Here is a 57,671-nt window from a genome sequence, read left to right on the forward strand (position 1 = left end):
TGTGGAAGTCATTTGTCCCCAATAAATGTCGGGACGTTTATTAAGCTATTTCTGAGCCGGCTTATGTCATTGCCATTTTTAATGATGTGATATTGAAGAATAAAGCGGGGGACGGTAAATAGACTGAGATGGATAGGAAAGGTGCAGGGAAACGCTTATGTTTTTATTTTAGCGCTGTTTCCTTTTTTATAAAATCCGTTGGACCAAGCCAAAATGTTTTCTTCTAGAAGAAGACGCTTACCCAATTGAACTTTATATTAGCGGTATGGATTAAGCGTGCTGAGCAGAAGATGATACAAAAACGGCTTTTAATTTCAGTGCTGCTTTTTTAACGGCTTTAATAGCAGAAGATATACCTGCAACAATGTATTCAGCGCGTTCTGCACGTGCGATTGTTTCGTATTTTTCAGCGTCTGTTAGGTAGGCAGAGTTTACGTTTGCTAATAATTCAGCAATAGTTTGATTCTTTTTCATCGTGTTTCCCTTATCCATAGTTGTTTGATATCAGCATCAAAAAAACTGTGTTTTGATGTTGATATAGTAGGAATTCCACGTAAATAAGACAAACGATATAAAATACACCAATAGCTGAGTAAAACTAATCAATCGGACAATAATAGAATAATTGAGCAGACAATAGGGTCATTTGAAAGTGTAATTCATTCAGTATTAGACGTTATCAAGTGGGCTGCCATCTTGTTTGGCGGTGTCTAAGCAAATATAAGATTTTGTACTCACTACGTCAGCGTGAGCATAAAGTTGTTTGACAACCAAATCCGTAAACTCAGCCATGTTTTTGGCACACACTTCCACGATTAAATCCACGTCTCCGGTGACACCATGCACATTGATCGCCGCGCTTTGTTGTTGTAGAAAATGCATCACGTTGTCCCGTGCATTTGGCGTATCTTTGCTGACGGTCACCAGTGTCCAAGCCATGACACTATAGCCGAGCTTTTGATAGTTCACTTTTGCTCGATAGCCGCTAATAACGTTCATTTCTTCTAATAAGCGTAAGCGCCTTAAACATTGTGATTGAGATAAGTTGATGGCTTGAGCCAGTTGAGTGTTGCTTATTCGACCATTTGACTCTAATGCTTTGATTATTTTGTAGTCTGTGCGGTCTAAGGAGATTTCTTTCATTTATCGCTCTATTTTAACAAAATTATTGTATTACGTTAGTAATCTTTCTCTGAAATAGCAAACAACTTGTGTGTTTTATTCTTTATACTTTTGCTCTAGTCGTTTATTTTTTTATGGCGTATTTTGGGTTGTTTTTGGAAGGATAAAGTTATGACTCCTTTGTTAGATTTAGCGTTTGTTCGTTCTCAGTTTCCGGCTTTTAAAGAGCCATCTTTATCCGGTCAGGCTTTTTTTGATAATGCAGGCGGTTCCTATGCATGCAAAGCCGTTATTGATCATTTGGACCAATATTACCGAGAAACAAAACTCCAGCCTTATCACCTTCATCCTGCTGCTCAAAAAGCTGGTGCACAGATGGATTTAGCTTATAAACGCTTAGCGTCCTATTTGAATGTAGAGGCAAGTGAAGTACACCTTGGGCCTTCGACTTCTCAGAATACGTATGTGCTGGCTCAGGCGTTTGGCAAGATATTGAAAGAAGGTGATGAGGTCATTGTGACCAATCAAGATCACGAAGCGAACATCGGTGTTTGGCGTGCTTTGGCGTCTCGTGGCGTCGTTATTAAAGAATGGCAAGTTGATTCAAGTACAGGGTCTTTGAATATCAACGATCTAGAGCAACTTTTTACTAAACGAACCAAGTTATTGGCGTTCACTCATTGTTCCAATGTGGTGGCAGAAATCAACCCAGTAGCAGAAATTTGCGCGCGAGCAAGAGCGGCAAATGTGATGACACTGGTTGATGGTGTGTCGTTTGCGAGCCATGGGTTACCAGATATAGATGCACTCGGCGCTGATATTTATTTATTTTCGCTTTATAAAGCGTATGGCACGCACCTTGGTGTGATGGTTATTCGTAATGCCATTGCAGATAAACTAGGCAATCAAGCGCATTATTTTAATGAAGCTTATCGTCAAAAATGGTTTGTACCTGCCGGTCCTGATCATGCTCAAGTAGCAGCCAGTCGTGGTGTGCTGGACTATTTTGATGTCTTGCATGATTACCATTTTGATGAGGGCGGCTCAGCTCTTGAAAAGGCTCAACGAGTAAGAATATTGTTTCATGACGCCGAGCAGGTGTTGCTGGCTAAGTTGCTTGAGTATGTTGATCAACATCCTAAGCTGACATTGCTTGGTCCAACGGATCCTTTAAAAAGAGCGGCCACTGTTGCTATTATTCCTAAAGGTCAAACACCTCAGGAATTGGCTCAAAAACTGGTTGATCAAGGGATTATTTGTGGTGCAGGGCATTTCTATGCGGTTCGCTTGCTAGAAGCAATGGGAGTGGATTCTAATACTGGCGTTGTCAGATTGTCATTTGTTCATTACACGCAACCAGAAGAAATTGACCAGCTGATACAAGCCTTAGAAATAGCGCTTAAATAACAGAAAAAAGAAAAGGTCAGATGTTTTTCATCTGTCCTTTCTTTATTTAGAGTGTGGCCAAGATTCAAAATGAACCGCTGAACTGACGTCTCGCCTAGGCAACCAACCTGATCTTTCAAGATCTGGGGTGTCGTGAAAAATGTCGACATAACCCACACATAAGTACGCAATGATATCGATGGATTCGGGGATATTGAGTGTGTCGCGTATGACATGATCGTGAATAATACTGACCCAACCAACGCCTAGGTTTTCAGCTCTCGCCGCTAACCATAGGTTTTGCACCGCGCATACGGAACTGAATAAATCCATTTCCGGTTTAGCGGTTCGACCTAAGACAACGGAACCGGTTCGACTGCGATCACAGGTCACGCAAATACCCAATGGCGCTTCTTCAATACCTTCTAGTTTAAGGCTTTTATAGTCTTCTTTGCGATGACCTTCAAATAGCTCAGTCGCTTCTGCATGAGCGTGTAGAAAACCTTGTTTGATTTTTGCCTTAGATTCAGGACTTTGCACAATAATGAAATCCCACGGTTGCATAAAGCCAACGCTAGGGGCGTGGTGAGCAGCCAGTAATACGCGTTCTAAAACGTCTTGAGGGATGGTGTCTGATTTGAACTCTCTGCGTACATCACGACGCGAAAAAATTGTTTTGTAAACCGCGTCTCGTTCTTCTTGAGTGATGTTCATAAATATCGACTTTCATTATTAGAAAAGCCGATATTATGGTCGTTCATGACACATTATACCAATGAGGAAAATTCGGGATAAGATGTATTTTTCTAAATTTAATAGAGTGAGGCGGACTCGTTGTCTAAACCTGATTGTCACATACCGCTTTTAGTAATGGGTCATCGTTTTCAAGTGGATACCATGTTGAAGTTGACTCGCCTTTTGAATCTGATGAGTTGGTAAAAGATTGAGTGAAGTCGGTTCTTGCGCCTTGCATGCAATCGATAATCTGAGGGACACGTTTAGCCGTATGTCGACGCTCAAAGAAATATAAATCGACAAGTACAAGGTTGGGGTCAATTTTGTTTTTGGCTGAATTAGCAACATCAGCGGCTATAAAGCGCATTGTTTGTGGAAAAACGTAACTCCAAGGACGCCATGGCGCTTCTTCTTGAACCGCTTTTACAACAACAATACCTTCTGGTAATAGACCGGTTTGATGGTCGTACCAGTCATATTCGCCTTGAATTTGAAAACCAATCATAGCCGTACCTGCAAACACAGGAACGAGCCATTTAGGGGCGGCTTGTTTTGTTAGCTTTCTTAACAACAGAGCAATACCTGCGCCGCCAATACCGGCAAAAACGGTAGCAATGAGTTCCCAAAACATAAGCGCTCTCTTTTTTTGAGTGAATTCTTATTATAAGGAAATCGGGCCTTACAACATAGTAAGGCCCGATTTTAATGCAAGTTTGTGTTGTTAGATCTTAATGATCAACCGCACCGCCTGCACCTTGAGGGTAACGAACACTTTCTACAAGATCTTGGATTTCTTTTGGCGGCGGTGCTGTCATTGAAGAGACAGTAAACGCAACGACAAAGTTAATCACGGCACCAATAGCACCAAAGGACAATGGTGATATACCGAACAACCAATTATCTGGCGTGTTGGCAAAAGATGCTGTTCCTGGGACAAAGAACCAACCTAGGAATAAGAAGATGTAAACCAAGGTCGAGGTCAAACCCGCTAACATACCAGCAACGGCGCCGGTGCTGTTTACGCGTTTTGAGAAGATACCCATCATCAACGCTGGGAAGATAGAGGCCGCAGCAATACCGAAGGCCAATGCCACTACCTGAGCCGCGAAGCCCGGAGGGTTCATCCCGAGATACGTTGCGACAATGATGGCGACGAACATGGATATCCTTGCGGCTCGCAATTCCCCCTTATCACTGATATTGGGGTTTATGGTGCCTTTTATTAAGTCATGACTGATCGCGGAGGATATGGCTAGCAATAAGCCTGCTGCGGTTGATAGTGCGGCCGCTAAACCACCTGCTGCGATGAGACCAATAACCCAACCTGGAAGGTTGGCAATTTCAGGGTTTGCCAATACAAGAATGTCTCGGTTAACCACTAACTCATTGCCTTCCCAACCACGAGCCGTTGCTTCTTCTTGAAATGCTGGAACGTCGTTATAGAACTGTACACGCCCATCGCCATTTTTATCTTCAAACTTGATCAAACCAGTTGTTTCCCACGTTTGAACCCAGTCTGGGCGCTCAGCGTATTCAATTGGTTGCTCTGTTGGGCCAGATGGGTAAATCGTCGTTAATAGGTTCAGACGAGCCATAGACGCAACCGCAGGCGCTGTAAGGTACAGCAATGCGATGAAGACTAATGCCCAAGCAGCAGACCAACGAGCATCAGCAACTTTAGGTACGGTGAAGAAACGAATGATAACGTGTGGTAAACCTGCAGTACCTATCATTAGAGATAGTGTGAACAGAACCATGTTCAGTTTATTCTCAACATCCGCTGTGTAATCACGGAAGCCAAGCTCTCGTACGACTTCATCCAGTTTTTGCAACAGAGGCAAACCAGATTCAGTGTGAGTAGAGAAAAGACCGATGGCTGGAATAAAAGTGTCTGTTAACTGCAAAGAGATGAAAATGGCAGGAATAGTATAAGCAATGATCAATACAACGTACTGAGCGACCTGAGTATAGGTAATGCCTTTCATACCACCGAGTACTGCATAGAAAAATACTACAACAGCGGCAATCATTAGGCCGGTACTACTATCCACTTCCAAGAAGCGAGAAAAGGCCACGCCAGCGCCTGTCATTTGGCCGATAACATAAGTAACCGACGCAATGATTAAACACGCCACAGCAACCAGCCGTGCGGTTTGGCTGTAGAAGCGATCACCAATGAAGTCTGGCACAGTGAACTTACCAAATTTACGCAGGTAAGGTGCTAGCAACATAGCAAGTAATACATAACCACCAGTCCAACCCATTAAGAAGGTTGAGTTAGCGTAACCACCAGCGGCAATTAAGCCTGCCATGGAAATAAAAGAGGCCGCAGACATCCAGTCTGCTGCGGTCGCCATACCGTTTAAAACAGGATGAACACCACCGCCGGCGACGTAAAATTCTTTCGTTGATCCAGCTCGTGCCCAAAACGCAATACCGAAATAAAGTGCAAAGGAACCGCCGACGAAAAGTAGGTTAATAGTAAACTGATCCATACGACTTACTCCTGAAGGCCAAATTCTTCATCAAGCTTGTTCATTCTCCATGCGTAGAAGAAAGTCAAAATGATGAATACGATGATGGATCCTTGCTGAGCGAACCAAAAACCGAGATCGGTTCCGCCAATATGGATGCCTGAGAGTAGGGGTCTAAATAGAATGGCACAGCCGTAGGACGCTAACGCCCAAACGACAAGGCTGCCTAGAATCAGCCTTAAGTTCGCTTGCCAGTATTTTTCTGCATTAATGGTATGATCTGACACGATAGATCTCCTTATAATTATTTTTATACGCCTTGTTAATTTAGCAGGCGCTTGTTTAATAAGAAGTCAGACTTTAGTCGCATAAGGCGTCGTTATAGCAAAAAAGACGTAAGCACGATGTAAGCGTAAATCAGGAAAAAAAGAGAGAAACGGTATGAATTTACGAACAAGAGAAAAGATTCTCGCAGTATGTCTGGAAAAAATAAAACAAAAAGGCGATGGCGTCCAAGTTTCCTTTTATGCTTTTTTTGCGAATAAGAATGACGATCCAATCACACTCATGAATGTAGCTCGTTGGTGGATTGAAGAACATCAGCTTAATCACTTTGAAAAAGCCACCAAAATTTATGCCATGGTGGCATCCATCAAAGACGATATCGTCGGTAAAGCACCCGCTCATAAAGGGTTTAATCATTTGACTTTAAGTGTTTCTGATTTAGATCGGTCTATGGACTTTTATTGTGATTTTCTGGGGTTTTGTGGTGAAGTGCGTTGGGCAACAGGGGCATATTTGTCTTATGGCGATTGTTGGTTATGTTTGTCACTTGGTGTTGCCTCACCAAGTCAAGATTACACGCATTTTGCTTTTACGTTTGACTCAGAAAGCATGCTAAAAATTCATCAAAAAGAAGCGTTCGAAATGGCCATTCAATGGCAAAAAAATACCAGTGAAGGCGACTCTTTGTACCTTGAAGACCCAGATGGTCACAAATTAGAATTGCATTCGGGTTCATTAAATACCCGCCTTGAGTCTCTAAGAAAAAGCCCCTATGACGAATTAGTATGGTTGTCAGAATGAGCACAGTATCAAATGGCTCTTTAATAAATACTCCTTGGGAGATTCGTCGCATCACGGTAGCAGCGGCCTTGCCTATTCGTCATCGTGTGTTGTGGCCGAATAAGAATATGGAAGAATGCCGGGTAGAAGACGATGATAGTGGCGAACATTTTGGTGTTTTTATCAATGAAACGTTAGTGTGTGTCGCATCAATTTTTATGACAAAAGGCATTGCTCGATTGCGTAAATTTGCAACGATCGAGGAATATCAGAATAAAGGTATTGGGCGTTTTGTTTTAAAGCATATAATGGATTTTGTTGAGCAACAATCTGCTAGTGTATTTTGGTGCGATGCACGAGAAAATGCCATGTCGTTTTATGAAAAATTTGGTATGAGTGCGCAAGGTGAACGATTCTTTAAAGACGATATTCCTTATCGGAAAATGGCCGTTACTTTTCCTGTGTCGATACGAAAAGACACCCTGATAGAAAAGTAAGTATGTTTTAGGAGGCAGCAGTTGATTCAAGCGATTTACGTATCGAAAAAGTCCAAGCAATCCCAGGTGGGAATTGATGCCGTAAAAGTGGATGCGGGTAAAGGCATCGTCGGCGATAGGTACTACGGAAAAAAAGGCAGTGATGGTCCAAATATTACCTTTGTTGAAAGTGAAGAAATCGCTGCGTTTAATGCTAACTTTGGACAAAATATTGAGCTTTCCGCGACCCGAAGAAACATTGTTACTCAAGGGGTTAGGCTTAACCAATTGGTTGGGCAGGAGTTTTCAATCGGCGATGTGCGTTTTTATGGCGTGGAACTGTGTGAGCCGTGTGGTTCGTTAGGAAAGTCACTTGCCAATGATTCTATCTCATCACCACAAGTAGTAAGAGCTTGGCTACGTCGCGGTGGTTTAAGAGCCAATGTCTTGAGTACCGGAATATTACGTGCAGGTATGCAGTTTAATTTGATCCAGAAAGGCACTAATTAGACTTTTTTAATTAATAAAGGCTAATCAACAAAAGGTCAGCAATAGCACCTTTCTGGATCGTCTAATTAAACAAGATCCTCAGCCAAAACAAAGCGTTTAATGTCGTTGAATTCTTTATTAAAAGGCTGTGACTGTGGTGTGTATTTTCCTGCCAAGCAGCTTTGAACTATCTCTTCTGCTTGCGCTAGGTAGGTGCTTCTATCTTCTGTTGTGCTTGGTGTGTGTTCTGCTGTTGGTTGTTGCCACAGCAAATCGGCAAGCGACTTCGGCGTATTGGACTGTCCTTGGAAACGCCATAAATCTGAACTCTGCTCGTAAGCATAATAAGGCAATAGCGTTGTGCCGTGTTTCGCGACAAAATCGATAGCCTCTAAAATAAATACGGCTTCTGCGTCGTCTAAGAAATAATTCAAATTGAAGCGAACCCAGCCCGGTTTTACCAGTTTTTCGCCTTTTCTCAGTGCTTCTTGAATCCGTTCGGACTCGGTTTTGTCTATGCCTAAAAGTTGATGTCCATAAGGCCCAGCACAAGAGCAACCACCACGTACTTGGACTCCAAACACATCATTTAATAATGCGGTGACAAAACCGTGATGTAAGTAGCCAAAGTCGGTTTTAATGCGAAATGCGGTAATCGACAAACGCGCTGCGTCAGCGTGACCTAATCGCTCTATGTTTGGATTTTTTTGCCAATGTTTGTCGATTAATTGTACGAGTTCGTGCTCACGGGCTTCGATCGTTTTGTCGCCAACGGATTGTTTGAGCTGAAATACCAAACCTGTACGAATGGATTCAAGAATCCCCGGTGTACCGCCTTCTTCTCGACGTTCGCCAATTGGCAAAAATGTGTGATCTTCAGGTGTCACAAAAGACACTGTGCCGCCGCCAATAAGGCTCGGTTTTTGGTTGGTTATGATGGCTTTTTTGACGACTAAAATACCTGAAGTACCTGGGCCACCGATAAATTTATGGGTAGAAAAAAAGATCGCATCTTTGGCAAGCGCTTGATCTGCGCTTGGGTTCATATCTAACGTTACATAAGGCGCGGCCGCCGCAAAATCCCAAAAAGCGAGGGCGTTATAGCGATGCAGCAAGATCGTGATTGCGTCTTGATCGCATAAAATCCCTGTCACGTTGGATGCGGCGCTGAAACTCCCGATGAGACGCTTATTTTGATTTGCCTGTAATTGTTTTTCTAAGGTTGCCAGACAAACGCCGCCGTCTTTTGACTCTGGGATTCTAACGACTTCAATGCCCAACTCTCGCCAAGGCAGTTCGTTTGAATGGTGTTCGTAAGGACCAATGAAGATGCAGGTTTGTGCTTGCTCGGTTGCACTGAGCTGACGTAAACCTAGTTGGCTGATGAGTGTGTTAATTGCGCTGGTGGCACCACTTCCACAAAACAGTACCAGATCTTCAGAGGTAGCGTTTACCGCTTTTCGAATCTTTTGACGTGCTTGTTCACGAAAGGCGGTGGTTTGTTGGCCAGTGGCATTGGCTTCCGTATGAGTATTGGCATAAAGCGGCAAGACATTGTGGCGAATGGCATCTTCGATAAAATCTAAACTGCGTCCTGATGCTGTGTAGTCTGCATAAGTTAACGTTCTTAGTCCAAACGGTGTGTTGATTTGAGTATTTTTACCAATAACACCCTCACGAATGCGGGCAAACAAAGTCTCTTCATTAGATTGCTCTTTTGTACTTTGTTCTACCGTTCTTTGTTTTTTAGTGCTTTCTGCGGCAGCAATGGACATGTTTCTTTCCTCATTTGGCTTGCCGCATTAATGAACCTGTTAATCACTCAATCTTTCATGTTGGGCAAGGGCAACTGAGTTGTCCACTTGATTTGCTCCATGGCGAAATTTGAGGTGACGTCGGTTAATGCGGTGGCACTAATTAATCGTTTATAAAATTTGTCGTACGCTGGAATGTCTTTTACCAACACACGCAACAAGTAATCGTATTCCCCTGCCATGCGGTAAAACTCAACCACTTCAGGAAACTCTGCAACAACACGGGCAAATTCGTCGGCCCAGTTTGCAGCATGCTGATTGGTTTTTACTTGCACAAAAACCGATACACCCAGTCCGAGTTTGTCCGCATCAAGTAGCGCAACACGTTGCTTAATAAACCCAGCGCTTTCCAGTTTTTGTACCCGTCGCCAGCAAGGCGTTTTTGACAGACCAACTTGCTGCGCCATGGACTCTGTTGAAATACTACCATCACTTTGAATTAAGGCAAGTAGTTGCAAATCTATCTCATCTAAGTGCATTTTGTTCTCTTTTTTAGGTGTTTTTTAGAATTAGTTTCCTCATTGTCGTGTTTATTTTGATTCTCTGCAATGTGGTTCTCGATTCTTATTAAAAAGGGGAATGATCGCGTGAATGTATATTGAAAAAAAATGACTAAATATATTTTTTTTGCATAAAAAAGCGGAATAAAACGGAATAGGCCTTTTTTAAGCCATAGCGAGAGGGTGTTTAAATTGAGGTATGTTAAGAAAATTTAAAATGTTATAACATAACAGAAAATGAAATGATGGCTGAGGTGGTAATGATGAGTACACAAGGTAAATTGCCTGTAACGGTGCTTTCGGGTTTTTTAGGGGCTGGTAAAACAACAGTATTAAGTCATATATTGAATAATCGTGATGGTTTAAAAGTCGCGGTGATTGTGAACGATATGAGTGAAATCAATATCGATGCGGCGACGATTAAACAAGAAGTGTCGTTAAACCGCAGTGAAGAAAAGTTAGTTGAAATGAGCAATGGCTGCATTTGCTGCACCTTGCGAGAGGACCTATTGATTGAAGTGCGAAAGCTGGCTGAAGACAATCGATTTGATTATTTGGTCATTGAGTCAACAGGGATCTCAGAACCTTTACCTGTTGCAGAAACGTTCACCTTTGCGGATGAGGACGGCATAAGTTTATCGGATATTGCTCGTCTTGATACCATGGTAACCGTGGTCGACGCCGTAAATTTTATGAAAGACTATGAAGCGGCTATTTCGCTGCAAGAAACGGGAGAATCCCTCGGGGAAGAAGATGAGCGTAGTGTTGCGGATTTATTGATTGATCAGGTTGAATTTGCCGATATGATTTTGATCAGCAAAACGGACTTGGTTAGTGATGCAGAATTGAGACAATTGGAGTCCATCCTTGCGAGTTTCAATACTGAAGCCGAGATCATATCTATTCGTCAAGGAAAAATAGAACCTAAACGCCTACTCGGAACGGAACGGTTTAGTTTTGAAAAAGCGCAACAAGCCGCAGGATGGCTAAAAGAAATGCGTGGCGAGCATGTGCCAGAAACCGAAGAATATGGCATTAGCAGTTTTTCCTATTTGGCGAGACGACCTTTTCATCCGCAGCGCTTTTTTGATTTTCTTCACAACACTGAAGAGTATGGAAAATTGCTGCGTTCAAAAGGTTTTTTTTGGTTAGCAACTCGCCCTGAGTTTGCAGGTCAGTGGAGTCAGGCGGGCGGCATTGCGCATCATGGTTTTGCTGGCATGTTTTGGAAGGCGGTTCCCAAAGACAAATGGCCAGAAGATCCAGAATATCTTGAGTCAATAGAGGCGCAGTGGGTGGAGCCTTTCGGTGACATGCGTCAGGAGTTGGTGTTTATCGGCCAAAATCTGAACAAAGAGGCTGTGATAGAGACGCTGGATGCCTGTTTGTTAAGCGACCAAGAACTTCTTGCTGGTAAAGCGGCATGGGCAACATTGCCTGATCCATTTCCTGAATGGGATGACGTTGCTTAAGATCATTAAATGTAAAACAAAGAAGCCTTGCTTAGACAGATAAGCAAGGCTTCTTTGTTTGTATTACTTGTGCGTACTACTCGTTTTGTACTTTTTATTCGCTTTCTTTTATTGGCACCAGAGTTTCTACGGTTTTGTTTTTTAATCGATCAATTAAGTTGTGAACGTCTTCTTTGATCATGAGTAGTACAGGAATTAATACCAGCGTAATAACCGTGGCGAACATGATGCCGTAACCAAGTGACACCGCCGCAGGAATCAAGGCTTGAGCTTGTCTTGATGTTTCCCACAGGATTGGAATGAGTCCTGCGAAGGTAGTGAAAGACGTTAGCAATACCGCGCGTAAGCGGCTTTGGCAAGCTTGGCGAATGGCTTGTTTTACATGCACTGTGTCTTTTCGAATGTCGTTAAATCGTGAGACCAGTAAGAGGCTGTCGTTTACCACAACACCACTCAGTGCCAAGATGCCATTGAGCGAGAAAATGCTCAAGGCGAGGTCATTCATCCAGTGACCTAAGAGCGCGCCAATGATGCCGAATGGAATCGCCATCATAATGATGATTGGCTGGCTGTAAGACTTTAACGGAATCGCCAACAAACCATAAATAATCAGCAGTGCCAGCATAAACATTTTCGCTAACGAAGATTCTGTTTCGGCTTGTTCTTCTGCTTCTCCTGAAAAGTCAAAATTCACACTGGAAAATTGCTTTTGCAAATTAGGCATCACAGCACTTTGCAAATATTCAACGACTTCAGTGGAGGACATGACGTCTTTGTCTACTTCGGCAGACAGATAATAAGAGCGCTTACCATCAATGCGGATAATGTCGGTCTGAACTTCAGTTTTTGTTAAGCTCGCCACGGTCGAGAGCGGAATCCTTGCGCCATTTTCGAGAGCAATTTTGGTGTTCATCACCGCTGCAGGAGATTCTTGTTGGTCTTTCGGAAAGCCTAGACGAACTTCAATTTCGTCGTTATCTCGTTGGTATTTTTGCACCACGGTGCCATCGAAACTTTGTGCGACTTGACTGGCAAGATCTGAGGAACTGAGCCCTAATAATCGTCCTTGTTCTGTTAGATCAAGCGCTAAACGTGATTCGGGTGGTGTATCAAATTTTTCCACACCTGTGACGGCTGGAATAGCGTTTAATTTTTCGATAAAGGTTTCCATTGCGCCGTCCAGTGCACTGGAATCGCTGCTGGTTAGCTCCACATACAACGCATCGACAGTGTCTTGGCCATAGCGAATACGCAAGCTTTTCACACCTTCCACTTGCGCAGAAATGTCCTGCCATTTACTGGTGAATTGTCTAGAGTTGTAATAGGGCGAACCGCTGATCAGTTCGACACGAAAATTACCGCCTTGGTCGCCACTGGATGTCGTTTGTATATGTTTAATCCCTGTCACTTGCGGCGAAGTATCAGTGGGAATGGTGCCTTTTTTCTTCGCTTCTTGAATAAGTTCTTTATCCGCTTGATAGGCGTTTTGCTCGATAATTAAGAGCGCTTTTTGCGTTTCTCCGTAGCTGCTATCACTTTGCATGGTTAACGTGGTGCGTACGGAATCTCCTGGAATGCGAGGGAAGAAACTCATGCGAATGTCACCAGTGAAAGGCATCGACATCACCAACGCAAACAAGGTAATGAAAACGACGCACATGGCATAGCGTTGATTTAAAGCGAAGTCGATGGCAGGCCGGTAGAGTTTTTCACTAAAAAACTGTAAGCCTTTATCTGCACCGCCTTGAATCATTGCCCAGAAAGAAGACAGGATATTGTTTGGCTTGGATTTGCGCGTATTTAGGTGAGACAAATGCGCCGGTAAAATGATTTTCGACTCAATCACCGATAGCACCAAACAAATGGCTACGACGATGGCGAATTGGGAATAAATTTGTCCGAGTCGACCGTCAATATTAGATAAAGCCCAGAAGGCGGCTACCGTAGTAAACACACCAAATAAAGTCGGAACGGCCACCTCCATCGTGCCTTTAATGGTATTGCCTAAGGTGTCTCCATCTCTGGCTCGGGTGGCGTAAATGCTTTCCCCGACTACTACGGCATCATCGACCACAATGCCAAGGGCAAGGATAAAGCCAAAGGTGGTGATCATATTTAAGGTGAGGTCAATACTGCTGGTTCCCATGACAAAAATAGTGCCGAAGAAAATGAAAGGCAATCCCATGGCGACCCAAAATGCCACGGTTATATTGAGGAAAATCGCCAGTAATACAAACACCAATAACACGCCAGTGAGAGCGTTTTTGATCATCAGTTCTAAGCGCTGGTTGATGGATTCACTGCGATCATTCCAGGTGGTGAGTTGCACTTGAGACGGTAATCGGGCGCTTTCTTTCCATGTGTCCACTACTTTTTTAGTGGCTTCCACTGTATTGATAATGTCATCGTTGCCGGTGGTATTAATGCGAATCGACAGACTGTCTTTTTGATTAAAACGTGACAATACGAACTTGTCGTCGTCAAAGGTGTCTCGAATGGTCGCGATATCACCCAATTTGATGTTGCCGCCTGTGACGTTGGTTTTGATGATGATGTTGCTAAATTGTTGTTTAAAATACGCTTGTTCTGCGGCGCTGATCTTCAAGTAAACATCTTTATTGCTTAGAGTAGCGACTCGGGACGTTGCTGATTCGGCTGCTATCGCTGTGCTTAGGTTCGACAAGGTCAAGCCGTAAGCTTCGAGTTTGTTTTTATCGACGTCAATTAGCATGACTGGATTTAACGTGCCAGAAATACCCACGGAGTTAATTTGCTCATCTGCTAGCAAGTCCGTTTTTAAATCATCTGCCAGCTTTTGTAGGGTGCGTCTGTCGGCATCGCCATATAGCTGAATAATAATGGCCAGCTCGGAACGAGTGTCTTTGGTGATGACTGCTCGATCAGCTTCACTAGGAAAAGAGTTGATCTCGCCGACTTTGTCTTTGATGTCAGAAAATACATCGTCAAGATCATAGCCGTCTTTGACTTCAATGCTGACTTCAGCCCCGCTCGCTGAAGACGTCGACATGATGTTCTTGATGCCTTCTACGCCTTGCAGTTTTTGTTCAATGGGAATGGCAATGCCTTCTTCACTTTCTTTAGCTGAGCCACTGTCGTAGCTGACACTGATGTCTATGCCGTTGGGCGGAAGAGTGGGAAAGCTTTTCTTATTTAGCGATCCCATGTTGATGACGCCGAGCGAAATGACAAGCAGCATTAATAGGTTGGCGGCCACAGGATTGCCTGCAAACCACGGAATAATACCCTTTGGTTGATCAAGTGGATTCATTATTGAGACTGCTCTGACGGATTAACAAGGGTATTTTTCAAATAGCTACTAAACGGCTTTTTAACCACCTGATACGCTCGGTTTCTAAGATTTTCAGGCACCAAAATGTAGATGGATTGAGAATCGACAAAGAATGGTGTGGTATCAAAAGCATCAAGGCGTTTCTCGTCATTCACGTACCAAATTTCACTTTTCTGGCTTAAGGCCGTGCTAGGTAATTTCCATAAGTTAGCAATGGCTTTGCCTTCCAGTTGTGTGGTGACAAATGATCCGGGTAAGAGCGGTGGTGTTTGATCTAATGGCGAATCAACACCAACAATTAAACCGCGCATTCTGGTGGTGGTATCTATGTGCTGATCTATACCAATAACATGGCCTTGCCATTGATCATTGGAATCTATGCTATGAATAATCACTGGAGTACGACGGTTAAGCAGTATTTTCATGTCTGGCAGTTTTTGCCAATCGGTACTGGCAAGATTGATCGTAATTTCGGCTCTGTCTGTGCTGTACAAAGTAGCCACTTCGCCGCCGGTGCTTAAGTAAGAGCCTGGTGAAATGTTGCGGCTGATAACCAAGGCATCAAATGGTGCCACAATTTGGGTATGTTTAAGGTTGTCTTGGGCTTCTAATAACGTAGCTTTGGCTGAGTCTACTTCTGCCTGTGCGTTGGCTAGTTGAGGGACACGTAATACCAAATCGGAATCTGGGTCACCTTTAAATCCAGCGGCTTTCCATTCTGCTCGGGCTTGATCGCCTTGGCGCATTTCCTCTTTGAGTGCTAGCTCTGCTCCGGCTAAGGTTTTTTTTGCGTTCGCCACAGCGCTATTGAGTTCCTTATTATTTAAACTAACTAAAAGATCGCCTTTTTTGACGCGTTGCCCAGCTTCTAGTTGATCAGACACCTTGGATACTTCGCCACTGACTTTGCTGTTTAACGTCAGCTTGTATCTTGGGTTAGCGATGCCTGATGCCTTGATCATAGATTTATGGCTGGATGCGCTAACCGATAGAACGCTAACCTCCAGCGCTTCTTCTTTTTTTTCTGGTAGTGGTTTGCCTAAATTAAATTCTTTTTTGCTTAGAGCGCTATCTATATAGAAATAGGCCGCGCCTGCGATGAGCACAGAGAAAATAAGAAGTACCCATTGTGAAGAGAGTTTCATTGTTGTTTTACTCCAAGGCCTAACGCCACGCCCAAGGTGATACGATTTGATAAGTGATTGAAAATAAGCTCATCAAGTTGAGCTTCTAAATCAAAAGTGGTTTTTTGTGCGGCAATGAGATCATTGAGTATCACCAAGCCACTGCGGTATTTTTTTTCATACTGGGTGAGGTTGCTACGTGAACTCACAAGGGCTTCTCTAATATGACTGACTTGTTGTTGCAGGACTTTTTCTTGGCCGATGGCGTTTTCCACTTCATTCACGGCGGTTAATAAGGTATTGCGGTAAGCTTGATAGGCTTTAGCCGTGTTCAATTTGGCCACTTCTCTTTCTGCTTTGAGTTTGCCTCCTTGATAAAGCGGCTGAGTCAGCTGAGCCACTAATGACCACACGGGTGAGGTAAATAATGCCATGCGAGGCGAGTCTGCTGATTGGCTTAACGCGGCGCTCAAGCTGATTGACGGTAACATGTTTTTGTAGGCCACCGTTGTGTTGAGGTCGGCCGCTTCAATATTTAGATAAGCAGACTTGAGATCCGGCCGACGCTGTAAGCTTTGATTGGGGAGCTCATCGAGGGTTAAGCTGACCGTTGGATAATCCGTGTTGGGTGATAGGTTTAACGGCTCGGCAGTGCCAAGTAGGAGTTGCAGCCCGCGCTTTTTGACTTCTAAGTCTTCTTTGAATTGCGCAAGGTTGGCTCTCGATTGCGAGGTAGATGTTCGCGCTTCATCCATTTTTTCGAGATTGTCTAGCCCGTTTTTAAAGCGTTTTATGATGAGTTTTTCGTTAGCTTCAAGCAGTTCAAGCCTTTGTTGCTCGATACTGATGGCGTGTTGCTTGGCGGTTAATGACAACCAAGCTTTCATCACATTGGCCACGAGCGTGTCTCGGCTAGCTTGATAAAGCGCTTCATCACTGGCCAAGGTTTTGCTGGCGGCTTGTTCTGTATTGGCCAGTTTGCCCCATACGTCTAGCTGCCAGCTTACACTAATGTCAGCACTGTAATTTGTCTCTGAGTCTTTGGCCTTTTTTGAAGAAACACTGGCATCAACGGAAGGTAGTTGGCTGCCTTGAGTGCTTTTTAGCTCCCATAAGCTGGATTGCAAGGTAAGTAGGGTGCTTTGTAAGTTTGGGTTAGCTTTGAGTGCTTGTTGAATTAATTCATCTAGCACTGGGTCTTGAATAAGATCGGTTAAGTGGCTGGCAGGTGCCACAATGTCTAACGTATCCCATTGCGATACTTTTTCATTACTGACCGTATCAAGCTCTTGTTGTGCAAGTTTGGCAAAATTCTCACGGTGTTCATTTGAGCTACACGCAGCGAGTGTGAGTCCAACAAAGAGAAGCCCTAGGCATCGTAAAGGCCAGTTCTGCATTCATTAAATCCTAATGAGGTATATGTAAAGACCGTCTTCGGTCCTTCAAAAACATTTGTAAAATAAGTTTACAATTGAAGGCGGTATTTTTACCTGATTATTGTGTCATTCGTTAGCCTTTTTAACTTTCTTTTCGTTTATTTACATTACTTCTTTTCTCGATTAACTCGCCAGCAGATTGCTGATGACGGGCTTAGTTTGGTCCGTAAATTGTTTGAGGATTTTCGCGAGAGTTTTAATGGCCCATTCGCGCTTTTCCATATTTTGTTCGCTGAAGTTAAGGCGAAAGCAGTTGCGGTATTTTCCTGTCGCCGAAAATAATGGGCCAGGGGCAAAGCCAACTCCTTCTTCACGACAGCGTTCCACTAGCGCCATACTGTCAATACTGGGGTTAAGTTCCACCCATAAAATAAAGCTGCCATCGGGGTAACTGACCTTTGTGTCGTTGGGTAAATAGGTTTTTATCGCATTGAGCAAGTGGTCTCTTTGCTGTTCGTAGCGCTGTCTCATTTGGCGTATGTGTTTTGTGTAGCCGCCTAAGCGAATAAATTTTGCAATGGCGAGCTGAGGTAGAACAGGGCACATAGAGCTGCTTACGTATTTTATGTGGGTGACTTTATCTCGGTAACGACCCGGTGCAATCCAGCCAACGCGCATGCCGGGCGCGATGGTCTTCGAAAAAGACGAGCATAAAAGTACGCGCCCATCAGTATCAAAGGATTTTATGGTTTTTGGTCTAGGGAATTGATAGGAAATATCACCATAAATGTCGTCCTCTATAATGGCAATATCATAGCTTTGTGCTAGTCGATACAGTTGCTCTTTTTTGTCTTCAGGCATGGTGTAACCCATAGGATTATTACACGTAGGGGTGACGAAAATGGCTTTGATCGGCCATTGATCTAATGCAAGTTCTAGTGCTTCTAAACTGATGCCCGTTTCTGGGTGTGTAGGGATTTCCATTGCTTTTAGATTGGAGGCTTTGATCGCTTGCATGGAACCATAAAAACTGGGGGATTCTATGGCGATAATATCCCCGGGCTCGGTGACCGCTCTTAAGCAAACAGACAGCGCTTCTTGGCAACCTGATGTTATGACTAAATCATCGGGGTGAAGTTGGCAACCAGATGCAACCGTGAGACGACAAAGTTGTGTGCGCAATTCTTCGATACCTCGAATATCGGCATAGCCCAACCCTAACTCTGGCTTTTGCTTAGAAAGGTCGGCTAGGGTTTTGAGTAAAGGTTTCAGTGTCGGTGCGGCCATATCCGGCATGGCGTGTTGTAACTGTACGCCCTTGTTGTTACTACGGATCATGAGCATATTGAGGACTTCTTCCCACTGTGAGACTTCCAAAGGGCGTTGTGGTGGTCTTGAAATACTGGGCAAGTTATCTTTTTTTCTAAAGCAGACAAAATAGCCCGATTTGGGTCTAGCTTCGACAAGGAAATCTTGTTCAAGCTGTCGATAGGCTTCTTGCACAGTAGAAATGCTGACGCCATGTTCTTGAGCTAGCTGTCGAACAGAAGGCAGCTTGTCGCCCGGTTTAAAAAAGCCATGTTGTATGTGTTCTCGTAAACGGTTGGCGAGATTTTGGTAAAGTGTCATGGTATTTCCTTTGGAGTAGGTGTCTTGAGCTGAGATCTGTATTGATTGTAGGGCTTTCTTGACCTATGAGTGACCATACAGATTTGATTTTATTACACCATACAGATGGAAAAAACGCTGTTCTGTGTGTTTAGTAAAGAGGTTTTCTGAATCTGTATTGTGTTTACAGCTTATTCTATAGTGGTTACTCATACACACAGCACTTTTTAAAGCCTAAATAGTGCGGTTTCCAAGGAGAAGGTTATGCTAATCGTTAGCTTATTTGTTCATTTTCAAGATTGCGTGAAGCGTTATCAGACCCGCAAAGGGTTAGCTTCTTTAACGGCGCAACAATTGATGGATATTGGTATGACGAAGGAGCGCCAACAAGCTGAATTATCACAAGCATCCTTTAAAGGTGTTCTATGCGATATGATGGTTAAGGTTAAAAAAAGAGGGCGGATGTTATGATGGATCTCTCTTTTTTTATCGCACTTGCTATGTTTGCTTTTGTGACATCTGTTACGCCTGGACCTAATAACATCATGCTATTGGCGTCCGGTGCGCAGTTTGGCTTTCGTCGAACGTTACCGCATATGCTGGGTATTGTGTTGGGCGTCGCGACCTTGTTGCTGTCTGTCTTGCTCGGCTTGGGAACGCTGTTTAGCGTGTATCCGCCATTGTATGATTTACTCAAATGGGTGGGTTGTAGTTATTTACTGTGGCTCGCGTGGAAAATTGGTAGTGCGCCAGTGGGAAATCTAGAAACCAAAAAAGCACCTTCTTCACCGATGGCATGGTGGCAAGCGTTGTTATTTCAATATGTAAACCCTAAAGCTTGGATGATGGCGATTGGCTGTGTGAGCTCGTTTGCTATTGCGGGTGACTTGTACGCACAATCTGGCTTCTGGATGATTGTTTTGTTTGCTGCGATGGGCTTTCCGGCTATTTCTATTTGGGCATGGGCTGGTGTGAGAGTTCGACAGTGGCTAACAGATCAAAAGCGGCAGAGAATTTTTAATTATTGTATGGGCATTGCCACGGCATCAACGCTGTTGCTCATCATTGGTAATTAACCATTGAAATAGGACGTTTAGCACCTCTACATAAGGAACATTAATGTGACAACAAACCCAAACGTGCAAGAAGACAAAAGTGTTATCAGTGATAATGAGTGGAGCCTTTATATGATAAAGACGCGTATGAACACACTCTATACTGGTATTAGTACGGATGTTGATCGACGTTTCAAGGAGCATTCAGGCGCCAGTAAGCGAGCGGCTCGATACCTAAAAGGCAAAGGCCCATTGGAGTTGGTGTGGCATGAAGCGGTTGGCACCAAAAGTGAGGCTTTGGTTTTAGAGTATCGAGTGAAGAAATTGAATAAACGTCAAAAATTGAGCCTTATCGAAGGAGAGCTTGTTTTGCATTCTTTACGTGAAGAGTGTGTTTCTTAACTTGTCTTTCTGAACAATCATTCGTAGCATAGTGCTTATTATGAATGGCTTGCAGGAGGCAAGGGGCAATGATTAGTCATTTCGATCACATTGTATTGACGGTGGCAGACATAGACAGAGCGGTGCTTTTTTACAAAACCGTTTTGAAGATGGAGCCTATTTCCTTTGCTAATGGACGTCGAGCCGTGCAATTTGGTCAGCAAAAAATCAACTTCCAGTTACTTGGGCAGGAACTTCGAAACCACGCAATGGAGGGCTCGGGCGATTTATGCCTTATTACTAACTGGACCATCGCTGACGTCGTTGGCCATTTGAAAGCCTGTAAAGTGACGATTCTAGAAGGCCCTGTGAGCAAATCTGGCGCACAAGGACCTATCCAATCCGTGTATTTTAATGATCCAGACAACAACCTTGTTGAAGTCAGTGTTTATGACGAGACAAGCAAGCCTTCTAGTGATCATTCAGAATCTGAGTAACCGCTTTCAGCACCGATAAATAGCTTCGTTCTTCATACACACCAAAACCGCTAAGTTGACGTGCTTTCACTTTGGTGAAAATAGGTTGTGTTAAACCGGTTAAGAAGCGAGAAATCAATACCGCTGTGATAGGTGTATTCGGACTTTTGCTGGTCATGTGTTGAGCAAACTCTTTTATGTACCCTGTTAATTGATCTTGCCATTCATGCTGGCTATTTACGTCGACTGATTGGGTAAAAATAAGCGGGTTGCCACGACATACTGAACAATGTCCGCAATGCTCAGGTGTATTTTGGTCACCAAAATAACGTGCCAAATTGTGGTTTAAGCACCTATCTAGTTGGAAAAAGCGAATCATGGTCGCGATTCGTTCGATTTCAGCAACTTGCTTTTCATCAACATAGAGATGCAACTGGTTTGCCAGCGTTTGATGATGAAAAGCATGGTTATTAACCTGATAGACTTCCGTGAGGCCTTTGCTTTCTAGCGTAAGAACACTCTGATCTGCGGCGAACTCTAACACCTGCAGTACATCTCCGCGCGATAATCCCGACTCGTTGAACAGTTTGTTGAAATCGGGTGTTCCCCAAATTTTCTTATACTGAATGCCTTTTAAAACCGCTTGATACGCATTTTGCCATTCGTCTGGGATTCGCTGCGCAAAGGCAATCCTATCGCCTTCCCATTTAAGCCGAACATCGGCGTAGTAACTGTATTTTGGTGTGATCGCATCCAATAATTCTAGCTGAACCAGTAAGGTTTTTAATGGCAAAGTGCGAATATTGGTTTGGTTTGATAAGCCGTAAAGCTGAGTTTCCCATTCTTGATCGACTGTTTGTTCTGCAATGCAGCGCAGCAAACTGTCTATGTCATGTACTTCAGGTGTGTCGCCATAAACAAAATTTTCTAAGGTACTTAAGCCTTCTAAACTGGCCAGTAAAACACATCGGCTGGGTTTATTGTCTCGTCCTGCTCGACCAATTTCTTGGCTGTAATTCTCGATGGACTTTGGTAAATCAAAATGAACAACTAAGCGAATATCAGATTTGTCTATACCCATACCAAATGCAATAGTCGCCACGATAATGCGAGTTTTACTCGTCATAAAGTCGGCTTGAATGCGACTGCGAATCTCGTTGCCTAATCCAGCATGATATGCAGCTACGGAATAACCATCCGCTCGTAGGGCGTTGGCGACGTCTTCGGCTGTTTTTTGCTGGGTTACGTAAACAATACTGGCGCCTTGGGTGTCGTTGAGTATGTTTTGCAACTTACCGAGCTTTTCATGAGCTTGGGTTGGAATCAGATCAATATCTAAATTAGAACGATAAAACCCTGTTTGCACTATATGTTCAGGATGAATCGCAAACTTTTTCGCCATGTCTCGCTGAACACGCCGAGTCGCCGTCGCCGTTAACAGCAAGACCAGTGGAATTGCGAGTTCTTGTTGATAAGAAGGCAGTTTTAAATAGTCAGGTCTAAAATTATGACCCCATTCAGAAATACAATGGGCTTCGTCCACGACCAACATCGAAATGGGAATACGTTTGATAAAACGTCGAAAACGTTCGTTTTTAAAACGTTCTACCGAAATCATCAGTATTTTAATGTCACCATTTTGAACGCCAGTCATCACCGCTTGGCTTTCTTCTTTGCTCTGACTTGAGTCCAAACTTGCCGCAGCAATACCTTTAGATTGCAGAAAGTCTAATTGGTCGTGCATTAACGCGATGAGTGGCGAAATTACCAGTGTTAAATTTGGTAGTTGTGTGGCGGTGAATTGATAACATAAAGACTTACCAGACCCCGTCGGAAAAACAGCAAGCGCAGAATGCCCCGCCAAAAGCTGTTCTATGGTTTGTTTTTGACCTTCGCGAAACGTTTTAAAGCCGAATAGGGAGTGCAGTGCGTTTTCCATGGGGATCATCGAGAAAGAAAGCTCCATTCTAGTTCATCGTTTTTTCGTTCGTTTAGGTGGCTTATCCAACAATTCTTATTACCAAATCAAGATGAAGCGTTTATAAAAGCAGGATCGCTCCATAGGCCTGTGGATTCAACGGCACCTAATATGTTATTAGGAATGAGATTCGAAAATGGAAAAATAGCCGGCATGGTGTATGGCTCGGATGTAATGAAGAGTGAAAATAGCCTGTATTTATAGCGCAGGCGCTAGCTTGAAAATCAACGCAAGACCATAACGGTGTCAGAAGATTATAGCAAGCCTAGGCGTTTTTTAAGTGTGTGTTCTTGCGCGTTGCTCAGAGGAGACGCTTGACCAGATTTGATCAGCCTATTCCATTGCTTCCATGACTTTATGGCTTCACCAAGATGATCACGAGCGAGGTATTGTTGTATTTCAATTCTAAAAGAATTGGAAATGGCGGATGGGTTTGCTTTACCAAAGTTACGTAAACGGATAAGAGAGCGTTTAAATTTATCCGCAAGTTTTACGTTGTCAGAGCCGATGGACATCATGTGAGTTAAGCATTTTAGATAGTCGTAATAGTATTCAACGTGTTCATGGCTGGTATCGCGAGTTAATCGAATGAGTCGGGAGTAGCCGTTTTCAGCCGTCGTCCAATCTTCTAATGTCATACTGATCTGAGCAAGCCTAAGAGCGCGTTCGAAAGAACGTGGCGATACTTCCAGTACACTGATCATTGCTACTTGAGCAGCCTCTAGGTTGTCAAGGCTTTCTTGAGCGTCCGCGAGTAAGTCATAAGCGGACAAAAAATGGCGACTTAAATTAATGGTATGTTCTAGCTTTTTCACGGCTGCGACTATTGTGCCCAATTTTAGTTCGCATAATGCAATACCAAAGTGCGCCCAGGCTAAGTTTTTATTTTTTTGAATAGTAAGCATGTAGTGACTTTTCGCGTCTTTATAGCGGCCACGAGCATAAAGTGATTCACCGATAATTTTTAAGCACTGGCTAGCAAGGTTAGGGTGTTGTGCCATGATGGCTTTTGCTTGTGCTTCCATCTTCTCAAAATCATGTTCTTTTCGTGCGCTGTTAATACTTTCAAAGATTTTCTTTTGTTTTTGTACTCGTTCAAATCGGCGAAAAAAGGCAGCAGGGGGGAAAGGTTTAACCAGATAACTGTCAGGTTGATATTCTAATACGCTTACGACACTTTCATAGGCTGTGTCAGCGGTAATCATAATAAAAATAGTGGAGTGGTCTTGGGAGTGATTTTTACGTGACGCTTCTAGAATTTGCTGACCATCGATACTGCCACCAAGATTATAATCAGATAAGACAACATCATAATGCTTTTCTAAAATGCGCTTTATCGCGGATTGCCCTGAAGGCTCTACGTCGATATTAGAATACCCTAGAGACGTCATTAAGGACTTCAGCATAAGGCGCATTTCACCGATATCTTCGATGATTAAAACACGTTTTTTTGAAATATCTATGAACTCTTGGTGAGTATTGTTTTTATTGTCAACGCCTAAAGTGATTACATCTGTCAAAAGTACATCCTGACGTTACTTATCTTTAAAAAAATCTAATGTTCTCTCGTTTATAGCATGAGAAAAAATAAAACACTAAAAAAAATTATTCTTTAAAGCATAGCTTTAAACATTGAATAAATAATATTTATTTAAATATCAGGGAGATAGAGAGGTTGTGGTTGAGTTTTTTTAATGTGGCAGAATAAAATATAGTAAACAACCCTCCTTTTAGAAAGAGGGTGTTTGGAGGTGACCACTTTTTAAATAATACAAAAATGTATTATCACGGTTTACCTTGGGGATGTGTCTTAATGTACTAAATTCGCGGTAAGAACAAAAATATCCATATAGCCTTTATCACCATCAACAGGTTTAATAGGCTGGGCGCTATGGAAGAATCTACGATCGTTTAAGACAACAAATTCGCCTTTATCAAAGTCATGACTAATGAGAGCAGGGCTTTTTTTGTCTAGATGAACGTTAATGTTGCCACCTTGGATGTTATGGCGCTGCATGACATAAATGCCGATACGATCAAAACCGTCTTGATGAACACCTTCTGGCGCGACTTCCACGCTTTTATGGTCTGCAAATATACGCAGTTGATGAACTTCTATCGGGGTGTTGTCAGCCACACTTGCCATTTTTTGAAAATGTTCAAACAATTCCACAAAAGCCGCATTCTTAACAATATTGTCGTCAATTTCTTCGTAACTACGGACAACATTACCTTGGAAATGATTGATGCTCTCATCTTGAACGAAGGCTTGTGAAGGAAGACGGTGTAGTGCTCCTTGTTCAAGGCTAAAGCGAGAGTAGCGACGCAAACGAAACTCCCCGTCAGCATAAGGGCTTGGCGGTAAATGATCAAAAGAAGGAGTAAGATGATTTACGTTGTCTGAAGTAAGTTGACCCAGCTCAAGGTAAAAAGATTCTGTTTCAGTTTTGTTAGTGATCATAGTGAAATCCTCAATGAGATCATCGGCAGGTTATGCGCGATGGTGTTATTTTTTTTATCGTGCTTTGTGAGCACGTTTTTTAGTCTAATCGGAATTTCACTGAAAAGCTTTGCTTTTTATAGTCTGAATATGAATTTATTCTGATATTTTTATATTTGGTGGGTAGCGTATTGTGAGCATTGCGCTCTTATTACCCCCATTAAAACATTTATGATTGTGGTTGTTATACATAGTACGACTTTAGTCGTAGTTATTCGGTTTTACATTGACCTTCTATTGGCATCGTTAAACACTAGAAAAAAATAATTATAAAAAGGGTATGGTAATGTTTTATTTCCAAATTTTTGGAGTTTTAGGGCTTTTTGTTCTTTTTACATTGGGCTATACGCAAGACTCGATACCATTGCCTTATACTGTTGTTGGCTTTCTTTTGTGTGCTTTTTTGGTGTTACCAAAAGTGATGCGAAAAGTAATCGCTCAGAGGGCTTTAGAAACTAATACTGACGACAATCCGTCATTGTCTAATTCATTTTCTGAAGTGAGTAAAGCCGTGACACACGCAACGTCTAAAATGGCGATGGGCGCGGCGGAAGTTTCTTACTTTGTTGATACGTTAAGTAAAGACATACGTTTAACCCGCGATGACAGTGAGCAAATTCAGCAAGCGGTAGAAATACTGTCTGCTTCAGGGCTCACGCTTTCAACAAACTTGGGGCAATTAGCCCACACGATGAGTGATACCGCAGAATCAAGTCGCACGGCGCAAAGTGCATTGTCTCAAAGTGCTGAAAAAATTAGTGAGCTCACAACCAAAGTGCAAACAGCCAGTGAGCAACTGGCTTTGTTGACAAAAAGTGCGGATGACATAGACAGTATAACGTTGGTCATTAAAGCTGTGTCCGAACAGACAAACTTGCTGGCGTTAAACGCTGCAATAGAAGCGGCGCGAGCTGGGGAGCAAGGTCGAGGTTTTGCCGTTGTTGCAGATGAGGTGCGAGCCTTGGCGGGCAAGAGTGCTGATGCGTCTGAACAAATTTCACGTTTACTCACAGATGTTCGCCATAACAGTCAATTAACCAACCATGAAATGTCCTCTTTAAAAGACTTAACAGAATCCCTTTCTATTACCCTGTTAGGGGAAACTCAGCGCTTTATCTCTTTAACAGAAGAAGTGCAAAATGCGTCGGCTGTGTTGTCTGAAGTAGAAAGTACAGGGGAAGAGTTGGGGGCAACCAGTACGCAAATTGGTGGCTCTATCTCTCGAATCAGTGACTCTTTACGGGAAATTTCTCAGCGCAGTGATCGATTGTCACAAGAAGCTGCTGGCTTGAGCAATGGCGCTGAGGTGGTCTTTAGAGAATTAAATAAAGTAGACTCTTCATTGTTTTTCTCGGAATTACTTAATGACGCTAAAATTTCAGCGCAAGAGATTGGTAATGTGTTTGAAGAAGCAATAAGCAAAGGTGAGTTGACTCAACACGCGGTTTTTTCTAGGGACTATCAACCGATTAAACAAACCAACCCACAAAAATACAGCACAATGTACGATGCGTTTAGTGATCGCACTTTTCCCGCGATTCAAGAAGCGGTATTAGACAAGCATGCAGAAGTGATGTTTGCGGGTGCCGTTGACGTGAATGGCTACTTTCCCACGCACAATAAAAAATTCAGTCAGCCGATAAGCGGCGATTACGAAAAAGACTTAATAAACAATCGCACCAAGCGAATTTTCAATGATCCAACTGGCATTCGTTGCGGCGCGCATACTGATACATTTTTACTGCAAACCTATAAGCGTGATACGGGTGAAATCCTTCATGATCTTTCAGTGCCTATTTATGTTAACGGCCAGCATTGGGGCGGTTTCCGGATGGGATTTAAATCTAAAGAATGAGCTAAGTAGAGTATCGGCAATAATACACAGCTGTTAAGTTTTCCCCCATTACTATAGCGCGTATGCGTTATAGTAATGGCCAATAAAACGTTGTGGTGGGTTTGGTCTATGAATAAGCCGTTAAATGTCGAAAATGGCACCAGCTTGGTTATTGCACATCGATTGGCGACGGTTTTGAATGCAGATCGGATTATGGTATTGGATCAAGGTGAGATTATTGCCCAAGGCACACATTCTGAATTGCTTGAAAGCTGTGCGTTGTATAAACGCTTGGCCGATTTACAGTTTAGTCAAAATGATTTAACGATGTCGTAATGACATCGTTAAATCATTTATTCACCTGCATGTTGATTCATTGAGGCAGGATTGCATTTTACCAATAAAGACCCCACGATAGGCACAGTGCAGCGAATTGTCTGTTATGGATAGCCCCGGTGTTTGATAAAGCGCGTCCATAGTGGCGCTTTCCATTGGAAAAGGCACACTTAGAGGTGTGTCGCTGCTGTAGAACACGAGCCAGAAACGTGTAGAGCGATCCGTTGGTGCGAGCGCCAAGGCAATGTAGTGACGACTGTTATCCGCCCAATCGTCCGTCGTCATTGTTTTGCTTTGCTCATTTAACCATTCGATATGGTCTGAAGGCGCATGTTGATAAAGGGGATCATCGTCTAGGTGTATTTCTGCCAAAATAGGGTACGCTTTGCGCAACGCCATTAAGGTAGAAATAGCATGATTCAGTGCTGATCTGGCTTCGCTTTCCTGCCAATTTTGCCACGTAATATCATTGTCTTGGCAGTAGGCATTATTATTGCCTTTTTGGGTATGAGACAGCTCATCACCCCCTAAAATATGCGGTGTACCTTGGCTTAATAACAAGGTTGCCATAAAACAAAGTTGTTGATTTAGGCGTTGTTGTTGAATTTTTGTGTCGTCTGTTTCACCTTCTACGCCAAAGTTTTGGCTGATATTATCACCATGACCATCTCGATTTTCTTCCATGTTGGCTAGGTTATGTCGTTGGTGATAGGACACCAAATCCTTCATTGTGTAGCCATCATGATAGGTAATGTAATTGACAGAATTTAAGGCGCTTTTATGGCCTTTATGGAAAAGATCTCTTGATCCCATAATGCATGTCGAAAATTCAGGCACAAGGCCAACATCTCCTCGCCAAAAGCGACGAATGGTGTCACGGTATTTGTCGTTGCATTCGAGAAACCCTTTTGGGAATTGCCCAACTTGATAGCCGTTTGGCCCAATATCCCAAGGTTCCATCACTAGGCACGTTTGGGTTAATACGGGGTCTTGAAGAATGGCTTGTAATAACGGTGCTTTGGGCGTGAATTCGTGATCGGTTCGACCCAAATCCACACCTAAGTCAAAGCGAAAACCATCCACTCCCATGACATCTACCCAGTAGCGCATACTGTCACAGATAAGGCGCACGCTAGCGGGTTGGTATGTATCAATACAGTTACCGCAGCCAGTGTAATTCAAATATTGTCCATCTTGATGACGGTAGTAACGCGCGTTGTCTAAACCGCGAAAACACACGCTGGATTGGTCTAACTCGCTTTCAGCTGTGTGGTTGTAGACCACGTCTAAAATGACTTCAAAGCCCGCTTCTCGCAAGCCATCTACCATTAGTTGAAACTCAATTACCGCGTCTTTTTTCGCGTAAGAAGGCTCTGGCGCAAAGAAACTAACGGGGTTGTAGCCCCAATAATTGTTGAGCGTTAATTGCTGTAAATGACGCTCTGTCATGAAGCTAAAGCAAGGCATAAGCTGGATGGTGGTGATGTTAAGGCTTTTTAGGTGATCAATGCCTGCACCAGAAACCACCCCTAGATAGGTGCCTTTTAATTCGTTTTCAATGGCCAAATTTTGGCTGAAGCCTTTTACATGCAATTCATATAAGGCACGACTTGTGGCCGCCACTTTCACTCTTGCAGGACGATTAGCATTGGCTTGGACAGTACGAACAATGGATTTAGGCACACAGTAAGCCGAATCTACCGAGTGCGGTTGACCTTCTTTTGTTATAGCCGCTTGATCTTCATGCCAAACCAGCTTTTCGCTTAGGTCTTTAGCATATGGGTCAATCAGTAATTTTAGTTCGTTAAAGACGAATTGTTGTTCTGGCTTAAACTCTCCTTTGGCTCGTAAGCCATAGTGCTGGCCTTCTTTAAGACCGAGGACTTCCATGTGCCAGATTCCTTTGTGCTTATCGATGAAAGGCAGAGGTTCCTGTTCATTGCCATCGTTATCAAATAAGCACAAATAGAGTTGGCTAGCGTCTTCAGAAATAACAGCGAAGTTGACTCCGTTATTGGTCACCGTGGCACCAAGAGGAAAAGTGGAGCCAGTAGTAACTTGGAACGCTGGTGAATTCATGCAGACCTCTGCGTTGTTGATGTCTAAAGTGGCTGTCATTTAAGGTGACGGTAATTTAAAGCGACAGTAATCCAAGGAAGCGAGTGAGTTTAAGACTCGCCTAGCCATTTTAATAAAACACCGGCCAGCGGTGGAATTTGTAGTTCTATGCTGTGCTCTCGACCGTGGCTACTAACCGCATGCGTGTTGTACTTCTGATCTTGAACATAGCCGCTGCCGGTGTATAGACTGTCATCGGTATTTATGATGATTTGATAACATCCCGCTTTCGGCACGCCAATGCGATAATGACTGTGTGGTGTGGGCGTGAAGTTAATGACGGCGATTGAGTGTGCGTCGCTGCTTTTGGCTTTTCGGGCAAAAGCCAAAATGCTGTTCGCATTATCGTCGTAACTGATCCATTCAAAGCCTTGTTGGGAATGATCAAAGTGCAAGCTCGCTTCATTTTGATAAAGATGGTTTAGATCTTTTGATAATACTTGCTGCGCTTGGTGAAAATCAGTTTCCAACAAATGCCAGTCCAAAGAGCGTTCATGGCTCCATTCTCGGCCTTGTGCGAACTCATTACCCATGAAATTGAGTTTTTTACCGGGATGGAAGTACATATAGGCTGAAAATGCGCGTAAGTTAGCGAATTTCTGCCAAGGATCTCCTGGCATTTTAGTGATCATTGATCCTTTTCCGTGGACAACTTCATCGTGAGAAATCGGCAAAACAAACTGCTCATCAAAAGCATAAACCATGCTAAAGCTTAATTCGCCTTGGTGATGTTGTCGGTAGATTGGGTCTTTTTTAATGTAGTCCAAAGAGTCATTCATCCAGCCCATGTTCCATTTAAAGCCAAAACCTAGCCCATTCATGTAAGTGGGTTTAGATACGCCTGGAAATGCGGTGGATTCTTCTGCCACGGTAAAGCAGCGAGGGTGGTTTAAATAGACGGTTTCATTTAGCCGGCGTAAGAAATCAATGGCTTCGTAGTTATGATTGCCACCGTCTTTGTTGGGAATCCATTCACCGTCTTCTCGTGAATAATCCAAATACAACATAGAGGCAACAGCATCGACACGTAAGCCGTCGATATGAAATTCTTCCAGCCAATAAACCGCGTTACTAATAAGATAATTAACAACGTGCTCTTTACCGAAGTCATAAATCAGCGAATTCCATTCAGGGTGCCAGCCTTTTTTAGGGTCTGGATACTCGTATTGTTTTGAGCCATCAAAATTGGCCAAGCCGTGACTGTCCGCAGGAAAGTGGGCAGGAACCCAATCCATAATGACGCCAATGTTAGCTTGATGCAGTGCATCGACCAGCATTTTAAAGTCTTCAGGTGTACCAAATCGTGACGTTACTGCGTACAAACCAACCGGCTGATAACCCCATGAGCCATCGAATGGGTATTCGGTTATCGGCAATAGTTCGACGTGTGTGTAGCCCATTTCTTGAATGTAGGGCACGAGCTGATCTTTGATTTCAAGGTACGTGAGTGGTTGGTTATCTTCCTTGCGACGCCATGATCCTAGGTGCAATTCGTACACACTCATAGGCTTTTCATAGAGGTCTTCAATAGGGCGGTTGACCCAAGCATCATCTTGCCATTGATGCTTATTATCAAAGCAGGTTACGCTCGAAAAAGAAGGGTATTGTTCAATACGCTGAGCATAGGGGTCACTGCGATGTGGGAGGATTTCACCACTTTTAGAACGAATTTCAAACTTGTACCGAGCACCATGATTGATATCAGGAATAAATAATCGCCAAATGCCATCTCCGTTACTCGACATAGGGTGAGTTCGACCATCCCAGCTGTTGAAATCACCCACAACGGAAATAGAGCGTGCCGCAGGGGCATAAACAGCAAAGCGTGTGCCTTGAATCGTTAGTTGCTTATTTATTTCGGCACTTGCGCGGATTGCTCCTTGGCTTTTGTATAAGCTTGCCTGATGGTGGTCAGGGTCTATAAAGGTTGTGTTAGGAAATTGGTATGGGTCGACTATCGTATGAGTGCTGTTGTCTTGGTAAGTAATCTCAAGACGATAGTGAAAACGTATTTTTTCCTTTGGCCATTCAGCAAAAAATAAGCCTTTGTTATCAGCTTGGTGCATTTGAGCCAACACCGTATCTGTCTCTATTGCCAATACACGAATTGATGTTGCTTCCGGTTGCCAAACGATGAGCGAAAAACCTATTTTAGACGAAGATTCCTGCAGCCCTAAACAACCAAACGGGTCTGAACAATGTGTGTTCATTACATCGTTAATTAAGGCATTTTTTATTAAATCCATTCACTTCTCCAGCATAGAGTGAGCGTGTTAACTCGATGAGTGTTGGTGCTGGCGACTGTGGAGTTTACTCACCGCCCAACGCAAATATTGGTTGACTTTATTTGGTGTTATTTGTGCAAATTCGTCTAGTGCAGCCTCAGCTCTGCTGTCTTCTGGGTGTTCTACTTGGCTCTGCTTAGCGTGATCTAACGCGGCCTGAGAAACTAAGACCGGCAAATTGATTTCTTGATCAAATTTGCAAGTTTTATGTTGTTGGCAAAACTGAATAAAGGCGTACAAGCCTTCGAAAATAAGGCTTTTATACCAGCTAGGGTGAATGTCTGACGTTAATAGCTCGATTAAGAGCGCAAAAGTGTCTTCACCAGGCGTCATTGAACTGAGTGCGCGTTTACAATCGAGTGCGGTGTTACTTTGTACATCACCGAACACGATGGTATTTGCATGACTTAAACTTTCCCAGAGCTGCAATAACATGGACTCAGGCAGTTTTGTTATCATGCCTTGCTCGGCACGCCAATCAAACCAGTCTACATCTTTCATTTTGCTTTGAGCATCCGTGCTGTGGTGATAGCGCATATTATTTGCCACGTGAGCAAATTCATCGTGCTTTTGTTGTAACACTTGTTTGAGTGCTTCGTAAAGCTCGCTTGGTGATACTTTGGATAATGTGTCAAATACGGGGGCGTTTTCATCAGGATTAAATTGTCGAGCGCAGAGTAAAGCAAGGTTATGAATTCTAATCGTACGCACCCCTGAGAAAAACTCTGGGTGAACTTTTATGAATGTGCCGACAATGGCAATGAGCTCATGACAAATCACCAGCCCAATAGGTGATGAAGACACGCTCCTTAGCATTTCTAAGATGACGTCTTGATCTAATGGCGTGCTTATATCGACTTCTGTCTCTGGCGTTTCGCCAATGACGAGCAAGCGTTGGCGAACTGTTATGTCGGCAATGTAGGTCGCAAGATCAGTCGAGGGCTTCAATATCAAAGAGTACAGCTGTCTTGCACAATGCCAATTTTCCAACAATAGCGCTTGATAATAGACGCTGTTTAACACTTTGTAAGCGGTAATCGCCGGCATAGAGTTTGGAATTGTGTTCATGAGTGCTCGACGTGTCCCCAGCTCCATTAAACAATCAATCGCTTCATTTAGGTCTGGCTGCTCGTTGAGTCGAGCCAGTAAATTATCAGTATCGAGACTTTTTATGGCGGTAGCGTCGTAAGCTTTTGGTTCTGCAGATAAAGGCCAAGGAGCATCATGAACCGGAAGGGTGACTTCGAGCTGATTATGGTCGAGCGTATTGATAATAATGGCGCGACGATTACCTGACTTGAAGGCATTTTTTGCAGACTGAGGAATAACGAGAAACTCTTCATGCTCACGCTTTTGTAATAATCGAATAAATTCAAATAATTCATCGCTGCCTTTCATGTCACTCATGGCTTCATCGATGAGTATGCTGAAAACCGCATTGGCCTGATAATACCAATGATCGGCGATGGTTTTTAATTCATTACGTATGTGGGCTTGAAAGAGTGCTGGGTCAATTTTTCGGTAATCTTTGTCCTCGTTCTGAATCCAAGACAAACACAAAAAACTTTCCTCATTGATACTGAATGCCTGAGACGTCGCCAAGCTGTTTAATGCGCGATTAGGGCGACCTGTTAGACCTAATGTTTCAGAGGCACCAAGGTGGCGGTAAGTCTCCACCAGTTGACCCGCACTAATGGCTTTTAGCGGCGCGATGTCTTCAAGGGTTTGGCATAAACAACCCGCGTCCAGTAACTTTTGTTTTACCTTATCGCTTTGCGCCAAAATAACCATGGACGTGGTGACTTTGTTTGGTCTGTGTTGAATGCGATGCAAACCGAGGGGGTCAAGGTCGTCGGTTTTTATGAGTTCTTCATCGAGCATCTTGCCAACCAAGTACAGGCTTTGCGCCCAGACCAATGGCAGATTGTCATTGGGCACACGCTTCTGTGATCCTGGGTTTTCTTTCTCGGCTAAAATATTTTCTTGTGGCACATAATATAATTCCGGCAAGAGCATCTGACCGTCTTTCTCAACCATTAACGATTCTAATTTATGGCGATAGTAGTTGGCACTTTCCCAGTCTCTGGCAAACAAACGATCAATATAAAGGTAGGTGAAGAAAAGTGGCCATTCGGACTCGATGTGCTCGAAGTTAATGAGCTCATCGTATTCATAATAAATTCGGCTTTGGTCTTCAAGCTCAGATTGGTGACCGTCCAATAAAAAGCGCTTACAACCATATTCACCACCTAACTTACTGATGATTTCTTTGCGTGTGCGGCGAGTTAACTTTTCATCATTTACGGCAAACGCCGGAAAGCCAATGATACTCAGAACAGCACTGTCGACTTCTTTAGAACGAGACTCTTTGGGTAACAAGGATTGTAGTACCGAGCCTGCGCGGGCAACAGCATCAGCAAAGGAGTGAACGACAGCCCATTCTGGACCATCTTCGCCAAATAGGTTTAAGCCGTCCATGCCTTCCATCGCGGCTTTTGCCATGCCAACGGAACTGGCGTTTATTTCGGCTTTACCATTGTTAACTTTATTGCCTCGCTCCCAAATACCGTAATCTGGTGTGCGATAAGTACGAGAAATGTAATAAATCAGGTTTTGGATAAAATTGAATTCATCACGAGAAAATATGAGTTTGCTGCCTGCTTTGGTCATTTGCGCCAGCATCAACAGATAAAAGCTGGTGGCATCGATTTGCAAATGTCCCCATGCGTCATCCGCGACGGCTTCTAAGCCTGTTTTAGTATCGTATTTTGCATGCAGCGCGTCTTTTGGGTCCAAGCTGTGTTTGAAGGATTCGACTTTGTGGGATTGTCGCATCATGGCAAATAGTAGCCCACGCATCATTTTGATACAGGTAAACTCAAGTTCATTAGCGCGCTTTTGAGGATTTGAGGCACGTTTATAGGCCAAATGTAATGCCCATACGGCTTGGATACTGTAGACATTGTCTCGAACCCAAGCATCGGTGTAATTACCATGATTATTGATGCTGGTGCTGGCAGGGAAAAGCCCTGTCACTGGGTGCTGGCGGGATAAAATAACCGCTTGGATATGTTGATAAAGAGAATCTAGCTTATCTTGTGTATCAGATGCCATGTTTGATCCTTTAGAAAACGTAACGGCTTGTAGGACCGAGTTGTCGGTCTTAGACCAAATTTAGTCGATAGAGGTGAATTGAACTTAAAACTACTATACCCAAACTTTATGGCACTCACCAAGAAGTTAAAGTAGTAAAATTGTTTCTTTTTCACTTAATTTTTGGAAAGGACGTTATTTTCTAAAAAATGCCCTTTTATGCACAGGATAAGAGCATAAGTAGACGATTAAGGTGCACTTAATATGAATTTTGTAGATTTAATGAAAGTAGCATAAGTAGAAATACGGTAAGAGGTTGTGTTTTTCGAGAGCGCTATCCCTTTTTGATTAGGTACTAAACTGATGCACCAATTGGCGTAATTGACTGGCGCATTTTTGTAAATTGTTCACGGACGTTTGAATATCAGTAGAATTATGGTTGGTATCTTCACAAACACTGGCAATGCTTTCCAATGTTTGGTGAACCGTTTTTGAAGACTCATATTGACGCTCAGCCGCTTGGCTAATATTGCTGTTTAGTTTAGAAATGGACAGCACGCCATTGGCAATCTCAGTAAATGCCTGACCCGCTTGAGAAGTCTGCTCCGCACCTTGATTGGCTGTGTTCCGTGCCGACTCCATGACGTTTACTGTGGTCAGTGTTTGTTGTGTTAATTGATCGATTAATCCGCCAATTTCAGTTGCCGCCAATTGCGAACGTTGGGCAAGATGACGAACTTCGTCCGCCACAACGGCGAATCCTCTGCCTTGTTCACCCGCTCGAGCGGCTTCAATGGCGGCATTGAGCGCGAGTAAGTTGGTCTGATCTGCCACTTCCGCAATGATGCCTAGTCGCTCGTTAATGTGTGTGACCGCTTCGCGTAATTTTTGAATTTGTACTGCCGCGTCCCCAACTTCAATAGACAGTTGTTGTATGTCTTGGTTGGCTTTGTTCATTACACCAAGACCCTGTTTGGAATGTTGGTCAAGTTCTTGTGTCGTATGGTTTGCTTGCTCGGCAATGGCGAGCGTGTCTTCAACGGAGGTCATCACACTTTGCATCAGATCAGTGGCTTTTCCCGTATTGGATAATTGTTTACTCACACCTTGTGCTGTTTTTTGGGTCGATTTATTGGTCTGACCGACTATATTATCTAAAGTCTCACTGGAGTGGCCGACATTACGCACGATGGATTGAAAGTCGTTCATCATGCTATTAAAGGCGCGCGACATTTCGCCCATTTCATCTTGGCCAGTAAACTCGACGCGTTGTGTGAGGTCACCGGAGTGTTGCACCGATGTCATCGTTTTGCACAGTGACGTCACGCGGCTGGTGACCAAATGAATAATATAGAGTGCCGTTCCTCCCACTAAGAGGGTTAATACGCTTACTAAAATAGCGTAATCGATTAGTGCGTTTAAGAAAAAGCTCATGACCGCGTCCATGGATGCGGTGGCAATGATGGTTATATTCCAAGGCGTAAAGCTATATGCGCTGGCGAGCATCCGGTGTGCTGTGCCATCGTTACCCTGATACTCAAATGTTATTGCCTGATAATTCTTTTCTGCTGATGATGTTTGTGGTGTTTTGAGTGCCTCAGTAAGAGAAGCGGGAGTGTTGCTGCTTTTATAGGTTATTGGGGCATTGATTAAAGTAAGATTGTTTTTATTGATGATCCAAAGGCTTTGTTGATTGCCATACTTGAATGCAGATAAAAGCGTAATGGCCTGATTTTTTGCCTGATCGGCGGTCAACTCACCTGATTGCTGTTTTTTATAAATGGGGGATAGCGTGGAGTTTACGATGTCTAAAATATCTTGTGTTCGGTCATTTCGAGCATCAACATGACTATTAAATAAGGACGTAAGGGAGACTAAAATTAGAGCGGTTGTTCCCATGGACATAAGCCCAATAATGGCCCATAACTTGTAACGAATTTTAATATCGTTGATGCGATCCAGCATGTCGTCTCCGTTTTGTTTAGATCTGTTTATGTTGGCACTAGTAAATAAAACTTGAGCTCACTATATTATTCAACTAAGTGTTTTAATAATTTACTGAATTGAAGGAAATATCATATTGACGACTTAATTATTTTTACACTTGGTCATTTTTCTAGATTAAGTGTTTTTATACATATTGCCTAGTAGTGGGGTATTGAGCTAGATCATTGTTTTTGCACTTAAGTGCTTTATCGCTTCCATAAAAGTAGATGTAGAGACGTCGTGTTGGATTATTTATTCATTTTTTTTGTTTCATTTTTGTCGGCAACTATTTTGCCTTTTGGGTCAGAGGCGATATTACTTTATTATGCCAATGACGCGACGCTGGCAGTGATTTTTTTATGGTTTTGGGCCAGTGTAGGGAATACATTAGGTGGCTTAACCAACTGGTTACTGGGATTGTATTTGGTTCGATATGAACACAAAAAATGGTTTCCCATCAACGCTGAGACTCGACAAAAAGCCGAACGCTTGTTTAACCGTTACGGCATCTGGAGTTTATTATTTACTTGGCTTCCTGTTGTTGGTGATGGGATTGCTTTAGTATCGGGTGTGTTTCGTACGCCTATTTGGTATTTTGTACCGTTAGTTTTGATTGGCAAAGCGGCTCGTTATGCCTTAATTTTGTGGGGGCAACACTTACTATCGACTTCTTAAAGAGTACTTAGTAAAAAAGTATTAGATAGTAAGGTGACTGTCTTAATCATGTACATGGAGAATAGAGTAATGGGAATGTCCAAAAAACTGATTGTTGTTATAGCGGGATTATCATTAGGTGCTTGTTCCTCTACGGGCGATAAAAATACCTTTATGGCCTATGGTGATTTACAAGATAAAGTTCGCGCTCATGATGAGCAATGGCAGTCCATACAGCCGAAGCTGGATAGGATTGATGCTCTGGAAGCAGAACTTGCAGCGTTAAAGCAAGGCGATAATCCTGCAATGCCAGCGGATTCCATGTCCAGTAATGACAACATAATGGCAGACGAAAGTATGGCTGCGATGAACGTGGCACCTGCGGTGACGGCAGCGCCGTTAGACGATCCAGGTAAGACGATGGCAATGGCAGAAACACCCAAAAAACAGGCTAAGATGATGAATGCCGCGCCTGTTGTGGCAGCGCCATTGGTCAATCAAGAGCAAGAGTATGGCGTTCAAGTTGCGTCCTATGGAAACCGTGATGAAGCCGTTCGTGGCTGGAAAGTATTATTAAAAGATTATCCAACGTCTTTTGATGGTCTCATTCCGTTGGTCAATGAAAAAGAAGTCAAAGGCCGCACTATGTATCAATTAAAAGTCGGTCCATTTGTGGAAAAATCGTTTAGTGCTCATTTCTGCAAAATGCTGAAAGAAAAGGGCAAGGATTGTTTAGTGACTCAATATAATGGTGAAACGTTCGCCGCTTACTAGATTGTTTTATTGATAATAAAAAGGCGTGCCCTGTATCAAATACAGAGCACGCCTTTTTTAGATCTAATATACGTTGTCGCGATATTTTACATTAAAGGAAAGGTCATTCCGTAGATTTCTCCCTGACCTTCTTCGATGGTAATTTCACTTAGATACTTGTCGTTTTCCAACTTCATCAAACCTTGTTGTATTAAACCGGCGATGATTATTTGAGCTTGTTGTTTCACTTCTGGCGCGGTAACAGGCGCCCGCATTTTATCCGCAATGAATCGTTCAGCCAGACTTCTCACTAAGGCTTCATCGGCTTCAATATTTGCTGCTACTATGGCGTTGTATAGCCAAAACTCTGGAATGGTTAACTCATCAATAGTCGGCGTACTTATGTCGGCAAGCTTGCTAGTGAGGCTTGCACTGAAGCTGCCTTCAGGAAACGTACCGCTAAAATCAGTAATGTTGAACTCTGGTTTTGCTGTCAGTAATTCATCAATGTTGTCCTGCATGAAGACAAATAAGGCACCGTAGATGGAATCAGGTGAGTTGGTCTCAGCTAATAAGCTATCAGAGAAGCTTTTGTAATCAAGGAAGAACTTATTGCTTAGATTGTCGAGTTCCGTAACCAAAGCGAGGTCACTGGCGGTGAACCCTTCATATACAACTTCTTTAATGAAGTAACCAATTTCAAGACTGCCAAGCTGAGTGTCACGGTCTAAAGTGGAACTCAATCCTATTGTGATACCAGACAGTTCTGTGTCCATTCCTAACGTAAGCTTATCTAAGCTAAGGTCCATCATGCTGTCGTAAAAACCACCTTTCATAATGGTTTCTAAATCTGCATTTAATTCAACGGATACGGTAAGTCCTTCTGCTTTAGTTGGGTTATAGACATCGTCTACATCGATTTGATCCAGTACCCCTTCGTAAATGAATTCTTTGTCACTCATTTCGCCTTTGCCAGCGTAACCGCTGAATGTGAAGGTGTTTGTAGGATTGCTAAAAGCGGGAATGGTGTCTGCCAGCTTGAAGTTACCAGTGAAGCCGCCAAGCACTGAAAGCTGGTACAAAGGCAGGCTTTCATCCCAGCTAAGTTCATTTCGTAGTGTCTCGCCGACAAACCGAATGTCTGTTTCATACAGGCCAAAAATACCGTTGCGAGAAAATAAAAGTGGACCGTAATGCGTTTCAATAACCAACTCAGCTTCAAGCTTTTCACCTTGAAGTGCAGGGTCAATCTGAGCGGTATCAAAGCTCACTAAAACCTTATTTTCAGCGCCGAACCATGCTGCGTTTGTTGAGACTATTTTAGCGGTATAACCTGGAGCATTGTTGATATTTGAGACAATATCAGCCATTTTTTCTTGGTAAGTCGGTGCAATGGTTTTAGGCGTGACGATGCAAGCAGCGACAAGCGTGAAAACGAGCACAGCAAGTGTTTTTTTCACTGGAAGTTCCTTTTCATAGGTTAGGTTAAGGTGGGGGATAATACAGATTAATCATGATGAAGATAAGAGGGGAATAACCACCCAGTCATACGATAGGAGCTAGGTGGTTATTAATCAGGGACGATTTAAAGATAGAAAGGGATGTAGAGAGCAATCGCGGGGAAAAAATACACCGCTAATAAGCAACCCAACATAATGAGAATGAAAGGCCAAACCCCTTTAATTATTTCCGAGGACTTTCCACCGGAAACGGATTGAATGACAAATAGATTTAGCCCGACCGGCGGTGTAATCAATGCACATTCGATCATGATGACAAATATGATGGCGAACCAAATAGGGTCTATACCCATCATACCAAGTGACGGGTATAGCACAGGCATCATAATCAATAACATGGATATGGATTCAAGAAAGAACCCCATGATGAGCAAGACAAAACATACGGCAGCAATGAATAAACCCACTTCTGATATGTTCTCGCTGACTAACATCGAAATATCTTGAGGAATTTGATAAAGGGTGATGGCTTTCCCAAAGACTTTAGCGCCCGCAATGATAAGAAAGATGGTCACCGTGTTTTTCATGGTGCTCATGGCCGCTGCTTTGAATTTCGCAACACTAAAAGTACCCATCAAAATAACAATGATGAGTGAGACAGCAACGCCAACACCAGCGGACTCAGTTGGCGTGAAGACCCCCGTATAAATCCCACCAATGATTATACCAGCAAGTGCAATAGTCGGTAATGCTCTCAAACTTGCGCTTTTACGTTCAGCGTTAGAAGACTTTTCACTTGGGGTATATTCTTTGCTAAAACGCGCGTAAAAAAAGCAGTAAACAATGAAGGCAGAAGCCATTAATAAGCCAGGTACAATGCCCGCTAAGAATAGATCGACAATAGACTCTTCCGTAATAACGCCATACACGATCATGGGAATTGACGGTGGGATCAAGATACCTAATGTACCGCCTGCGGCGATTAAGCCATAGACAAAAGGTTTGTTGTAACCTCGATCTGTCATTTCTTTAATGGCAACATTGCCGATGGTTGCAGCGGTTGCGACAGAAGAGCCAGAAATGGCCGAAAAGATAGTACAAGAAGCAATGGTCGCAATACCAAGACCACCAGGCCAATGTCCAACCCAAGATTGCACGGCTCTGAACAAGTCTCTGCCTATACCGCCTTGCAATAGAATGTTCGACATCAATAAAAAAAGTGGAACAGATAAAAGAATAAAACTGTCGAAAGAGGAATAAAGAGCCAGAGGCGCCATGATTGGCGAGAAGCCTCCGATTAACAGCATGCCTAAGCCTAATCCACCAAGCGCAAAGGCGACAGGTACACCGATTAGCAGCGCAAGAAGCATAATAACTAACAACAGAATAATCGTCATTATAGCGAAACCTCTTCGTGTTCTTGGTAATCACTGGCGAACATTAGAAACATTTCCATGATGGCCTGTAGTGTGAGTAAACCAAAGCCAATGGGGATGGCTGATTTGGTTGCCCAAAGTGGAAGCCCTAACATACTCGCAGACGCGGCTCCTATTTCGATGGACTCTTTTAAGAGTACAAATCCATAAAATGCAATAAAGCCAGAGAAGAAAATAATGCATAATAATGCGACAAGGTCAGACATTTTTTTTGCATTCTCACCTAACATATTGGTAAGAAAATCTATTCGAATCAGTGCTTTATGTTGCAATACCCAACTTGCCCCTAAGCAAGTTGCCCAAATTTGGCAAAGTAATGAAATGTCTTCTGACCAAATAGTCGGGGCAGTAAAGATATAACGAGCAACTACCTCATACGTGATAATCGCGGCAACGATAACAAACAGAGCCGCCGATAATTGGCCGCATAGTTTGATTAGTAGGTAGTTAATGCGAACCCAAAGAGCAGGATGTTCTGCTCGCCAAGTTGACAAGTCCTTTTCTTTTTCTGCGTGGTTGGACATAGCCAATACTCCAAAAAACAACGAAATACCGCGAGAGTAAAAAAGGCTCACGCGGTATGTTTTTAACGCTTAAAGCTTCTCTGCAGCTTGGATAACTTTCAAGCCTAAAGGGCCTGAGTTTTCTAAGAAAGACTCTTTTACTGACGTTGTGGCTTTACGCCAAGCGGCAATATCGTTGTTATCAAGATGGATAACGGTCATGTTCTTTTCAGCGTCTGCAATCGCGTCGCTTTCAATTTTTTTGATTTTATTTCGTAGCTGCAATTCTACTTTACGAGCCGCATCAGAAAGTACTTTCTGATTGGTTGGCGTTAAAGACGCCCAAACTTTTTCATTGATAACCGTTAGGAACTCAATATCAGCATGGTTTGTCAGCGTTAGATAATCCATCACTTGATAAAGTTTACGTGGACCAACCGCAGAAACACCCGTCATACCGGCATCCACAGTACCGCGCTGATACGCTAAGAATTGCTCTGAGCCTGCCATTGATGTTGGCGCGCCACCTACGGCTTTAACGAACTCACCGAGCGTTTTACCAAAAACACGGACCTTCATGCCCTCCATGTCTTCTGGTTGTTTGATGGCTTTTTTCTTAGAAAGCAATGCTACGCCACCATAAGCTTGCCACCACAGTGGACGGGTGCCAGTTTTTTGAATAGCGTCGTCCAGTAACATACGTACTGGGCTGTCTGGGCGAGTTGCCGCTTCTACTTTGTCTTGTGACGGGAACATGAATGGTACATAAAAAACATCGACAGCAGGAATGGTGCCAGCAAGTTGAGAAAGACTCATTACGCCCATTTCAATCGCGCCGGAGCTTACGGCTTGATGAACTTCGCTGTCTTTAAACAATTGGGCAGAAGGGTAGATCTTGATTTTAATATCACCATGACTTTTTTCTTCCACTTCTTGTTTGAAGTCAACTAAGTTTTGACCAAGATGATGTTTGAGTGGTAATTGCAGTGAAATGCCTAAGGTTGTCTCTGCGAATGAAGGCAAAGATGCCATCAAAGTGGAGGCTAATAAACCCGTTTTTAGAAGCGTTTTGTAATCCATGATAGTGTCCTATTTTTATTATAAGTTTTTGTTTTTTTATACAACAGCGAGTTCTTTATTTAGTGCTTTTCATTACGTGCTTTAAGGTCAATAACACTTTGTGATAATGGCCTTGTTTCAGTGCGCAATCCTGCTTTGGCAACTTGCCCTGATATGTCGTGCGTTAACAACTCAGGTAATTCACGTGCCATGTCTAATAACGTAGGTAAATCCACACCAGTATCCATATCAATGGACTCTAGCATGTGTACAAGATCTTCCGTGCAGATGTTACCAGTGGCTCCAGGAGCGAATGGACAGCCACCAATTCCCCCTAATGAAGCATCTAGTTGAGTAATGCCCGCAGACAACCCCGCAAGTGCATTGGCAAGGCCCATGCCACGTGTGTTGTGCAAATGCAGGGTGACATCTAGTGCGGGAAAAATATTCCGAACCTGATCGCACAGTTCATACACTTGACGTGGTGATGCCATACCTGTGGTATCGGCAATTGAAATACTTTGAATGCCAATATCAAGGTATTGTTTGATGACATCCATCACACGCTCAGGTGCGATAAGACCTTCAAAAGGACAACCAAAAGACGTTGCCAGCGAGGCATTGATACGCATATTACTGCCTTCTATTAGCGTGAAAATACGCTTAAATTGGGCTAATGATTGATCGCAAGTCATGCGCATGTTTGACAAGTTGTGTGATTCACTCACGGACATGACAAGGTTTACTTCATCCGCTTTTGTTGCCAAGGCGCGCTCGGCGCCTTTTTCATTTGGCACTAAGGTCACATAAGTGACGTTAGGATTACGGGTAATGCGGTTCATAACCTCTTCAGCGTCCCGTAAATTCGGGATGGCTTTAGGCGACACAAAAGAGGTTACTTCGATTTTATTCAAGCCGAGTAAAGACAAACGATCAATGATGTCGATTTTTTTATCAGTCGGAATAAAAAGCGTTTCGCTTTGAAAGCCGTCCCGAGTAGCGACTTCGTTAATTCGCACCTTAGATGGTAGGTTTTGCATAAACATAATGACCTCCTAAATCACACCATTTGCACGAAGCGTTGAGAGCTTTTCGACATCTATACCAAGCGAACTTAATACTTCTTCTGTGTGCTCGCCAAGCTTTGGCCCCAGCCACTGTGTTTTACCCGGAGTAAGGCTGAGTTTAGGAACTATGCCCGGTAGAGAAATTTTATCGTCGTCACAAAGTGGGTGCTCTACAATCATGTCACGCGCACGGAAGTGGGGATCATTGAAAATATCTTCAGCATTATTAATGCCACTAGAAGGCACCGCAGCCTCTTCTAGAATGGCAAGGGCGTCTTTTAGAGAATGGGTTGATGTCCAAGCTTGAATGGCATCATCTAATTCCCCCGAGCGTTTAGCTCGACCATCGTTTTGGGCCAGTTCTGGATCGTTTGCTAAATCAGGTCGATTCATTGCATTCATAAAACGCTTAAAGATGCTGTCGCTGTTAGCGGCAATAACAATATAACGCTCGTCTTTGCTCATATAAGAACCTGAGGGCGCAATCCCCGGCATGCTAGCGCCGGTACGTTCACGGATAAAACCGAACATGCCGTATTCTGGAATCAAACTTTCCATTACGCCGAATACAGATTCATACAAAGCCACATCAATAAATTGGCCTGCGCCTTTATTCACTTTGAGATGGTGCATGGCCATCATGGCACCGATGACGCCATATAGTGATGCGAGCGTGTCGCCAATGCTGACACCTACTCGAACCGGTGGTCGGTCTTCGTAGCCAACAAGATGACGTAATCCACCGATTGATTCTGCAATGGCAGCAAAACCGGGACGAGAAGAATAAGGACCGTCCTGACCATAGCCAGAAACACGTAACATGATGAGTTCAGGTTTGATTGCGGATAACTGTTCCCAACCCAAGTTCCATTTTTCTAATGTGCCAGGGCGGAAGTTCTCTATGACGATGTCAACGTCTTTGACTAGATCCTGAATGATGGCTTGGGCGTCAGGGGACTTAAGATCAAGGGTGATGGATTTTTTATTACGACTTTGCGAATACCACCAAAGAGAGGTGTCTTTGTACATTTTTCGCCATTTTCGTAATGGGTCGCCACTTCCGGGGGGTTCAACTTTAATCACTTCCGCACCGAACTGAGCGAAAATACTGCCTGCATAAGGGCCTGCGATAAGAGACCCTAGCTCTAAAACACGCACCCCTTTTAAAGGCAGTTCGGTTTCATGTTCGGTGTTTTTGTTAGATGACGAGTCGCGTTGGCTCATTCTCGTGTCCCTTTATCTGTTTTTTTTGTCATTGTTGGGACAATCATCTTTTAAACGAGGGTAAGTGCAAAGCGCCCATATGTTAGGCTGCCATCTCTTTAGGATATGGCTGAACGGCTGGTATCACGTGGTACGTAAATGGGTCAATAAGTGATGAGCGGCGTCGAGTAGTTGATCAGAGCGTCTTACACAAATTTTGAGTTCTCGATGTGCCCAGCTGTCTAATAACGGCAAGGCTTCGATTCGAGCAGATTTTATATAAGGTCGAGCAATATCAATAGGCATTAAACCGATACCAAGGCCAGACTCCACCATGCTGGAAAGGGCTTCATAGCTGGTGACTTGGATGCGCATATTAAGAGGTAAGTTGGCGTTTGTAGCGGCATTGATCATTTGATTGTTGATAGCGCTGCCAGTGTGTAAACCGACATAGTCATATTCTAATGTGTCTACAAAGCTGATTTCTTTGTTTTTCCCAAGAGGGTGACCGATAGGTGTGATGACAACCAACCGGTCTGTTTTATAAGGATAGATAGAGAGGTCTGGATATTCTCTAGAAGCGATGGTGACAATGCCAATATCGGCTGCATTTTCAGCGACGGCTCGTACTATTTCGCTGCTGATCTTTTCTTCCAAGTGAATTTGCACTAAAGGGTTTTGATTCAAAAAAGAGCGTAATTGTTTGGGAAGGAATTGGCTGATGGCAGAAATATTTGCCACCATTCGTACTTGCCCGCGTACACCGTGAGAAAATTCATTCATCTGGTTATAAATATCGTCTAACTGATGCAAGACACCGCGCGACATTTTTAATAAACCTTGGCCTGCTGGTGTCGCGACCACGCCACGGTTTGTGCGCATCATTAATGGCGTATGGAGTAACTTCTCTAATTCCTTAATGCGTTTCGACACCGCCGATGCCGCAATAAAATTCAATTCAGCCGCGCGTGCAATAGAGCCTTGTTCTATGACACAAACAAAAAGTCGCAGAGAAGTTGGGTCAATTCGCATTTAGAAAATCATCCATATTTTATGGTAATAGGGTGCCGATTATTTTTTGATAGGTTATCAAATACACCAAGATCCTATCTTATCTTGCTTTTTCTACAGACTAAAGTGGCACTTTAGTCTGATAATGGGCATTCTTCTGTAGCGAGTAGACAAACACATAATGGCTTTTTTAGCTGACGAACCTAGCTTTGAAGAGGCCAGTCGTGCTTTGTATCGAAACAGTAAAGTAAGTTTTGATGCAGCGATTGTGTCATGGCCTACCGACATTAAGGACTTCATAATGGATAAGTTTATGGCTATTTCAGATTTGCATAATGGCGTTCATTCCTAATGGCAGAGACATATAAAAAGAACGTTTTTCTTGATTCATCTTTACCCCATGTTTTTCTAAAAACGGCCGCGCCGATTATTTTGATCATGCTGGTCAATGGATCATTTTCATTAGTCGATGCGTATTTTCTTGGGATTTTCGTGGGAGCGGACGCACTAACGGCGGTTACCTCGATGTTTCCCGCTTTTATCCTCATCGTTGCTTTGTCGACGCTCGTGTCAAACGGGTTTGCCAGTCTGATGGCGCGACAATTAGGAGCCGGCGATAGGTCCAGTGCGGTTGACGTATTTTCCCAAGCGATTAGTTTGTCTTTAGTGGTGTGTGCCGTGTTGATTGGGCTTTTTTTGATTGGTGGGCACGCTCTAACCAGTTCGGTTAGTAATGGCTCAAGTCTTATTGGAGATATGAGTTATCGCTATATTTCTATTTTGGCTTTCTTTTCCCCTTTGGTATTTATTTTAACCATTAATGGCGATAGTTTGCGTTGTGAAGGCCAAGTTTCGTTTATGGCGTTTGTCTCACTGCTTTCTGTACTACTCAATGGGGTGTTTAATTATCTGCTGATTGTCGGCATGAATTGGGGGGTGGAAGGCTCAGCTTATGGCACAGTACTGGCTCAGGCTATCTCGTTAGTCATTATTTTTTTATATCGAAAGTATAAAAAGAACCCCCTCAATCTTCAGGTTGTGTTGTTTTCTACGTCGCGACAGCATTGGCTAACATTTTTGTCACTCGGGGCACCATCAAGCTTGAACTATCTTGGTTTGGCTCTGGCATCTGGCGCCATTTTATACAATTTGCAAATCTGGGGTGCTGGAAATTATGCAACGACAGTAGGCGCTTATGGCATTATCACGCGCTTAATGACGTTCATATTTTTACCCTTACTTGGTTTGAGCATGGCATTTCAAGCGATTGTTGGTAACAACTTTGGGGCAAATGAACTGAGTAGAGTGAATAGCAGTATTAAGATTGTTTTGTTTGTTGCTTTTATTTACTGCGGTCTTTTACAGCTTATCGCTTTTGTTTTTAGAGGTGATTTAGGTGCATTATTTGTCAGCGATCAGGCCGTTATTAATGACGTCGTGCGGATTTTGCCTTTTTCTACCTTGGCGCTTTTTTTAGTGGGTCCGCAGATGATGATCAGTATGTTTTTCCAAGCCATTGGAGATGCAAAAAGAGCGGGCATTTTAGGTATTTTGAAAACCTACGCATTCTCTTTGCCTTTGATTTTTATCCTGCCTTTTTTCTTCGGCGAATGGGGAATTTGGTATGCAGCGGCGAGTACCGAGCTACTGGCGTTGTTATTGACTATTGTGGTGTTGAGCCTACGTAGTAGAAGTCAAAACACTTCGTTCGGGTTATTTTTCAAATAAACTAATAAAATAGGCTGCTTAATACTGAGCAGCTGATGAATTGCTCTTTCAGTGGTTCTTAGTTGCTGAGCTTAAATCTTCATTTATTGTTAATACTCAAAAGCCATATACGAGGATGCTGAAAAGAATCGGCACCCTCGTTTATCTTACCAAATGGGCTATTTAACGAGTCTTTTCTTTTGCCTTCTAGCGACCCAAAGTGCTAGTAAGAAGGCTGGAACAAAGAACCACTCTTTTGCTGAACGCTGATTTTCAATATCAAAACCGGTGATTTCCCAATCAAAATCAAGCTTTTGTTGTTCTGCAACACCGCCAAACGCCAAGTTATCTATATAGACTTTGTTGTCTTCTAGTCGAATTTCTAGCCCCGCCCCATCGTATAGGCGAGTGCTTGCGTTGCCTTGCTGGGTGATTGGAAGATTAATGGTTTTCTCTATCCAGCGCCCCTCTAAACTCTCTCCTTGGACAGACATCCGAAGGCTGGTTAAGTCTGGGTGTTGGTCAATATAGTGTGCCATTTGCGACCCTTGAAAATGTTCAAAAGGCGGTGTGACTTGATCCAACCAAAAACCTGGACGAAATAGAGTAAAGGCGACGAGAATCAATAGAGCACTTTCCCACCATTTGCTTTTCGCAAAGAAATACCCCTGAGTTGCCGCAGCAAAGATAAGCATGGCAGACAGTGATACCACAAAGACGACAATGCCTTGCCACCAGGTCACATCAATTAAGAGCAAGTCTGTATTGAAGATGAACAAGAAAGGCAGCAGTGCCGTACGCATAGAATAAAAGAACGCCGTAAACCCTGTTTTTATCGGATCACCACCAGAGACGGCGGCTGCCGCAAAAGATGCCAGACCAACGGGAGGGGTGACATCGGCCATGATGCCAAAATAAAATACAAACATATGCACGGCAATTAATGGAACAATTAATCCGGACTGAGCGCCGAGCTCCACCACCACACTGGCCATTAAGGACGAAACAACAATGTAGTTTGCGGTCGTCGGTAATCCCATCCCCAGAACCAATGAAATCAATGCGACCATAAGTAGCATGATGATCAATACGCCGCCGGAAATGAGTTCGATAAATTCTGCCATGACTTGACCCACACCTGTGAGTGTCACCGTGCCGACAATAATACCCGCGGCGGCCGTTGCAACTCCTATCCCTATCATATTTCGAGCGCCAGTATTTAATCCATCAACTAAATCCATCGCACCGGCTTTTGCTTCTTTAAGAAGACCGCCTTGTTTACGGAAAAAAGCTTTTAGAGGGCGTTGGCTGAATAAAATAAAGGCCATGAGAATGCAGGCCCAAAAAGCCGATAAACCGGGGGATTTTCGTTCTACCATAAGGAACCAGACAAGTAACACAAGAGGCACCAAATAATACAAACCTGAGCGATAAATATCGGCAAAAATAGGCAGCTTGACGATCTCTCCTTGAGTGCTTTCTAGGTCTAAATCATCACTCTTTGACGAAACATAAAGTAAAGCGATGTAGCCAAATACCACAAGTAATAATAAGGCAATGTTGGCAACATCGCCTAAGAGCCATTTAATGGCGGAGACTAAATAATACAAGGCGCCTGTGAGTATGAAGAGGCTGGCAGTGATAAGGCCGGTACGCAGAAGTTGATCTTTGAAACGGCGGGCAGGTGTTGAGCGAGGCAGCCCTTTCATATCTGCTTTAAGGGCTTCTAGATGCACAATATAGAGTAGGGCGATGTAAGAAATGGTCGCGGGTAAAAAGGCGTGCTTTACCACATCGATATACGGTATGCCCACGTACTCAACCATGAGAAATGCCACAGCACCCATGACAGGCGGCATGATGACGCCGTTCACTGAAGAGGAGACTTCTACTGCACCGGCTTTTTCTGCGCTAAAGCCAACTTTTTTCATTAAGGGAATAGTAAACGTCCCTGTGGTAACGACATTTGCAATAGAGGAACCGGAGATTAGACCTGTCATCGCAGAGGATAAAACAGCGGCTTTTGCTGGGCCACCACGCATATGACCCAATAGGGCGAAAGCCACTTGAATAAAGTAGTTTCCAGCGCCTGCTTGGTTTAGCAGCGCACCAAATAAAACAAATAAGAAAACAAACCCAGAAGAGACGCCAAGAGCAATGCCAAAAACGCCTTCCGTGGTCAGCCACATATGCGTCATGGCTTTCCCAAGGGATGCGCCTTTCCATCGAATGACTTCTGGCAGCCAAGTCGAGTCACCAAAGAAAACATAAGCTAAGAAAACCAAGGCCACCACCATAAGAGGAGGGCCTAAGGCACGGCGGGCCGCTTCTAAGGTAAGTACCAATCCGATCACCGCAACGGTGATGTCCATTGTGGTTGGAAGTCCCGGTCGCGTAGCGAGTTCATCGTTGAAAAGAAATAAATACGATGCGCAAAAAGCCGCAGTGACAGCCAAAATATAATCTAAAAAGGGAATTCGGTGTAGAGGGCTTCTACTCGACGCTGGAAAAGCCATAAAGGCGAGTAAAACCGCAAAGGCCAAATGAATGGCCCTAGATTGAGTGTCATTAAGGAAGCCGATTCCGAATTGTGACGGAAGCGGTGAGCCAATCCATAGCTGAAACAAAGACCAACATAAAGGAACAAAAAACAGTATTGCGATGGCGATATGTCCTTTAGGAGCACGTTTTCCTGTGTCCGCTTCGGCAATCATCTCGTCGAGTTTGTCGGTAGAAGTGGGTTGAGAGCTACTCATAGTCATATGACTTCCATTTTAATGGTTTGGTAGAAAGGAGTAATGATCAAAACTGAAAGAAGTGTATGGTGCGCTGAAGAGACAAAGCAGCACACCACACACTTCTTAAAAAGTGAGGAACTATGGTTACTTGATGTAACCCGCTTCACGGTAGTAGCGTTCTGCACCTGGGTGTATTGGTGCGACAAGAGAAGTGTGAACCATTTCATGAGGCTCAAGGCGAGCAAAGGCAGGGTGTAAGCGTTTAAACGATTCTAGGTTTGTGAAAACCGCTTTGGTCAATTCATAGACCGCTTTTTCAGATACGTTTGCTGATGTCACAAGCGTTGCTTTTGGTCCAAACGTGAATATGTCATCAGGGTTACCGTTGTACATTCCGCCCGGAATAATAGCCTGAGAAAAAGCGCTGTACTTCTGAATCACAGCCAAAGACGCTGCATCTTTCAATGGGATCATATTGATGTCGCATGTTGTCGAGGCTTCTTGTGCAGAACCATTTGGTAGGCCAGCAACAAAAATGGTCACATCGAATTTATCATCGCAAATTGCTTGCGCCATTTCTGACGATTTAAGCTCTGCGGCAAAGGCAAAATCTTCTTTTGTCCAGCCTTTCTCAACCATTAGCAGCTCCATCATAGAGCGGTTACCTGATCCTGGGTTCCCGATGTTAACACGCTTGCCTTTAAAATCGTCCAATGACTTTATGCCAGAGTCGGCACGGGCCATCATGTGGATAGGTTCTGGGTGAAGGGAGAAAACAGAACGTAACTCTGGGAATGGGTTGTCTTGGAATTGGCCTGTTCCATCTAGTGCTGCGGCCTGTACATCTGATTGAGCGACACCGAACTCCAGTTCACCAGCGCGAATACTGTTAACGTTATAGCCAGAACCACCCGTAGATTCAACAGAACAACGAATGCCGTGCTCTTTGCGTTCTTTGTTTAGCATACGACAAATAGACCCACCGGCAGGGTAATAAACACCAGTAACACCGCCAGTACCAATAGACACGAACTGAGTCTCGGCTGCCATTGCACCCGTCGCTAATGTGGATGCGATAAGGGATGTAAATAGGGATTTTTTAATGTTCATTGAATTCCTCGTTGAGTTTTATTATTAAAATTGTCAAAAACAAGGAAATACATTGCATGCAGGATGCCAAGTGCTTTTTTAATCTGTAATGCTATGTTTTTAAAAGGTTTTATTACGATGGACTGTTTTTCATAAGGTTTTTCTATTTATAACTTTTATTATAAAAAGCGGTGCTTTATATCGGAGGCGTTGAGCTATTGTGTTATTTCATGGGAGGTGAAAGCGGTTATAACGAATATTATAGGTATAACAAAAGTTATAAGCTTGTTGTTGGGTGCATAGAATGGAAAATCTTGTTGCTTCTCTTTCGCTACATAACTCGCTAACATCTTGCTACTTTCATTGAGTTTGGCCTTATATCATCATGAACTCTGGTTCTTCTCCTCGTATATTTCGTACTTTTTTTGTTTATTTATTTGTAGGATGCTTTTGCTTTTCTTTTGTCTCTGCAAATGAAACGCGACAGCAAGAATCGAAATACTCAATCAAAGTGGGCGCAGACTATAATTATCCCCCTTATGAGTTTCGTGATGAGAATGGTCAACCCGCTGGATACAACGTTGAATTAACGTATGCCATCGCAGAGATGATGGGGATAAATGTCGATATTACGTTGACGGATTGGGACAGTGCTTATGCGGGTCTTTTAGATGGTACTTTTGATGTGTTGCAGGGCATTGCTTATTCAGACAAACGTGCCGAGCTTATTCGCTTTTCATCACCACACTCTATTGTTAATCAATCTATATTTGCCCGCAAAGATGAACCTGAATTAAGCGATGTGAAAGCGCTGTCTGGTAAAGAAGTATTGGTTCAGCGGAACAGTATTATGCACGAATATTTGAGTAAAAATATTCCCGATGCCATTCCTATTCCAGTTGCAACGCATTCGGAAGCGCTGCGAACATTAGCCTCAGGCAAATACGACTTTGCGTTAACGGCAAACCTTCCTAGTTTGTATTTAAGCGCAGAGTTAGGGTTAACCAATATTCATGCTGTAGCCAGTCCCGTGTCCGGTCAGCGTTTAGGGTATGGTGCGCTGCCTCAAAATGAAGACATTATTTCTCTGTTCAGTGAAGGCTTGGGGATTTTAAAAAATACAGGTAGGCAACAAGAAATTTATGACAAGTGGCTTGGCACATTAGATCAGTCAAAAGTGCAGTGGAAAAAAATTGGGCAATACACTCTTTATACCATCGCGGTCTTGTTATTGGTGTTAGGGGGGATTGTTATTTGGAATCATATGCTTCGCAAAGAAGTAGAGAGGAGGTCTGTGCAATTGAAAGCGCAGCAGGCTCAATTGATCCAAGCCGATAAAATGACGTCACTGGGCGTATTAGTGTCAGGTGTCGCGCATGAAATTAATAACCCAACAGGGTTGTTGTTGCTAAATTTACCTATTCTAAAAGACGCGTGGATGGACGCTGAGCCTTTATTTGATGAGCTAGAAAAGACGCATGATTCACTTTATGTCGGTGGGTTACCTTACCAGCGGCTAAAAAAAGAAATACCGTATTTATTTGATGAAATGCTGCAAAGTGCTGATCGAATCCGAAATATTGTTAACGACTTAAAAGACTTTGTTCGGGCTCAGCCAGATGAAGTGACGCAAAACGTTGATTTAAATGCCGCGGTATCTTCCGCTGTTCGCCTAGTGGAAAAATCCATTCGTAGCAATATTGATCAATTTGAATTGCACTTGGATAATCGCACTCCTATGATTCAAGGAAACCAGCAACGAATAGAGCAGGTTATCATTAATCTGATTATAAATGCGTGTGATGCGATGGCGGATAAAAAAGGTGCGCTTCGGGTGAGCACTGCCATATCGCTGAAAGGTCTGGAAGTGCTTATTGTTGTTGAGGATGAAGGCGTGGGGATTGAAGCAGATGTATTGCCCTATCTGGTTGATCCATTTTTTACCACGAAGCGAGAGCAGGGTGGTACAGGATTAGGGTTGTCGGTATCGTCTGGGATCATTAAAAATCATCAGGGTAGTCTTTCCTTTCAATCGCAAGTGGGAAAGGGTACCACCGTTACTGTGACCTTACCTTTGGCAAAAGTATACAGTGAGCCGTGATGAATATGACGTTAAAACAAGTAGAGGAATAATCACGTGAATGATCGTTTGTATCCTCAATTTAAGATTTTGTTAGTGGACGATGAAATCTCTTTTCTGCGTAGCATGTCGTTGACCCTTGAGCGGCAAGGCTATACGAATTTATTAACATGCGATAATCCTTTGAACGTAAAGCAATTGATTGCCACGAATCACATCGGCCTGATTTTATTGGATCTGACGATGCCCGTGTTGTCAGGTCAAGATTTACTTAATTGGGTAAAAGAAGAGTATCCCGATATAGCGGTCATTATTTTTAGTGGTTTGAATCAAGTTGATGCGGCTGTGGATTGTGTTAAAAAAGGTGCGTTTGATTACATTGTTAAAACAGCAAACCAAGAACAAATATTCGAATCTATAAAGCGCGCTATTCGTACTCAAGAGCTGAGCTTAGAGAATCAGTCGTTACGAGCTCAACTGATGTCAACGCAGTTAAGTAAGCCTGAATGTTTTTCTAATATCGTGACGGCGAATAAGCAAATGATGTCTATTTTTTACTATTTAGAATCCGTTGCTCAAAGTAATCAACCGCTGTTGATTACGGGGGAAAGTGGTGTTGGTAAAGAGCTGATTGCAGAAGCGACCCATGCATTAAGTGGCCGACAAGGAGATCTTGTGTCTGTGAATGTGGCCGGATTGGATGACAATATCTTTGCAGATACGTTATTTGGTCATGCTAGAGGTGCTTTTACGGGTGCCGACAAACAGCGGTTAGGGCTGGTGGAGCAGGCGGCGGGCGGCACCTTATTCTTAGATGAAATTGGAGACTTAAGTTCTAGCTCACAGGTGAAGCTATTGCGCTTATTGCAAGAAGGTGAGTATTACCCAATTGGGAGTGATCGTCCGAAACGTACGCAAGCAAGGGTGATTGTGGCCACGCATCAAGATTTAACCAAACGACAAGATGAAGGCGTATTTCGAAAAGATTTATACTATCGGTTACATACTCATCGTGTGGATATTCCACCACTAAGAGAAAGGCCCGAAGATATTTCGTTGTTGATTCAACATTTTATGAAACAAGCGTGTGACGAAATAGGCAAGTCGCCACTGTCAATACCTAAGACATTAGCATTACACCTTACGCATTATGCTTTCCCTGGGAATGCAAGGGAATTAAGGGCGCTTGTGTATGATAGCGTGAGTCAAAGTAGGGCGGAGTCGCTTAATACCAAACCGTTTGAGACGTTAATTGAAAAAAACAGTCTTGGTTTGTTTGATGAAAATCAAATTCAATTTTCGGATAACACGCCATTACCTACGTTAAATCAAGCGTCCGAAATATTGGTAAATGAAGCGATGGCGCGCGCGAACCAAAATCAATCTCTTGCGGCCCGTATGCTAGGAATATCTCAACCTGCTTTGAGTAAGCGTTTGAAGAACATGAAAGAAAATCAAAAAGACGAGCAATAAACACATTATCCACAAGACAAAAAAAGAGCGCCAGATTGTATCTGGACGCTCTTTTTTTTATTTAGTGAGGGTGTTTCATATTCATACTCAGTGCCATGGATTCGGCGATTTTGATGCCGTCTATTGCTGCAGACATAATGCCGCCGGCATAACCTGCACCTTCACCTGCCGGGTATAAACCTTTGGTGTTGATGCTTTCTAAGCTGTGTTTATCGCGAGTGATGTTGATAGGCGCAGACGTTCGAGTTTCAACACCGGTCAGCAGAGCATCTTCAAAAGCAAAGCCTCTGACCTTTTTGTTAAACGCAGGAATGGCTTCGCGAAGCGCTTCGATACAGAAGTCTGGCAAGGCGTCGGCTAGGTTGGTTAGCTTTATTCCCGGTTTGAAGGAGGGTTCAATTGTGCCAATGTGCTCTTGTGTTTCTCCTCTCAAAAATGCCCCAACGGTTTGTGCTGGCGCATCATAATTACTGCCACCCATGACAAACGCATGGCTTTCTAGCTTGCGCTGAAATTCGATACCCGCCAGTGGACCACCTGGATAATCAGAAGGATCGATGCCCACTACAACGGCGCTGTTGGCGTTGCGTTCGTTACGCGAATATTGGCTCATCCCGTTCGTCACAACACGGTTCTCTTCCGAGGTCGCTGCGACCACGGTTCCTCCAGGGCACATGCAGAAGCTATAAACGGAACGGCCATTTTTGCAATGATGAACCAGTTTATAATCTGCTGCGCCTAAAATTTCGTTGCCAGCGTTCGGACCAAAACGTGCTTTGTCGATAGCGGATTGTTCGTGCTCGATACGAAACCCCACCGAGAAAGGCTTGGCTTCGATGTAAACACCTTTGTTATGAATCATTTCGAACGTATCACGGGCACTGTGACCAATGGCGATCGCAATGTGTTTAGAGTGCAGTTGTTCGCCATCTGCCAGCGTAACACCAGTGATTTGACCGTCTTCAATGTGCATGTCGTCTACACGAGCGCTAAAGCGAATCTCGCCACCTAGCTCAATAATTTGGGCGCGCATTCTTTCGACCATGGCAACCAGTTTGAAAGTACCAATGTGAGGTTTGCTAACGTAGAGAATTTCATCTGGTGCGCCAGCGGCGACAAATTCGTTAAGCACTTTACGGCTGTATTGTTTCGGATCTTTTACTTGGCTGTAGAGTTTGCCGTCAGAAAAAGTGCCTGCGCCGCCTTCGCCAAATTGTACATTGGACTCGGTATTTAGAATTTTCTTACGCCAAAAGCCGAAAGTGTCTTTGGTACGTTCACGGACTTCTTTTCCACGCTCTAACACAATGGGCTTGTAACCCATTTGCGCTAATACTAATGCCGCTAGTAAACCACAAGGCCCGAAGCCAATAACAATAGGGCGTTCGGTTAACGTGGCCGGTGCTTGGGCGACAGGATGATAATCCAAATCAGGCGTAGCCTTGACTTGTTGGTGGTCAGAAAATTGGCTGAGCAAAGCATCGTCACATGTGGTTTCAATATCCAAGGTGTAGATCAGCATGATGTTGGTTTTTTTACGTGCATCATAGCCGCGACGAAATACGTTAAAACGAACGAGTTGTTCGGCTGAAATATCAAGCATGGATAAAATGCTATTTTCCAGTGCTGAGGTGTCGTGATCGAGGGGAAGTTGGATATTGGAAAGTCGTATCATAGGAATCAATAGTTAAAATGCTGAGTTAATGGTTAATAGCGGTGAATAATACGATATTTTCGTTGAAAAAGCTGTTGCGAAATAACGGCGTTGCCTTTTTATCTCAAGATGGGTAAATCGATATTGTTATTATAAAGGTGGAGACGAATCGCTTCAGAAGGTGTATTTTTTGCTGAGTATATTACTCGAATAAAAATTATTTCTATATCCAAGGAGTGTTTAATGTCTTCTACTGTTTTTCGAACGTGGGTGCTTTCAGCTGCACTATTAACGGGTAGCTTCTCTTTGCCTACTCTTGCTCATGACGCAGATTTCTCTGCTAAAAATTTAAACGAACAATTGGTCATGTCGACGTTATGGATGCAAGCGTCCGCTGAATATAAAGCCATGTCATATCAAGCATTTAACTTGGCAAAAATGCAATTTGATCATTACGTAAGCCAGCATACCGGCGATAAAAAAATTGCGGTCGTGGTAGATGCTGATGAAACGGTTATCGACAACACTGGTTACCAAGCGTGGTTGATCGGTAAAGATTTTGGTTACTCTAGCAAAACATGGGGCGAGTGGATGGACGCCGCAGAAGCGAGAGCTATGCCCGGCGCGACAGCCTTTTTAAATTATGTGGCGAGCAACGGTGGAGAAGTCTTTTATATTACCAATCGAAAAGTATCGGGTTTAGAAGGCACTCGTAAGAATTTGCAAGACTTAGGATTTCCTAACGTGGATGATGCGCATCTGATGTTGCGTGACAGTACCAGTGATAAACA

The 57,671-nt window shown here is 43.4% G+C and carries 47 protein-coding genes and 1 pseudogene (1 of these 48 only partly in view); 19 read left to right on the plus strand and 29 right to left on the minus strand.

Annotated elements, in window-relative coordinates:
* Window positions 1-270: 270 nt before the first annotated feature.
* Window positions 271-474, minus strand: coding sequence for an RSP_7527 family protein (locus tag M3I01_RS06380; protein ID WP_255894897.1), 204 nt, complete (start codon window positions 472-474; stop codon window positions 271-273).
* Between the two features lie 195 nt (window positions 475-669).
* Window positions 670-1,143, minus strand: a complete 474-nt coding sequence (locus M3I01_RS06385; protein WP_255894898.1) for an Lrp/AsnC family transcriptional regulator — start codon at window positions 1,141-1,143, stop codon at window positions 670-672.
* Window positions 1,144-1,293: 150 nt separating this feature from the next.
* On the opposite strand from M3I01_RS06385, the gene M3I01_RS06390 reads away from it, so the two are divergent.
* On the plus strand, window positions 1,294-2,529 hold the full coding sequence (locus M3I01_RS06390) for an aminotransferase class V-fold PLP-dependent enzyme (protein WP_255894899.1): 1,236 nt from the start codon (window positions 1,294-1,296) through the stop codon (window positions 2,527-2,529).
* A 42-nt stretch (window positions 2,530-2,571) separates the two neighbouring features.
* Here the strand turns inward: M3I01_RS06390 and bluB are convergent, their stop codons facing one another.
* The 4 genes from bluB to M3I01_RS06410 all read right to left on the minus strand — a co-directional run bounded on the left by bluB (window position 2,572) and on the right by M3I01_RS06410 (window position 6,004).
* On the minus strand, window positions 2,572-3,222 hold the full coding sequence (bluB, locus tag M3I01_RS06395) for a 5,6-dimethylbenzimidazole synthase (protein WP_255894900.1): 651 nt from the start codon (window positions 3,220-3,222) through the stop codon (window positions 2,572-2,574).
* A 124-nt stretch (window positions 3,223-3,346) separates the two neighbouring features.
* Entirely contained in the window at window positions 3,347-3,874 is a 528-nt protein-coding gene (locus M3I01_RS06400; RefSeq protein ID WP_255894902.1) for a hypothetical protein, read from the minus strand.
* Between the two features lie 97 nt (window positions 3,875-3,971).
* The gene (locus tag M3I01_RS06405) at window positions 3,972-5,738 is read right to left on the minus strand and encodes a sodium:solute symporter family protein (protein ID WP_255894903.1); all 1,767 of its coding nucleotides are present in this window, start codon (window positions 5,736-5,738) and stop codon (window positions 3,972-3,974) included.
* Window positions 5,739-5,743: 5 nt separating this feature from the next.
* On the minus strand, window positions 5,744-6,004 hold the full coding sequence (locus tag M3I01_RS06410) for a DUF4212 domain-containing protein (RefSeq protein ID WP_255894904.1): 261 nt from the start codon (window positions 6,002-6,004) through the stop codon (window positions 5,744-5,746).
* 154 nt (window positions 6,005-6,158) lie between these two features.
* Between M3I01_RS06410 and M3I01_RS06415 the strand changes: the two are divergent.
* From M3I01_RS06415 to M3I01_RS06430, 4 genes and pseudogenes are all read left to right on the plus strand, one after another.
* Window positions 6,159-6,350: pseudogene (locus tag M3I01_RS06415) on the plus strand (DUF6500 family protein); the annotation flags it as partial.
* A gap of 6 nt (window positions 6,351-6,356) precedes the next feature.
* A complete protein-coding gene (locus tag M3I01_RS06420) occupies window positions 6,357-6,803 on the plus strand; it encodes a VOC family protein (protein WP_255896107.1) in 447 nt (148 codons plus the stop codon).
* Window positions 6,800-7,279: a GNAT family N-acetyltransferase gene (locus M3I01_RS06425; protein WP_255894905.1), complete on the plus strand. Its 480-nt coding sequence runs from the start codon at window positions 6,800-6,802 to the stop codon at window positions 7,277-7,279. Before M3I01_RS06420 ends, M3I01_RS06425 begins: the two co-directional genes overlap by 4 nt.
* Before the next feature lie 21 nt (window positions 7,280-7,300).
* The gene (locus M3I01_RS06430) at window positions 7,301-7,768 is read left to right on the plus strand and encodes an MOSC domain-containing protein (protein ID WP_255894906.1); all 468 of its coding nucleotides are present in this window, start codon (window positions 7,301-7,303) and stop codon (window positions 7,766-7,768) included.
* A gap of 65 nt (window positions 7,769-7,833) precedes the next feature.
* Here the strand turns inward: M3I01_RS06430 and M3I01_RS06435 are convergent, their stop codons facing one another.
* Together M3I01_RS06435 and M3I01_RS06440 are read right to left on the minus strand one after the other, a co-directional pair.
* Window positions 7,834-9,522, minus strand: a complete 1,689-nt coding sequence (locus M3I01_RS06435) for an aminotransferase class V-fold PLP-dependent enzyme (protein WP_255894910.1) — start codon at window positions 9,520-9,522, stop codon at window positions 7,834-7,836.
* A gap of 47 nt (window positions 9,523-9,569) precedes the next feature.
* Window positions 9,570-10,040, minus strand: coding sequence for an Lrp/AsnC family transcriptional regulator (locus M3I01_RS06440; RefSeq protein WP_255894912.1), 471 nt, complete (start codon window positions 10,038-10,040; stop codon window positions 9,570-9,572).
* Window positions 10,041-10,321: 281 nt separating this feature from the next.
* On the opposite strand from M3I01_RS06440, the gene zigA reads away from it, so the two are divergent.
* Complete coding sequence (gene zigA, locus M3I01_RS06445; RefSeq protein WP_394358970.1) at window positions 10,322-11,533, plus strand: zinc metallochaperone GTPase ZigA; 1,212 nt, start codon at window positions 10,322-10,324, stop codon at window positions 11,531-11,533.
* 94 nt (window positions 11,534-11,627) lie between these two features.
* Here the strand turns inward: zigA and M3I01_RS06450 are convergent, their stop codons facing one another.
* The 4 genes from M3I01_RS06450 to M3I01_RS06465 form a co-directional block, all read right to left on the minus strand.
* Window positions 11,628-14,822: an efflux RND transporter permease subunit gene (locus M3I01_RS06450; protein WP_255894913.1), complete on the minus strand. Its 3,195-nt coding sequence runs from the start codon at window positions 14,820-14,822 to the stop codon at window positions 11,628-11,630.
* The gene (locus M3I01_RS06455) at window positions 14,822-15,988 is read right to left on the minus strand and encodes an efflux RND transporter periplasmic adaptor subunit (protein ID WP_275564981.1); all 1,167 of its coding nucleotides are present in this window, start codon (window positions 15,986-15,988) and stop codon (window positions 14,822-14,824) included. The genes M3I01_RS06450 and M3I01_RS06455 overlap by 1 nt, the downstream gene beginning before the upstream one ends.
* Entirely contained in the window at window positions 15,985-17,364 is a 1,380-nt protein-coding gene (locus M3I01_RS06460; RefSeq protein ID WP_255894916.1) for a TolC family protein, read from the minus strand. The genes M3I01_RS06455 and M3I01_RS06460 overlap by 4 nt, the downstream gene beginning before the upstream one ends.
* Before the next feature lie 162 nt (window positions 17,365-17,526).
* Window positions 17,527-18,972, minus strand: a complete 1,446-nt coding sequence (locus tag M3I01_RS06465) for an aminotransferase-like domain-containing protein (protein ID WP_275564982.1) — start codon at window positions 18,970-18,972, stop codon at window positions 17,527-17,529.
* 243 nt (window positions 18,973-19,215) lie between these two features.
* Here M3I01_RS06465 and M3I01_RS06470 point away from each other — a divergent pair, with 243 nt between their 5' ends.
* The 4 genes from M3I01_RS06470 (at window position 19,216) to M3I01_RS06485 (ending at window position 20,884) form a co-directional block, all read left to right on the plus strand.
* Window positions 19,216-19,422 (plus strand): DUF1127 domain-containing protein, encoded by a 207-nt coding sequence (locus M3I01_RS06470; RefSeq protein ID WP_255894919.1) that lies wholly within the window; start codon window positions 19,216-19,218, stop codon window positions 19,420-19,422.
* Entirely contained in the window at window positions 19,419-20,027 is a 609-nt protein-coding gene (locus M3I01_RS06475; protein WP_255894920.1) for a LysE family translocator, read from the plus strand. Before M3I01_RS06470 ends, M3I01_RS06475 begins: the two co-directional genes overlap by 4 nt.
* Before the next feature lie 45 nt (window positions 20,028-20,072).
* The gene (locus M3I01_RS06480; RefSeq protein WP_275564983.1) at window positions 20,073-20,408 is read left to right on the plus strand and encodes a GIY-YIG nuclease family protein; all 336 of its coding nucleotides are present in this window, start codon (window positions 20,073-20,075) and stop codon (window positions 20,406-20,408) included.
* 68 nt (window positions 20,409-20,476) lie between these two features.
* Window positions 20,477-20,884, plus strand: a complete 408-nt coding sequence (locus tag M3I01_RS06485; protein ID WP_112137644.1) for a VOC family protein — start codon at window positions 20,477-20,479, stop codon at window positions 20,882-20,884.
* Here the strand turns inward: M3I01_RS06485 and M3I01_RS06490 are convergent.
* From M3I01_RS06490 to M3I01_RS06500, 3 genes are all read right to left on the minus strand, one after another.
* Window positions 20,859-22,829 (minus strand): RecQ family ATP-dependent DNA helicase, encoded by a 1,971-nt coding sequence (locus M3I01_RS06490; protein ID WP_275564984.1) that lies wholly within the window; start codon window positions 22,827-22,829, stop codon window positions 20,859-20,861. The genes M3I01_RS06485 and M3I01_RS06490 overlap by 26 nt on opposite strands.
* A 266-nt stretch (window positions 22,830-23,095) precedes the next feature.
* Entirely contained in the window at window positions 23,096-24,361 is a 1,266-nt protein-coding gene (locus M3I01_RS06495; RefSeq protein WP_255894922.1) for a response regulator, read from the minus strand.
* A gap of 290 nt (window positions 24,362-24,651) precedes the next feature.
* Window positions 24,652-25,302: a 2OG-Fe dioxygenase family protein gene (locus M3I01_RS06500; protein ID WP_255894923.1), complete on the minus strand. Its 651-nt coding sequence runs from the start codon at window positions 25,300-25,302 to the stop codon at window positions 24,652-24,654.
* Between the two features lie 325 nt (window positions 25,303-25,627).
* Between M3I01_RS06500 and M3I01_RS06505 the strand changes: the two genes are divergently transcribed.
* Window positions 25,628-27,196 (plus strand): methyl-accepting chemotaxis protein, encoded by a 1,569-nt coding sequence (locus M3I01_RS06505; RefSeq protein WP_255894926.1) that lies wholly within the window; start codon window positions 25,628-25,630, stop codon window positions 27,194-27,196.
* Window positions 27,197-27,304: 108 nt separating this feature from the next.
* Window positions 27,305-27,511, plus strand: coding sequence for a hypothetical protein (locus tag M3I01_RS06510; RefSeq protein WP_255896141.1), 207 nt, complete (start codon window positions 27,305-27,307; stop codon window positions 27,509-27,511).
* A gap of 21 nt (window positions 27,512-27,532) precedes the next feature.
* Here M3I01_RS06510 and glgX read toward each other — a convergent pair whose 3' ends face one another.
* The 4 genes from glgX to M3I01_RS06530 all read right to left on the minus strand — a co-directional run bounded on the left by glgX (window position 27,533) and on the right by M3I01_RS06530 (window position 36,972).
* A complete protein-coding gene (gene glgX / locus M3I01_RS06515) occupies window positions 27,533-29,590 on the minus strand; it encodes a glycogen debranching protein GlgX (RefSeq protein WP_255894931.1) in 2,058 nt (685 codons plus the stop codon).
* A gap of 89 nt (window positions 29,591-29,679) precedes the next feature.
* Complete coding sequence (gene glgB, locus M3I01_RS06520) at window positions 29,680-31,875, minus strand: 1,4-alpha-glucan branching protein GlgB (RefSeq protein ID WP_255894933.1); 2,196 nt, start codon at window positions 31,873-31,875, stop codon at window positions 29,680-29,682.
* A 27-nt stretch (window positions 31,876-31,902) separates the two neighbouring features.
* Complete coding sequence (locus tag M3I01_RS06525; RefSeq protein WP_255894934.1) at window positions 31,903-35,028, minus strand: glycoside hydrolase family 15 protein; 3,126 nt, start codon at window positions 35,026-35,028, stop codon at window positions 31,903-31,905.
* A gap of 327 nt (window positions 35,029-35,355) precedes the next feature.
* On the minus strand, window positions 35,356-36,972 hold the full coding sequence (locus tag M3I01_RS06530; protein WP_255894937.1) for a methyl-accepting chemotaxis protein: 1,617 nt from the start codon (window positions 36,970-36,972) through the stop codon (window positions 35,356-35,358).
* A gap of 261 nt (window positions 36,973-37,233) precedes the next feature.
* On the opposite strand from M3I01_RS06530, the gene M3I01_RS06535 reads away from it, so the two are divergent.
* Together M3I01_RS06535 and M3I01_RS06540 are read left to right on the plus strand one after the other, a co-directional pair.
* Entirely contained in the window at window positions 37,234-37,668 is a 435-nt protein-coding gene (locus tag M3I01_RS06535) for a YqaA family protein (protein WP_255894938.1), read from the plus strand.
* Between the two features lie 69 nt (window positions 37,669-37,737).
* A complete protein-coding gene (locus M3I01_RS06540) occupies window positions 37,738-38,421 on the plus strand; it encodes an SPOR domain-containing protein (RefSeq protein WP_255894942.1) in 684 nt (227 codons plus the stop codon).
* A gap of 86 nt (window positions 38,422-38,507) precedes the next feature.
* Here the strand turns inward: M3I01_RS06540 and M3I01_RS06545 are convergent, their stop codons facing one another.
* From M3I01_RS06545 to M3I01_RS06575, 7 genes are all read right to left on the minus strand, one after another.
* The gene (locus tag M3I01_RS06545) at window positions 38,508-39,860 is read right to left on the minus strand and encodes a YdgA family protein (protein WP_255894943.1); all 1,353 of its coding nucleotides are present in this window, start codon (window positions 39,858-39,860) and stop codon (window positions 38,508-38,510) included.
* A 125-nt stretch (window positions 39,861-39,985) separates the two neighbouring features.
* The gene (locus tag M3I01_RS06550) at window positions 39,986-41,257 is read right to left on the minus strand and encodes a TRAP transporter large permease (RefSeq protein ID WP_255894944.1); all 1,272 of its coding nucleotides are present in this window, start codon (window positions 41,255-41,257) and stop codon (window positions 39,986-39,988) included.
* On the minus strand, window positions 41,257-41,820 hold the full coding sequence (locus M3I01_RS06555) for a TRAP transporter small permease (RefSeq protein ID WP_255894945.1): 564 nt from the start codon (window positions 41,818-41,820) through the stop codon (window positions 41,257-41,259). The genes M3I01_RS06550 and M3I01_RS06555 overlap by 1 nt, the downstream gene beginning before the upstream one ends.
* 69 nt (window positions 41,821-41,889) lie before the next feature.
* A complete protein-coding gene (locus M3I01_RS06560) occupies window positions 41,890-42,879 on the minus strand; it encodes a TRAP transporter substrate-binding protein (RefSeq protein ID WP_255894946.1) in 990 nt (329 codons plus the stop codon).
* A 59-nt stretch (window positions 42,880-42,938) separates the two neighbouring features.
* A complete protein-coding gene (locus M3I01_RS06565) occupies window positions 42,939-43,904 on the minus strand; it encodes a hydroxymethylglutaryl-CoA lyase (protein ID WP_255894947.1) in 966 nt (321 codons plus the stop codon).
* A gap of 9 nt (window positions 43,905-43,913) precedes the next feature.
* Window positions 43,914-45,149 carry a CaiB/BaiF CoA transferase family protein gene (locus M3I01_RS06570; protein WP_275564985.1) on the minus strand — a complete coding sequence of 412 codons (1,236 nt, stop codon included), beginning with the start codon at window positions 45,147-45,149 and terminating at the stop codon, window positions 43,914-43,916.
* A gap of 123 nt (window positions 45,150-45,272) precedes the next feature.
* Complete coding sequence (locus M3I01_RS06575) at window positions 45,273-46,160, minus strand: LysR family transcriptional regulator (protein WP_255894948.1); 888 nt, start codon at window positions 46,158-46,160, stop codon at window positions 45,273-45,275.
* 160 nt (window positions 46,161-46,320) lie between these two features.
* Here M3I01_RS06575 and M3I01_RS06580 point away from each other — a divergent pair, with 160 nt between their 5' ends.
* Together M3I01_RS06580 and M3I01_RS06585 are read left to right on the plus strand one after the other, a co-directional pair.
* On the plus strand, window positions 46,321-46,491 hold the full coding sequence (locus tag M3I01_RS06580; protein ID WP_255894950.1) for a DUF2239 family protein: 171 nt from the start codon (window positions 46,321-46,323) through the stop codon (window positions 46,489-46,491).
* Window positions 46,491-47,867 carry an MATE family efflux transporter gene (locus M3I01_RS06585; protein WP_255894951.1) on the plus strand — a complete coding sequence of 459 codons (1,377 nt, stop codon included), beginning with the start codon at window positions 46,491-46,493 and terminating at the stop codon, window positions 47,865-47,867. Before M3I01_RS06580 ends, M3I01_RS06585 begins: the two co-directional genes overlap by 1 nt.
* A 158-nt stretch (window positions 47,868-48,025) precedes the next feature.
* Here the strand turns inward: M3I01_RS06585 and M3I01_RS06590 are convergent, their stop codons facing one another.
* Together M3I01_RS06590 and M3I01_RS06595 are read right to left on the minus strand one after the other, a co-directional pair.
* Window positions 48,026-50,608, minus strand: coding sequence for a TRAP transporter permease (locus tag M3I01_RS06590; RefSeq protein ID WP_255894956.1), 2,583 nt, complete (start codon window positions 50,606-50,608; stop codon window positions 48,026-48,028).
* 120 nt (window positions 50,609-50,728) lie between these two features.
* Window positions 50,729-51,694, minus strand: a complete 966-nt coding sequence (locus tag M3I01_RS06595; protein WP_255894958.1) for a TAXI family TRAP transporter solute-binding subunit — start codon at window positions 51,692-51,694, stop codon at window positions 50,729-50,731.
* A gap of 364 nt (window positions 51,695-52,058) precedes the next feature.
* Here M3I01_RS06595 and M3I01_RS06600 point away from each other — a divergent pair, with 364 nt between their 5' ends.
* Together M3I01_RS06600 and M3I01_RS06605 are read left to right on the plus strand one after the other, a co-directional pair.
* On the plus strand, window positions 52,059-53,774 hold the full coding sequence (locus M3I01_RS06600) for a transporter substrate-binding domain-containing protein (RefSeq protein ID WP_255894967.1): 1,716 nt from the start codon (window positions 52,059-52,061) through the stop codon (window positions 53,772-53,774).
* A gap of 36 nt (window positions 53,775-53,810) precedes the next feature.
* On the plus strand, window positions 53,811-55,226 hold the full coding sequence (locus tag M3I01_RS06605) for a sigma-54-dependent transcriptional regulator (protein ID WP_255894968.1): 1,416 nt from the start codon (window positions 53,811-53,813) through the stop codon (window positions 55,224-55,226).
* Window positions 55,227-55,287: 61 nt separating this feature from the next.
* Here M3I01_RS06605 and M3I01_RS06610 read toward each other — a convergent pair whose 3' ends face one another.
* On the minus strand, window positions 55,288-56,901 hold the full coding sequence (locus M3I01_RS06610) for an NAD(P)/FAD-dependent oxidoreductase (RefSeq protein ID WP_275564986.1): 1,614 nt from the start codon (window positions 56,899-56,901) through the stop codon (window positions 55,288-55,290).
* Window positions 56,902-57,123: 222 nt separating this feature from the next.
* Here M3I01_RS06610 and M3I01_RS06615 point away from each other — a divergent pair, with 222 nt between their 5' ends.
* On the plus strand, window positions 57,124-57,671 hold the 5' portion of the coding sequence (locus tag M3I01_RS06615; protein WP_255894984.1) for a 5'-nucleotidase, lipoprotein e(P4) family. 280 nt of this gene lie beyond the right edge of the window; the window shows 548 of its 828 coding nt (coding positions 1-548); the start codon lies at window positions 57,124-57,126; the stop codon falls past the right edge of the window.

The sequence above is a fragment of the Marinomonas maritima genome (genome assembly GCF_024435075.2).
Taxonomy (GTDB): domain Bacteria; phylum Pseudomonadota; class Gammaproteobacteria; order Pseudomonadales; family Marinomonadaceae; genus Marinomonas; species Marinomonas maritima.

Coding starts and splice junctions, on each gene's coding strand:
- M3I01_RS06380 (WP_255894897.1), bottom strand. CDS start 474: ATGAAAAAGAATCAAACTATTGCTGAATTATTAGCAAACGTAAACTCT.
- M3I01_RS06385 (WP_255894898.1), bottom strand. CDS start 1,143: ATGAAAGAAATCTCCTTAGACCGCACAGACTACAAAATAATCAAAGCA.
- M3I01_RS06390 (WP_255894899.1), top strand. CDS start 1,294: ATGACTCCTTTGTTAGATTTAGCGTTTGTTCGTTCTCAGTTTCCGGCT.
- bluB (WP_255894900.1), bottom strand. CDS start 3,222: ATGAACATCACTCAAGAAGAACGAGACGCGGTTTACAAAACAATTTTT.
- M3I01_RS06400 (WP_255894902.1), bottom strand. CDS start 3,874: ATGTTTTGGGAACTCATTGCTACCGTTTTTGCCGGTATTGGCGGCGCA.
- M3I01_RS06405 (WP_255894903.1), bottom strand. CDS start 5,738: ATGGATCAGTTTACTATTAACCTACTTTTCGTCGGCGGTTCCTTTGCA.
- M3I01_RS06420 (WP_255896107.1), top strand. CDS start 6,357: ATGGTGGCATCCATCAAAGACGATATCGTCGGTAAAGCACCCGCTCAT.
- M3I01_RS06425 (WP_255894905.1), top strand. CDS start 6,800: ATGAGCACAGTATCAAATGGCTCTTTAATAAATACTCCTTGGGAGATT.
- M3I01_RS06435 (WP_255894910.1), bottom strand. CDS start 9,522: ATGTCCATTGCTGCCGCAGAAAGCACTAAAAAACAAAGAACGGTAGAA.
- M3I01_RS06440 (WP_255894912.1), bottom strand. CDS start 10,040: ATGCACTTAGATGAGATAGATTTGCAACTACTTGCCTTAATTCAAAGT.
- zigA (WP_394358970.1), top strand. CDS start 10,322: ATGATGAGTACACAAGGTAAATTGCCTGTAACGGTGCTTTCGGGTTTT.
- M3I01_RS06450 (WP_255894913.1), bottom strand. CDS start 14,822: ATGAATCCACTTGATCAACCAAAGGGTATTATTCCGTGGTTTGCAGGC.
- M3I01_RS06455 (WP_275564981.1), bottom strand. CDS start 15,988: ATGAAACTCTCTTCACAATGGGTACTTCTTATTTTCTCTGTGCTCATC.
- M3I01_RS06460 (WP_255894916.1), bottom strand. CDS start 17,364: ATGCAGAACTGGCCTTTACGATGCCTAGGGCTTCTCTTTGTTGGACTC.
- M3I01_RS06465 (WP_275564982.1), bottom strand. CDS start 18,972: ATGACACTTTACCAAAATCTCGCCAACCGTTTACGAGAACACATACAA.
- M3I01_RS06470 (WP_255894919.1), top strand. CDS start 19,216: ATGCTAATCGTTAGCTTATTTGTTCATTTTCAAGATTGCGTGAAGCGT.
- M3I01_RS06475 (WP_255894920.1), top strand. CDS start 19,419: ATGATGGATCTCTCTTTTTTTATCGCACTTGCTATGTTTGCTTTTGTG.
- M3I01_RS06485 (WP_112137644.1), top strand. CDS start 20,477: ATGATTAGTCATTTCGATCACATTGTATTGACGGTGGCAGACATAGAC.
- M3I01_RS06490 (WP_275564984.1), bottom strand. CDS start 22,829: ATGGAGCTTTCTTTCTCGATGATCCCCATGGAAAACGCACTGCACTCC.
- M3I01_RS06500 (WP_255894923.1), bottom strand. CDS start 25,302: ATGATCACTAACAAAACTGAAACAGAATCTTTTTACCTTGAGCTGGGT.
- M3I01_RS06505 (WP_255894926.1), top strand. CDS start 25,628: ATGTTTTATTTCCAAATTTTTGGAGTTTTAGGGCTTTTTGTTCTTTTT.
- M3I01_RS06510 (WP_255896141.1), top strand. CDS start 27,305: ATGAATAAGCCGTTAAATGTCGAAAATGGCACCAGCTTGGTTATTGCA.
- glgX (WP_255894931.1), bottom strand. CDS start 29,590: ATGAATTCACCAGCGTTCCAAGTTACTACTGGCTCCACTTTTCCTCTT.
- glgB (WP_255894933.1), bottom strand. CDS start 31,875: ATGGATTTAATAAAAAATGCCTTAATTAACGATGTAATGAACACACAT.
- M3I01_RS06525 (WP_255894934.1), bottom strand. CDS start 35,028: ATGGCATCTGATACACAAGATAAGCTAGATTCTCTTTATCAACATATC.
- M3I01_RS06530 (WP_255894937.1), bottom strand. CDS start 36,972: ATGCTGGATCGCATCAACGATATTAAAATTCGTTACAAGTTATGGGCC.
- M3I01_RS06540 (WP_255894942.1), top strand. CDS start 37,738: ATGGGAATGTCCAAAAAACTGATTGTTGTTATAGCGGGATTATCATTA.
- M3I01_RS06550 (WP_255894944.1), bottom strand. CDS start 41,257: ATGACGATTATTCTGTTGTTAGTTATTATGCTTCTTGCGCTGCTAATC.
- M3I01_RS06555 (WP_255894945.1), bottom strand. CDS start 41,820: ATGTCCAACCACGCAGAAAAAGAAAAGGACTTGTCAACTTGGCGAGCA.
- M3I01_RS06560 (WP_255894946.1), bottom strand. CDS start 42,879: ATGGATTACAAAACGCTTCTAAAAACGGGTTTATTAGCCTCCACTTTG.
- M3I01_RS06565 (WP_255894947.1), bottom strand. CDS start 43,904: ATGTTTATGCAAAACCTACCATCTAAGGTGCGAATTAACGAAGTCGCT.
- M3I01_RS06570 (WP_275564985.1), bottom strand. CDS start 45,149: ATGAGCCAACGCGACTCGTCATCTAACAAAAACACCGAACATGAAACC.
- M3I01_RS06575 (WP_255894948.1), bottom strand. CDS start 46,160: ATGCGAATTGACCCAACTTCTCTGCGACTTTTTGTTTGTGTCATAGAA.
- M3I01_RS06580 (WP_255894950.1), top strand. CDS start 46,321: ATGGCTTTTTTAGCTGACGAACCTAGCTTTGAAGAGGCCAGTCGTGCT.
- M3I01_RS06585 (WP_255894951.1), top strand. CDS start 46,491: ATGGCAGAGACATATAAAAAGAACGTTTTTCTTGATTCATCTTTACCC.
- M3I01_RS06590 (WP_255894956.1), bottom strand. CDS start 50,608: ATGACTATGAGTAGCTCTCAACCCACTTCTACCGACAAACTCGACGAG.
- M3I01_RS06595 (WP_255894958.1), bottom strand. CDS start 51,694: ATGAACATTAAAAAATCCCTATTTACATCCCTTATCGCATCCACATTA.
- M3I01_RS06600 (WP_255894967.1), top strand. CDS start 52,059: ATGAACTCTGGTTCTTCTCCTCGTATATTTCGTACTTTTTTTGTTTAT.
- M3I01_RS06610 (WP_275564986.1), bottom strand. CDS start 56,901: ATGATACGACTTTCCAATATCCAACTTCCCCTCGATCACGACACCTCA.